At 72.4% G+C, this 54,738-nt stretch carries 57 protein-coding genes and 1 pseudogene (1 of these 58 running past the window's edge); 22 read left to right on the forward strand and 36 right to left on the reverse strand.

All coding sequences use genetic code 11. From position 1 onward, the window contains the following. Positions 1-188: 188 nt before the first annotated feature. On the reverse strand, positions 189-830 hold the full coding sequence (locus tag BSL84_RS07755) for a DNA-3-methyladenine glycosylase (RefSeq protein WP_075970062.1): 642 nt from the start codon (positions 828-830) through the stop codon (positions 189-191). 108 nt (positions 831-938) lie between these two features. Between BSL84_RS07755 and BSL84_RS07760 the strand changes: the two genes are divergently transcribed. From BSL84_RS07760 to BSL84_RS07770, 3 genes are all read left to right on the forward strand, one after another. Beyond that, positions 939-1,721: a sporulation protein gene (locus BSL84_RS07760; protein ID WP_030028995.1), complete on the forward strand. Its 783-nt coding sequence runs from the start codon at positions 939-941 to the stop codon at positions 1,719-1,721. Positions 1,722-1,840: 119 nt separating this feature from the next. Further along, positions 1,841-2,377: a YbhB/YbcL family Raf kinase inhibitor-like protein gene (locus BSL84_RS07765; RefSeq protein ID WP_030028994.1), complete on the forward strand. Its 537-nt coding sequence runs from the start codon at positions 1,841-1,843 to the stop codon at positions 2,375-2,377. A 150-nt stretch (positions 2,378-2,527) separates the two neighbouring features. After that, entirely contained in the window at positions 2,528-3,031 is a 504-nt protein-coding gene (locus BSL84_RS07770; protein ID WP_030028992.1) for an HNH endonuclease, read from the forward strand. Positions 3,032-3,068: 37 nt separating this feature from the next. Here the strand turns inward: BSL84_RS07770 and BSL84_RS07775 are convergent, their stop codons facing one another. From BSL84_RS07775 to BSL84_RS07790, 4 genes are all read right to left on the reverse strand, one after another. After that, positions 3,069-3,839 carry a sulfite exporter TauE/SafE family protein gene (locus tag BSL84_RS07775; RefSeq protein WP_030028991.1) on the reverse strand — a complete coding sequence of 257 codons (771 nt, stop codon included), beginning with the start codon at positions 3,837-3,839 and terminating at the stop codon, positions 3,069-3,071. Between the two features lie 89 nt (positions 3,840-3,928). Further along, on the reverse strand, positions 3,929-4,915 hold the full coding sequence (locus BSL84_RS07780) for an SPFH domain-containing protein (RefSeq protein ID WP_030028990.1): 987 nt from the start codon (positions 4,913-4,915) through the stop codon (positions 3,929-3,931). Between the two features lie 82 nt (positions 4,916-4,997). Further along, positions 4,998-5,426, reverse strand: a complete 429-nt coding sequence (locus tag BSL84_RS07785) for an NfeD family protein (RefSeq protein WP_030028989.1) — start codon at positions 5,424-5,426, stop codon at positions 4,998-5,000. A gap of 132 nt (positions 5,427-5,558) precedes the next feature. Continuing rightward, the gene (locus BSL84_RS07790; protein WP_030028988.1) at positions 5,559-6,353 is read right to left on the reverse strand and encodes an ABC transporter ATP-binding protein; all 795 of its coding nucleotides are present in this window, start codon (positions 6,351-6,353) and stop codon (positions 5,559-5,561) included. A gap of 133 nt (positions 6,354-6,486) precedes the next feature. Between BSL84_RS07790 and BSL84_RS07795 the strand changes: the two genes are divergently transcribed. Beyond that, the gene (locus tag BSL84_RS07795) at positions 6,487-7,260 is read left to right on the forward strand and encodes a hypothetical protein (RefSeq protein ID WP_045324356.1); all 774 of its coding nucleotides are present in this window, start codon (positions 6,487-6,489) and stop codon (positions 7,258-7,260) included. Between the two features lie 430 nt (positions 7,261-7,690). Here BSL84_RS07795 and BSL84_RS07800 read toward each other — a convergent pair whose 3' ends face one another. The 4 genes from BSL84_RS07800 to BSL84_RS07815 all read right to left on the reverse strand — a co-directional run bounded on the left by BSL84_RS07800 (position 7,691) and on the right by BSL84_RS07815 (position 11,045). Continuing rightward, the gene (locus BSL84_RS07800; protein ID WP_107484754.1) at positions 7,691-8,677 is read right to left on the reverse strand and encodes a beta-propeller fold lactonase family protein; all 987 of its coding nucleotides are present in this window, start codon (positions 8,675-8,677) and stop codon (positions 7,691-7,693) included. 169 nt (positions 8,678-8,846) lie between these two features. Continuing rightward, positions 8,847-9,092: a chaplin gene (locus tag BSL84_RS07805; protein WP_045322296.1), complete on the reverse strand. Its 246-nt coding sequence runs from the start codon at positions 9,090-9,092 to the stop codon at positions 8,847-8,849. Between the two features lie 149 nt (positions 9,093-9,241). Further along, positions 9,242-9,904, reverse strand: coding sequence for a response regulator (locus BSL84_RS07810; protein WP_030031036.1), 663 nt, complete (start codon positions 9,902-9,904; stop codon positions 9,242-9,244). Further along, positions 9,897-11,045 carry a GAF domain-containing sensor histidine kinase gene (locus tag BSL84_RS07815; protein WP_107484893.1) on the reverse strand — a complete coding sequence of 383 codons (1,149 nt, stop codon included), beginning with the start codon at positions 11,043-11,045 and terminating at the stop codon, positions 9,897-9,899. Before BSL84_RS07815 ends, BSL84_RS07810 begins: the two co-directional genes overlap by 8 nt. A gap of 194 nt (positions 11,046-11,239) precedes the next feature. Here BSL84_RS07815 and BSL84_RS07820 point away from each other — a divergent pair, with 194 nt between their 5' ends. From BSL84_RS07820 to BSL84_RS07830, 3 genes are all read left to right on the forward strand, one after another. Then, positions 11,240-11,995, forward strand: coding sequence for an SDR family NAD(P)-dependent oxidoreductase (locus BSL84_RS07820; protein ID WP_075970063.1), 756 nt, complete (start codon positions 11,240-11,242; stop codon positions 11,993-11,995). Continuing rightward, positions 11,992-13,233: an S-adenosylmethionine:tRNA ribosyltransferase-isomerase gene (locus BSL84_RS07825; RefSeq protein ID WP_079273146.1), complete on the forward strand. Its 1,242-nt coding sequence runs from the start codon at positions 11,992-11,994 to the stop codon at positions 13,231-13,233. The genes BSL84_RS07820 and BSL84_RS07825 overlap by 4 nt, the downstream gene beginning before the upstream one ends. 296 nt (positions 13,234-13,529) lie before the next feature. Next, on the forward strand, positions 13,530-14,222 hold the full coding sequence (locus BSL84_RS07830; protein WP_045322299.1) for a transglycosylase SLT domain-containing protein: 693 nt from the start codon (positions 13,530-13,532) through the stop codon (positions 14,220-14,222). A gap of 19 nt (positions 14,223-14,241) precedes the next feature. Here the strand turns inward: BSL84_RS07830 and BSL84_RS34660 are convergent. Together BSL84_RS34660 and BSL84_RS07845 are read right to left on the reverse strand one after the other, a co-directional pair. Beyond that, a protein-coding gene (locus tag BSL84_RS34660; RefSeq protein ID WP_420711141.1) for an IS5 family transposase occupies positions 14,242-15,227 on the reverse strand; the annotation gives its coding sequence in 2 pieces (ribosomal slippage) (positions 14,242-14,823 and positions 14,826-15,227; 984 coding nt in all). Between the two features lie 213 nt (positions 15,228-15,440). After that, positions 15,441-17,987: an FHA domain-containing protein gene (locus tag BSL84_RS07845; protein ID WP_075970064.1), complete on the reverse strand. Its 2,547-nt coding sequence runs from the start codon at positions 17,985-17,987 to the stop codon at positions 15,441-15,443. A gap of 232 nt (positions 17,988-18,219) precedes the next feature. Between BSL84_RS07845 and BSL84_RS07850 the strand changes: the two genes are divergently transcribed. Together BSL84_RS07850 and serB are read left to right on the forward strand one after the other, a co-directional pair. Continuing rightward, positions 18,220-19,767: a streptophobe family protein gene (locus tag BSL84_RS07850; RefSeq protein ID WP_075970065.1), complete on the forward strand. Its 1,548-nt coding sequence runs from the start codon at positions 18,220-18,222 to the stop codon at positions 19,765-19,767. 102 nt (positions 19,768-19,869) lie between these two features. Then, on the forward strand, positions 19,870-21,069 hold the full coding sequence (gene serB, locus BSL84_RS07855) for a phosphoserine phosphatase SerB (RefSeq protein ID WP_030031185.1): 1,200 nt from the start codon (positions 19,870-19,872) through the stop codon (positions 21,067-21,069). 82 nt (positions 21,070-21,151) lie between these two features. Here serB and BSL84_RS07860 read toward each other — a convergent pair whose 3' ends face one another. From BSL84_RS07860 to BSL84_RS07870, 4 genes are all read right to left on the reverse strand, one after another. Next, entirely contained in the window at positions 21,152-21,673 is a 522-nt protein-coding gene (locus BSL84_RS07860) for a SixA phosphatase family protein (protein WP_075970066.1), read from the reverse strand. A gap of 82 nt (positions 21,674-21,755) precedes the next feature. Next, entirely contained in the window at positions 21,756-21,977 is a 222-nt protein-coding gene (locus tag BSL84_RS07865) for a hypothetical protein (protein WP_030031182.1), read from the reverse strand. A 305-nt stretch (positions 21,978-22,282) separates the two neighbouring features. Beyond that, positions 22,283-22,402 carry an SGM_5486 family transporter-associated protein gene (locus tag BSL84_RS37450; RefSeq protein ID WP_253910784.1) on the reverse strand — a complete coding sequence of 40 codons (120 nt, stop codon included), beginning with the start codon at positions 22,400-22,402 and terminating at the stop codon, positions 22,283-22,285. Between the two features lie 5 nt (positions 22,403-22,407). Next, positions 22,408-23,709, reverse strand: coding sequence for a CynX/NimT family MFS transporter (locus BSL84_RS07870; protein ID WP_075970067.1), 1,302 nt, complete (start codon positions 23,707-23,709; stop codon positions 22,408-22,410). A 79-nt stretch (positions 23,710-23,788) separates the two neighbouring features. Here BSL84_RS07870 and BSL84_RS07875 point away from each other — a divergent pair, with 79 nt between their 5' ends. Then, positions 23,789-24,529, forward strand: coding sequence for a FadR/GntR family transcriptional regulator (locus tag BSL84_RS07875; RefSeq protein WP_075970068.1), 741 nt, complete (start codon positions 23,789-23,791; stop codon positions 24,527-24,529). On the opposite strand, the gene BSL84_RS07880 is transcribed toward BSL84_RS07875, so the two are convergent. The 3 genes from BSL84_RS07880 to fabG all read right to left on the reverse strand — a co-directional run bounded on the left by BSL84_RS07880 (position 24,510) and on the right by fabG (position 26,649). Continuing rightward, positions 24,510-24,896 (reverse strand): hypothetical protein, encoded by a 387-nt coding sequence (locus tag BSL84_RS07880; protein ID WP_420711181.1) that lies wholly within the window; start codon positions 24,894-24,896, stop codon positions 24,510-24,512. The two genes, BSL84_RS07875 and BSL84_RS07880, sit on opposite strands and share 20 nt — an antisense overlap. Before the next feature lie 257 nt (positions 24,897-25,153). After that, entirely contained in the window at positions 25,154-25,924 is a 771-nt protein-coding gene (gene fabI / locus BSL84_RS07885) for an enoyl-ACP reductase FabI (RefSeq protein ID WP_030030088.1), read from the reverse strand. Between the two features lie 5 nt (positions 25,925-25,929). Next, positions 25,930-26,649, reverse strand: a complete 720-nt coding sequence (gene fabG / locus BSL84_RS07890; RefSeq protein ID WP_030030089.1) for a 3-oxoacyl-[acyl-carrier-protein] reductase — start codon at positions 26,647-26,649, stop codon at positions 25,930-25,932. A gap of 145 nt (positions 26,650-26,794) precedes the next feature. On the opposite strand from fabG, the gene BSL84_RS07895 reads away from it, so the two are divergent. The 3 genes from BSL84_RS07895 (at position 26,795) to tyrS (ending at position 31,250) form a co-directional block, all read left to right on the forward strand. Then, positions 26,795-28,357 (forward strand): TldD/PmbA family protein, encoded by a 1,563-nt coding sequence (locus tag BSL84_RS07895; protein WP_420711182.1) that lies wholly within the window; start codon positions 26,795-26,797, stop codon positions 28,355-28,357. A 180-nt stretch (positions 28,358-28,537) separates the two neighbouring features. Continuing rightward, positions 28,538-29,929 carry a metallopeptidase TldD-related protein gene (locus BSL84_RS07900; RefSeq protein ID WP_045322306.1) on the forward strand — a complete coding sequence of 464 codons (1,392 nt, stop codon included), beginning with the start codon at positions 28,538-28,540 and terminating at the stop codon, positions 29,927-29,929. Positions 29,930-29,981: 52 nt separating this feature from the next. Further along, the gene (gene tyrS, locus BSL84_RS07905; RefSeq protein WP_030027946.1) at positions 29,982-31,250 is read left to right on the forward strand and encodes a tyrosine--tRNA ligase; all 1,269 of its coding nucleotides are present in this window, start codon (positions 29,982-29,984) and stop codon (positions 31,248-31,250) included. A gap of 99 nt (positions 31,251-31,349) precedes the next feature. Here tyrS and BSL84_RS07910 read toward each other — a convergent pair whose 3' ends face one another. After that, positions 31,350-31,628, reverse strand: a complete 279-nt coding sequence (locus BSL84_RS07910) for a GlsB/YeaQ/YmgE family stress response membrane protein (protein ID WP_045322307.1) — start codon at positions 31,626-31,628, stop codon at positions 31,350-31,352. Between the two features lie 239 nt (positions 31,629-31,867). Between BSL84_RS07910 and BSL84_RS07915 the strand changes: the two genes are divergently transcribed. Both BSL84_RS07915 and BSL84_RS07920 read left to right on the forward strand, forming a co-directional pair. Then, on the forward strand, positions 31,868-32,146 hold the full coding sequence (locus tag BSL84_RS07915) for a DUF3099 domain-containing protein (protein WP_045322322.1): 279 nt from the start codon (positions 31,868-31,870) through the stop codon (positions 32,144-32,146). Between the two features lie 178 nt (positions 32,147-32,324). Continuing rightward, the gene (locus BSL84_RS07920; protein WP_030027942.1) at positions 32,325-32,576 is read left to right on the forward strand and encodes a hypothetical protein; all 252 of its coding nucleotides are present in this window, start codon (positions 32,325-32,327) and stop codon (positions 32,574-32,576) included. 81 nt (positions 32,577-32,657) lie between these two features. Here the strand turns inward: BSL84_RS07920 and moaA are convergent, their stop codons facing one another. From moaA to BSL84_RS07935, 3 genes are all read right to left on the reverse strand, one after another. After that, the gene (moaA, locus tag BSL84_RS07925; protein ID WP_030027940.1) at positions 32,658-33,647 is read right to left on the reverse strand and encodes a GTP 3',8-cyclase MoaA; all 990 of its coding nucleotides are present in this window, start codon (positions 33,645-33,647) and stop codon (positions 32,658-32,660) included. A gap of 177 nt (positions 33,648-33,824) precedes the next feature. Then, positions 33,825-35,453, reverse strand: a complete 1,629-nt coding sequence (locus BSL84_RS07930) for a cation acetate symporter (protein ID WP_075970070.1) — start codon at positions 35,451-35,453, stop codon at positions 33,825-33,827. Continuing rightward, positions 35,450-35,815: a DUF485 domain-containing protein gene (locus tag BSL84_RS07935; RefSeq protein WP_030027937.1), complete on the reverse strand. Its 366-nt coding sequence runs from the start codon at positions 35,813-35,815 to the stop codon at positions 35,450-35,452. The genes BSL84_RS07930 and BSL84_RS07935 overlap by 4 nt, the downstream gene beginning before the upstream one ends. Positions 35,816-36,072: 257 nt before the next feature. Between BSL84_RS07935 and BSL84_RS07940 the strand changes: the two genes are divergently transcribed. Continuing rightward, the gene (locus BSL84_RS07940) at positions 36,073-37,614 is read left to right on the forward strand and encodes a S8 family serine peptidase (RefSeq protein ID WP_030027936.1); all 1,542 of its coding nucleotides are present in this window, start codon (positions 36,073-36,075) and stop codon (positions 37,612-37,614) included. A gap of 92 nt (positions 37,615-37,706) precedes the next feature. On the opposite strand, the gene BSL84_RS07945 is transcribed toward BSL84_RS07940, so the two are convergent. From BSL84_RS07945 to BSL84_RS07975, 7 genes and pseudogenes are all read right to left on the reverse strand, one after another. Continuing rightward, positions 37,707-38,750 (reverse strand): zinc-dependent alcohol dehydrogenase family protein, encoded by a 1,044-nt coding sequence (locus BSL84_RS07945; protein ID WP_045322309.1) that lies wholly within the window; start codon positions 38,748-38,750, stop codon positions 37,707-37,709. Between the two features lie 56 nt (positions 38,751-38,806). Next, on the reverse strand, positions 38,807-39,490 hold the full coding sequence (locus BSL84_RS07950; RefSeq protein ID WP_075970071.1) for a lysoplasmalogenase: 684 nt from the start codon (positions 39,488-39,490) through the stop codon (positions 38,807-38,809). Beyond that, positions 39,487-40,398: a sterol desaturase family protein gene (locus tag BSL84_RS07955; RefSeq protein WP_045322311.1), complete on the reverse strand. Its 912-nt coding sequence runs from the start codon at positions 40,396-40,398 to the stop codon at positions 39,487-39,489. Before BSL84_RS07955 ends, BSL84_RS07950 begins: the two co-directional genes overlap by 4 nt. Positions 40,399-40,541: 143 nt before the next feature. After that, positions 40,542-41,765, reverse strand: a complete 1,224-nt coding sequence (locus tag BSL84_RS07960; RefSeq protein WP_030029135.1) for an amidohydrolase family protein — start codon at positions 41,763-41,765, stop codon at positions 40,542-40,544. Next, a pseudogene (locus BSL84_RS07965) lies at positions 41,762-43,101 on the reverse strand (amidohydrolase family protein). Before BSL84_RS07965 ends, BSL84_RS07960 begins: the two are co-directional and overlap by 4 nt. A gap of 12 nt (positions 43,102-43,113) precedes the next feature. Continuing rightward, on the reverse strand, positions 43,114-43,998 hold the full coding sequence (locus BSL84_RS07970) for an SDR family NAD(P)-dependent oxidoreductase (protein ID WP_075970072.1): 885 nt from the start codon (positions 43,996-43,998) through the stop codon (positions 43,114-43,116). Position 43,999: 1 nt separating this feature from the next. Beyond that, the gene (locus BSL84_RS07975) at positions 44,000-44,797 is read right to left on the reverse strand and encodes an acetoacetate decarboxylase family protein (protein WP_030029131.1); all 798 of its coding nucleotides are present in this window, start codon (positions 44,795-44,797) and stop codon (positions 44,000-44,002) included. 114 nt (positions 44,798-44,911) lie between these two features. Between BSL84_RS07975 and BSL84_RS07980 the strand changes: the two genes are divergently transcribed. The 6 genes from BSL84_RS07980 to BSL84_RS08005 all read left to right on the forward strand — a co-directional run bounded on the left by BSL84_RS07980 (position 44,912) and on the right by BSL84_RS08005 (position 51,310). Then, positions 44,912-45,556, forward strand: a complete 645-nt coding sequence (locus BSL84_RS07980; protein WP_075970073.1) for a TetR/AcrR family transcriptional regulator — start codon at positions 44,912-44,914, stop codon at positions 45,554-45,556. Between the two features lie 151 nt (positions 45,557-45,707). Then, a complete protein-coding gene (locus BSL84_RS07985) occupies positions 45,708-48,305 on the forward strand; it encodes an MXAN_6230/SCO0854 family RING domain-containing protein (RefSeq protein WP_075970074.1) in 2,598 nt (865 codons plus the stop codon). A 48-nt stretch (positions 48,306-48,353) separates the two neighbouring features. Then, on the forward strand, positions 48,354-49,337 hold the full coding sequence (locus BSL84_RS07990) for a DEDDh family exonuclease (RefSeq protein WP_030030201.1): 984 nt from the start codon (positions 48,354-48,356) through the stop codon (positions 49,335-49,337). Positions 49,338-49,437: 100 nt separating this feature from the next. Then, a complete protein-coding gene (locus BSL84_RS07995) occupies positions 49,438-49,671 on the forward strand; it encodes a hypothetical protein (protein ID WP_075972011.1) in 234 nt (77 codons plus the stop codon). Positions 49,672-49,752: 81 nt separating this feature from the next. Beyond that, positions 49,753-50,544 carry an SURF1 family protein gene (locus tag BSL84_RS08000; RefSeq protein WP_030030196.1) on the forward strand — a complete coding sequence of 264 codons (792 nt, stop codon included), beginning with the start codon at positions 49,753-49,755 and terminating at the stop codon, positions 50,542-50,544. 10 nt (positions 50,545-50,554) lie between these two features. Continuing rightward, positions 50,555-51,310 (forward strand): SDR family oxidoreductase, encoded by a 756-nt coding sequence (locus tag BSL84_RS08005; RefSeq protein ID WP_030030194.1) that lies wholly within the window; start codon positions 50,555-50,557, stop codon positions 51,308-51,310. A 3-nt stretch (positions 51,311-51,313) separates the two neighbouring features. On the opposite strand, the gene amaP is transcribed toward BSL84_RS08005, so the two are convergent. The 7 genes from amaP to BSL84_RS08040 all read right to left on the reverse strand — a co-directional run. Further along, complete coding sequence (gene amaP / locus BSL84_RS08010) at positions 51,314-51,871, reverse strand: alkaline shock response membrane anchor protein AmaP (RefSeq protein ID WP_045322315.1); 558 nt, start codon at positions 51,869-51,871, stop codon at positions 51,314-51,316. Then, positions 51,868-52,440 carry a DUF6286 domain-containing protein gene (locus BSL84_RS08015; protein WP_107069630.1) on the reverse strand — a complete coding sequence of 191 codons (573 nt, stop codon included), beginning with the start codon at positions 52,438-52,440 and terminating at the stop codon, positions 51,868-51,870. The genes amaP and BSL84_RS08015 overlap by 4 nt, the downstream gene beginning before the upstream one ends. Next, the gene (locus tag BSL84_RS08020) at positions 52,437-52,844 is read right to left on the reverse strand and encodes a hypothetical protein (protein WP_376504609.1); all 408 of its coding nucleotides are present in this window, start codon (positions 52,842-52,844) and stop codon (positions 52,437-52,439) included. The genes BSL84_RS08015 and BSL84_RS08020 overlap by 4 nt, the downstream gene beginning before the upstream one ends. Positions 52,845-52,850: 6 nt before the next feature. Beyond that, entirely contained in the window at positions 52,851-53,036 is a 186-nt protein-coding gene (locus BSL84_RS08025; protein WP_030029788.1) for a hypothetical protein, read from the reverse strand. Between the two features lie 15 nt (positions 53,037-53,051). Then, entirely contained in the window at positions 53,052-53,477 is a 426-nt protein-coding gene (locus BSL84_RS08030; RefSeq protein WP_030029787.1) for an Asp23/Gls24 family envelope stress response protein, read from the reverse strand. 131 nt (positions 53,478-53,608) lie between these two features. Continuing rightward, entirely contained in the window at positions 53,609-54,388 is a 780-nt protein-coding gene (locus BSL84_RS08035; protein WP_030029786.1) for an enoyl-CoA hydratase/isomerase family protein, read from the reverse strand. 157 nt (positions 54,389-54,545) lie between these two features. After that, positions 54,546-54,738 carry the 3' portion of a helix-turn-helix domain-containing protein gene (locus BSL84_RS08040; RefSeq protein ID WP_030010789.1) on the reverse strand. 29 nt of this gene lie beyond the right edge of the window, so the window shows 193 of its 222 coding nt (coding positions 30-222); the start codon falls outside the window, past its right edge — the gene reads right to left on this strand; its stop codon occupies positions 54,546-54,548.

The raw sequence follows: 54,738 nt of genomic DNA on the forward strand, positions 1-54,738 counted from the left end.
TTCGGCTCCACCACGTTAGCGCTTTCCCTCTGCGACTCATAATCGAGTCACCGGCCGGGAATTCGGGAACGCCGAATGGACCCCCGCCGGGGGCGCGTCGTAGGTAGTGGGTTGGCCGCTCCGGGGTCTGCCGATGGCAGTGCCCGTAAAAGCGGCTCGAACTACGTTAGACGTCCGGCAAGGGTGCGTCAAGTTGAGCGGCGGCGCGGCGCGTGGGCCCGGTAGGGGCTCACCGTCGGGTCGTGGGTGATCCAGAAGCGGTACGGGTGGTCCGCGCCGGCTCCGCCGACTCCCGTGCGTGGCCCGCTGCTGACCAGGTCAGGCCAGGTGGGGGTGCCCGTGAGGACGGACAAGGGGGAATCGGGGCCCCCACACAGGTCGGTCCCGTCGAGTGAGCGGTCCACGTCCAGGGCGGTGGCCAGGCGAGCCGGGCCTTTGGCGAGTTCACTCGGCCTTCTGGCTGAAACTCGACGTTTGGCGGCCAGGTCGGCGCCGGTCGTGATCTCCCCCGCCCGCAGCAGGACCCCGCTCGCATGGCCCGGCGGGCCGCACACCAGGTTGAGGCTGAACCACATGCCGTAGATGAAGTAGACGTACGCGTGTCCGGGTGGACCGAACATCGACGCGTTCCGCGCCGTGCGTCCGCGGTAGGCGTGGGAACCCGGATCGGACTCCCCTTCGTACGCCTCTACCTCCGTGATGCGCAGCTCCAGGGGGCCCTCCTCGGTATTGCGGACCAGGGTGCGGCCGAGGAGGTCCGGGGCCACGGTGAGGACCGGGCGGTCGAAGAAGGACCGGGACAGGGGCGTACGGTCGAGTCGTGCGCTCATCCGGTCGAGCGTAGTGGAAGGCGCTCACCTGCAACCGGGGCCTAAGGTTCCGCGTTTGTAAGGGGTAGTCGCGGCGTAGTCGCCAGATCGTTCAAGGGGAGTTTGAGCATGGGCTTCAAGAAGCTGTTCGCGAGCCTGGGTGCCGGTGGTGCCTCGGTGGACACGATCATCACCGAGCCGAACGTCGTACCGGGCGGGATCGTCCAGGGCGAGGTCCGGCTCCAGGGCGGATCCGTGGAGCAGCAGATCGAGGGGCTGTCCGTCGGGCTGCAGGCCCGGGTCGAGGTCGAGGGCGGTGACCAGGAGTACAAGCAGGACGTCGTCTTCACCAAGCAGCGCCTCGGCGGTGCCTTCCAGGTGCAGGCCGGCGCGCTGCACGTGGTGCCCTTCGCCCTGGAGATCCCCTGGGAGACGCCGATCACCCACTTCGCGGGTCAGCACCTGCACGGCATGAACATCGGGGTCAGCACCGAGCTGGAGATCGCGCGTGCGGTCGACGCGGGCGACCTCGACGCGATCAACGTGCACCCGGTGCCGGCCCAGCAGGCGATCCTGGACGCCTTCCGCCAGCTCGGCTTCACCTTCCGCAGCGCGGACATGGAGCGCGGTCACATCCGCGGGACGCGGCAGACGCTCCCCTTCTACCAGGAGATCGAGTTCCTGCCGCCGTCGCAGTACCGGGGTCTGCACCAGGTCGAGCTGACGTTCGTCTCGGACGGCCGTGAGATGGACGTCGTCCTGGAGATGGACAAGAAGCCGGGCCTGTTCAGCGAGGGCAGCGACACCTACCGCTGCTTCCAGGTGGGTCTGCAGTCGTACCAGGACACGGACTGGGCGGCGTACCTGAACCAGTGGATCGCCTCGGTGGGCTCGCAGCGCAACTGGTTCTAGGGGGCGTCGGCGGTGTCCCGCCGATCCGGCCCGTTCGGTGGGTCACCCCCTAGGCTCGGGACCGCGTCCGTACACGGCGGGCGCGGTCCGATGTCGCTCCCCCTTCCGGAGGTTCAGCAGTGTCAGAGCAGAGCAGGGCGCCCCTTCCGCACGACTTCCACCCCGAGGTCGCGTCCTTCACGGTGACCAGTGAGGACGTCTCCCACGGGGAGGACCTCCACGCCGCGCAGGTCCTGACGGGGAAGAACGTCTCGCCGCATCTGCGCTGGGAGGGTTTTCCCGAGGGGACGAAGAGCTTCGCGGTGACCTGCTTCGACCCGGACGCCCCCACGGGCAGCGGGTTCTGGCACTGGGTGCTCTTCGACCTGCCCGCCTCGGTGACGGAGCTGCCGGCGGGCGCGGGTACGGGGGACTTCACCGGCCTGCCCGAGGGGGCCGTGCACGCGCGGAACGACTACGGGACGCGGGACTTCGGCGGCGCGGCCCCGCCGCGCGGGGAGCGGCACCGCTACGTCTTCACCGTGTATGCGGTGGACCGGGAGCAGCTCGGCCCGGACGAGGACTCCTCGCCGGCGGTCGTCGGATTCCATCTGCGGTTCCACGCGCTGGGGCGCGCGCAGCTCGTGGCGGAGTACGAGGCGCCCGCCGCACGCTGATCGTCCACCCGGTGTTTGCCCGGTCCCAGGTCTGAAGTCGGCCGGGACCGGGCATTTTTATTGCGTTGTCCCGCGTGGCGCGCGCGGCCAGAGTGGTCGCGGGCCCTGCCGCCATGGTGGTCGCGGGCCTGCACACGGGAGGTGGGCGAGATGCGGGACACGCTGGTGCTGAATGCGAGCTTCGAGCCGCTGTCGACGGTGACGCTGAACCGGGCTGTGGTCCTGGTGCTCCAGGACAAGGCCGTCGTCGAACAGTCGCACCCCGATCTCCGTGTCCGCGCCGCCACCATGGAGCTTCCGATGCCTCGGGTGATCCGGCTGTGCAGGTATGTCAGGGTGCCCTTCCGAAGACACGCTCCCTGGTCGCGGAGGGGGGTGCTGGTCCGGGACCAGCACCGGTGCGCGTACTGCGGCAAGCGCGCGACCACGGTGGACCACGTACTGCCCCGGGCCCAGGGCGGTGGGGACACCTGGCTGAACACGGTGGCGTCCTGCGCCGAGGACAACCACCGCAAGGCGGCCCGGACTCCGGAGGAGGCGGGGATGCCGCTCCTCCGGAAGCCGTTCGTGCCGTCTCCGGCGGACGCGATGCTCCTCGCGCTGGGGGTGGCCGGGCAGGACGCGCTGCCGGAGTGGCTGGAGCGTTCCGCCTAGGGCGCCTGCGCTGAGCGGCGTAGTTCTGCTACGTCGCTCAGCGGAGCAGCAGCTGGACGATCGCGAGGGTTCCGACCGTCACGATGACCCCGCGCAGGACGGTCGGCGGGAGTCGGCGGCCGACCTTCGCGCCGATCTGGCCGCCGATCGTCGAGCCGACGGCGATGAGGAGGACGGCCGTCCAGTCGAACTCGGCGACGAAGAGGAAGAAGACGGCCGCGATGCCGTTCACCAGGGCGGCGATGACGTTCTTGACGGCGTTGATCCGTTGCAGGTCGTCTCGGAGGAGCAGGCCCATCAGGCCGAGGTAGAGCACGCCCTGGGCCGCGCCGAAGTAGCCGCCGTAGGCGCTGGAGAACAGCATGCCGCCGAGCAGGACCGGGCCGCCGTCGGGGTGGCCGGTGTCGCCTCCGGCGGCTTCCTGGCGTCGGCGCAGGGCGGCCGCGAGCCGGGGCTGCAGGATGACGAGGACGAGGGCGAGCCCGATCAGGACGGGCACGATCGTGTCGAAGGAGTCGGACGGCAGGGCCAGGAGCAGGGCCGCGCCCGCGAGCCCCCCGACGGCGGAGACCGCTCCGAGCCGCAGGACACGGGCGCGCTGCCCCTGGAGCTCCTTGCGGTAGCCGATGGCGCCGCTGATGGAACCGGGAACCAGGCCGAGGGTGTTGGAGACGTTGGCGGTGACCGGTGGCAGGCCGGTGGCCAGCAGCACCGGGAAGGTGATGAGGGTGCCGGAGCCGACGATGGTGTTGATCGTGCCTGCGCCGATGCCGGCGGCGAAGACCGCGAGTGCTTCCCAGATGGACATGGACGGTGCCATCCCCTTTGCATGAGTGAGTCGCCTCCCCGCCATGAAGGTCGAGGGGCCTCACTGATCATGCAGCAAGGAGTGGGGGGTCAGTCGATGGGGGGCTGCTCGCGGCGGTCCGCGCTGTCCTTGTCCCGGGCGGCCGGGATGCCGCCGCCGTCCTTGCCGGAGTTCTGCGGGTTGAAGCCCGAACCGCCGCCGAGGGGGCCGAAGTTGCCCATGGCGCCGGAGAGGCCCTTGAGGGCGTCGCCGATTTCGCTGGGGACGATCCAGAGCTTGTTGGCGTCGCCCTCGGCGATCTTCGGGAGCATCTGCAGGTACTGGTAGGCGAGGAGCTTCTGGTCGGCGTCGCCGGCGTGGATGGACTCGAACACCGTACGGATGGCCTGTGCTTCACCCTCGGCCTTGAGTGCGGCGGCCTTGGCCTCGCCCTCGGCGCGCAGGATGGAGGACTGCTTCTCACCCTCGGCGCGCAGGATCTCGGACTGCCGGACGCCCTCGGCCTGGAGGATCGCGGCGCGCTTGTCGCGGTCGGCGCGCATCTGCTTCTCCATCGAGTCCTGGATGGAGGTCGGCGGCTCGATGGCCTTGAGCTCGACGCGGTTGACGCGGATGCCCCACTTGCCGGTGGCCTCGTCGAGGACTCCGCGCAGGGCGGCGTTGATCTCCTCGCGGGAGGTGAGGGTGCGCTCCAGGTCCATGCCGCCGATGATGTTGCGCAGCGTGGTGACGGTGAGCTGTTCGATGGCCTGGATGTAGCTGGCCACTTCGTAGGTGGCCGCGCGTGCGTCGGTCACCTGGTAGTAGATGACGGTGTCGATGTTGACGACCAGGTTGTCCTGGGTGATGACGGGCTGCGGCGGGAAGGGGACGACCTGTTCGCGCAGGTCGATCCGGTTGCGGATGGAGTCGATGAACGGGACGACGATGTTGAGGCCCGCGTTCAGGGTGCGGGTGTAGCGGCCGAACCGCTCGACGATGGCGGCGCTGGCCTGCGGGATCACCTGGATCGTCTTGACCAGTGCGATGAAGACCAGAACCACCAGAATGATCAGGACGATGATGATCGGTTGCATGCGGTTCCCCGTGCCCTTCCGGCTGTCTGTGCTGCCCCGTTGATCGGAGTCTCGCAGACCTGGGGGCCGCGAGCAGGCGCTTTCACATCACGATGGCGGTGGCTCCGTCGATCTCCACCACGTCGACGGACCGGCCGGGTTCGAAGCTGGTGTCGGCGTCGAGGGCGCGGGCGGACCAGACCTCGCCGGCGAGTTTGATCCTGCCGCCCGTCCCGTCGACGCGTTCGAGGACGACGGCGCTTCTGCCCTTCAACGCGTCGATTCCGCTGCGGTGTTGGGGGCGCTGGTCGCGGTGGCGGTTGGCGATGGGCCGGACCACGGCGATCAGCGCGACCGACACCACCGTGAACACGAGGACTTGGGCCACCACTCCCCCGCCGAGGGCCGCCGTGACGGCTGCCGCCACCGCCCCGACGGCGAACATGCCGAACTCCGGCATGGCGGTCAGGACGAGGGGGATGCCCAGTCCGACCGCGCCGATGAGCCACCACACCCACGCGTCGATGTCCACGTGGTCATGGTAGGTCGACAGGGCGCGGTCGGGACAGGGTGCGGGGGACCGTACCCGGAGCGTGACCGTGCGGGATGCTGCGGCGCGGGGCGCGGGCGCGGGGCTCACGCCCGGCCCGGCCTGGGCTGCGGGTCAGCCGAGGGGCAGGCCCTGGGCGGTCCAGCGGTCGGTTCCGTTGCGCTCGACGACCAGGGGGAGGCCGAAGCAGAGGGAGAGGTTGCGGGAGGTCAGTTCGAGGTCGATGGGGCCTGCGGTGACGACCTTGCCCTGGCGGATCATCAGGACGTGGGTGAAGCCGGGGGCGATCTCCTCGACGTGGTGCGTGACCATGACCATGGAGGGGGCGAGCGGGTCGCGGGCGAGGCGGCCGAGGCGGCGTACGAGGTCCTCGCGGCCGCCGAGGTCGAGGCCCGCGGCGGGCTCGTCGAGGAGCAGCAGCTCGGGGTCGGTCATGAGTGCGCGGGCGATCAGGGTGCGCTTGCGCTCGCCCTCGGAGAGGGTGCCGAACTTCCGGTCGAGGTACTCGGTCATGCCGAGGCGGTCGAGGAAGGCGCGGGCTCGCTGCTCGTCGACCGCCTCGTACTCCTCCTGCCAGGTCGCCGTCATGCCGTAGGCGGCGGTGAGGACGGTCTGCAGGACGGTCTGCCGCTTCGGGAGCTTGTCGGCCATCGCGATGCCGGCCATGCCGATGCGGGGGCGCAGCTCGAACACGTCGACCTTGCCGAGGGTGCTGCCGAGGATGGTGGCGGAGCCCTTGGTGGGGAAGAGGTAGCTGGAGGCGAGGTTCAGCAGAGTGGTCTTGCCGGCGCCGTTGGGGCCGAGGATCACCCAGCGCTCGCCCTCCTTCACCGACCAGGAGACCTGGTCCACCAGAGCCCGGCCCTCGCGGACCACGGATACGTCCACCAGCTCCAGAACATCGCTCATGAGCGTGTTGTCACCCCTTGCAGTCACGGTTCACTGTGCGCCGGTAGACGCAGCCCCAGGGGAAAACCTACGCCACTCGCGACGGGGTCCGGGGCCGGGGCCCGGTGCGGGTGGCGATCCGTAAAGTGGGGGGATGCTTTTCGAACCACGTTCAGGGCGGCTGGCCGCCTGGGGGAACGCGCTGCTGGCCGGTCTGGTCTCGCCCGACGAGGCCGCGATGTCGATCGTGGGCGAGGACGCCGTGCACCGGGTGGCGGGGCTGCCGGGCGAGGCCGGGCCGGTGGGGCTCACGCTGGCGCTCGGCCGGCTGCGCGCGCTGGGGGTGAGCGGTCTGCGGGTCGCGCTGCCGGCGCCGGGGCATCCACTGGGGCTGAGCGGGCCGCCGGAGTTCAACGCGCGGGCGCTGGAGGCCGAGGAGGCGGTCGTCGCGGTGGGCGCGGCGCTGGGGCTGGTGCCGGAGGTGGCCGAGGCCGGTCCGGCCGGGGACGTGCACGTGTCGGTGACCTGGCACGTGCTGCCGGTACGGGAGGCCCCGCCGGCCGATGTGCCGTCGCTGGGCGAGGCGGAGCGGGAGCTGGCGGAGGCGCTGCGCGAGGCGACCGGCGTGCTGACCCGGCTGGACGTGGCGGGGTCCGGGCCGGTGGCGGAGGCGGCGCTGTCGGCGTACCGGGCGCGGGCCGAGGCGGGGCGGGACACGCTGGCGCCGGGGTATCCGGCGCGGGCGGTACGGGTGCTGGCGCTGGCGCAGCGGGTGGACCTGATGGTGTCGCTGGCGTACGAGAGCGGGCACGGGGGTGCGGTGGCCGCGTCGGAGATGGCGGCGCGGGCGGAGGCGCTGCGGCCGGTAGAGCGGGTCGCGCGGCGGGCGCTGGTCGCCGCGTACAACTCGGCGGTGGAGCAGCACTAGGGTCTGTATCGAGTTGCCCCGTGGAGCAAGGAGCGGCGTTCGGTGCGTGCCCTCGGCGTGCGGGACGAATGTCCTCGTAGCGGAGCTACCAGGGCATTCGGCTCGTGCGCCGAGGGTGCGTGCCGGGCGTCGCGACGCCGCGGGGCAACTCGATACAGGCCCCAAGGGGGTGTCGTCCGCCCGCAGGGCGGTCATCGCGCGGGCGATCCCGACAACGCCGCGAGGTGCCGTGCCAGGCGCCGCGAGCCGGACGGGACTTTCGCAACACGCCCCAGCCGCCTCCCGCGGGGTGTCGGGCCCCGGAGTGCGCCCGGGCTTCGCGGGGCTCCGCCCCGCAACCCGCGCCTCGAACGCCGGCGGGGCCGGCTCGTGCGCCCGGACCCGGCGGGCCCGGGTGGGCGGGGGTGCCTCGAACGCCGGCGGGGCCGGTTCAGCGCGGGGCCGGCTGCGTGGCGACGCCTGTGGGGCCGTCTCCCACCGGGACGGTGGCCGTGGGGGTGGCCGTTTCGGTGTCGATCACCGTCAGGGTGTCGGAGTCGAAGTTGCTGACGTACACACGGGAGCCGTCCGGGTCGACGGCGAGGCCGTTGGGGCCGTCGCCCACGGGGATGGTGTCCGTGACGGTGTGCCTGCGGGTGTCGATGACCGACACGGTGTCCGAGCCGATGTCGGCGACGTAGACCCGGCGGCCGTCCGGCCGTACTCCGATGCCGGCGGGCTGGTCGCCGACCGGGACGCGGGCCGTCTCGGCGCCTTCCCTGATGTCGACCACCGACACGTCGTCCGAGGTCAGGTTGGAGACGTAGAGGTGGCGGCAGTCGGGGGCGAGGGCGAGCGCGGTGGGTCCGGCGCCGACGGGGACGGCGCCGGTGACGGTGCCGCTGTCGGTGCGGACCACGGAGACGCTGTCGGACCCGGCGTTGGCGACGTAGAGGGTGCGTCCGTCCGGGGTGACCGCCAGGCCCAGGGGCGCGTCGCCCACGGCGATGGTGTCCGTGACGGTGCCGGTGCGGGTGCTGATCACCGACACGGTGTCGGCGCCGACGTTGGCCACGTAGACGCGCTCGTTGTCCGGCGAGACGGTCGCTCTGCTCGGTTCCCGCCCGACTGTGATGGTGTCGACGACCGTCCTGGTGCGGGTGTCGATCACGGACACGGTGTCCGCCCCGGAGTCGGTGACGTAGAGGCGGGCGCCGTCGGGGCTGACGGCGACGCTGTCGGGGCCGTCGCCCACGGGGATGTCGTCCACGACGGCGCCGGTGCGGATGTCGACGACCGAGACGGTGTCGGAGTGCAGGTTCGCGACGTGGACGACGGGGCCGGGCCGCTCGGGCGGTGCGGCGGACAGTCCCGTCAGGGCCGCGGTCGCGCAGAGCACGGCGGCGGTCCGGCGTGCGATGTCACTGTTCCTCGTCATGCGGGCAAAGCTAAGGGCTGTCCCGTGCTCCCTGGTGGATCGGCGCGGCCGGTGGCGGTGCGGGGTGAGGCTCGTGCCGGGGGTGCGTGGCGGCACCCGCCGTCCGGACACACCGATGCGGCTCCGCTTCCGGGGAGAGTGGGAAGCGGAGCCGCCGGATGGGGTGGGGTCAGGCGTTCACGCCGGTGTTGCCCCAGGCGCCGTTGAGCAGGCCGATCACGCTGACCGTGTTGCCCACGACGTTCACGGGGACGTGCACCGGTGCCTGGAGCAGGTTCCCCGAGGCCACGCCGGGCGAGTTCAGGGCCTCGCCCTCCGCGGACGCACCGCCGTGCGCCGAGGAGACACCCGCGCCGGCGGCGAGGAGGCCGCCCGCGATCATGGTGACGGCTGCGGCCTTCTTGAAGTTCTTCACGTTCTCGTTCCTCCGTTGCGTCGGCCGCGACCAGCCGTCGCGGCACGCATGGAGAACGGCCGCCCCGCCCGCCGGGATACGCCATGTGGGCTACATACACCCGTTTGTATGAATCTCATCCCGGACGGAGGCGGTCCGATTCGGGCTCGTCAGACGGCGATTCCGTGCCTGACCGCCCACAACGCGGCCTGGGTCCGGTCGGAAAGGTCCAGCTTCATCAGGATGTTCGAGACGTGGGTCTTGACCGTCTTCTCGGACAGCACCAGGGCGCGGGCGATCTCCCGGTTGGAGCGGCCGTCCGCGATGAGGCAGAGGACCTCCCGCTCGCGGTCCGTCAGCGAGCCGGGCCGGCCCGCCGGGGAGTTCTGGTCGTCCTGGGAGAGCAGGGCGTGGGCCACCTCCGGCTGGAGCAGGACGTGGCCCGCGCGGACGGAGCGGATGGCCGCGGCCAGGGCGTCGGGGTCGATGTCCTTGTAGACGTATCCCGCCGCGCCGGCGCGCAGGGCCGGGACCACGGTCCGCTGCTCCGTGAAGCTGGTGACGATCAGGACCCGCGCCGGGTTCGCCGACTCGCCGAGCCGGCGCAGGGCCTCGATGCCGTCGGTGCCCGGCATCTTCACGTCCATCAGGATCACGTCGGGCCGCAGCTCCTCGGCGCGGGCGATGCCCTCCTCGCCGTCGGAGGCCTCCCCGACGACCTCGATGTCCTCCTGGACCTCCAGGAAGGTGCGCAGGCCCCGCCGGACCACCTGGTGGTCGTCCACCAGCAGGACACGGATACGGCCGCCGCTTCGGCCGGTGCTGTCAGCCACCGGGGACCTCCATCTCGATCGTGGTGCCCCGACCGGGCTCCGAGTGCACGGCGAGGCGGCCTCCGGCGCCGCTCGCGCGGTCCCGCATGGAGACCAGGCCCAGGTGGCGGCCCGCCCGGCGGACGGCCCGGGGGTCGAAGCCCTTGCCGGAGTCGGCGACCGTGAGGACCGCGCCGCCGGCGGGCGTCCGGGCGAGGGTGACGTCGACGCGGTCGCCGTCCGAGTGGCGCAGGGCGTTGTGCAGGGCCTCCTGGGCGACGCGGAGCACCGCTTCCTCCTGTGCCGCGGGGAGGGCCCGTACGCCGTCGCAGGTGAAGGTGACGTGCGCGGTGTGCGCACGGTCGAGTACGTGGACGTGCGTGCGCAGCGTGGCCACCAGGCCGTCCTCGTCCAGGGCGGCCGGGCGCAGCTCGGTGACGGCGGCGCGCAGTTCGTCGGCGGCCTCCGCCGCGAGGGCGGCGACCTGATGGAGCTCGTCCTTGGCCCGGGCCGGGTCGCGGTCGACGAGGGTCGCGGCAGCCTGGGCGGTGAGGCGCAGGGAGAACAGCTTCTGGCTGACGGCGTCGTGCAGTTCGTGGGCGAGGCGGGAGCGCTCCTCGGCGATGGTGAGCTCGCGGCTGCGTTCGTAGAGCCGGGCGTTGGTGAGGGCGATCGCGGCGTGCTGGGCGAGGAGGGAGAGGAGGTCCTGGTCCTCGTCGGTGAAGACGCGGTCGGCGCCGTCGGGGGCGCTGCGCTTGTTCGCGAGGAAGATCGCCCCGAGGGTCTCCTCGCCGTCGCGGACGGGCATGCCCAGGAAGTCGGACATCTCGGGGTGGGCGGCGGGCCAGCCCTCGAAGCGGGGGTCCTTGCGTACGTCGGCCAGTCGCTCGGGGCCGTTCTCGTGGAGCATCGCGGCGAGGATGCCGTGCTGCCGGGGCAGCGGGCCGATCCGCCGCCACTGCTCCGCGCTGATGCCGTCGACGACGAACTGGGCGAAGCCGCCGTGGTCGTCCGGGACGCCGAGGGCCGCGTACTCGGCGTCCAGCAGCTCGCGGGCGGACACCACGATCGTGCGCAGCACGTCGCGGACCTCCAGTCGGCGGCTCATCGCGAGCAGCGCGGTGCTCACGGCGGCCAGGCCGCTGCGGGGTCCGCCCGGCAGGGGGCTTGCGGTCATGGCTTCACCGTACCGGCGGCGGTGACCTGCCGGATCGGGCGGTGGGAGGACCCGGGGCGGGCCGTGGGGCGTAGGTCGAAGGGACCTGTGGGGGTGGGGCCGGCGGCCGACGCGGGGGCGGCCGGGCCGTTCCTAGGTTGAGGGCATCTGCTGATCGGAACGAAGGCGAGGGTGCTGTCATGTCGGTGGCGATCGTGACGGGGGCGTCCAGGGGGCTCGGCCGGGCGCTGGCCGGGGAGCTGGCGGCGCGGGGCTGGGACCTGGTGCTGAGCGCGCGGGGTGCGGCCGCACTGGAGGAGGCGGCGGCCGCCGTGCTGGAGCGGGCCGAGGGGGTGCGGGCCGAGGGGGTGCGGGCCGAGGGGGTGCGGGTCGCGGCGGTGGCCGGGGACGTGTCCTCGGCGGGGCACCGGGCGGAGCTGGTGGCGGCCGCGCGGGGGCTGGGCGGGCTGGACCTGCTGGTGAACAACGCGGGGGTGCTCGGTGCGGAGCCGCTGGTGCCGCTGGCGGTCCAGCCGGCGGCCGGGCTGCGCGAGGCGTTCGAGGTCAATGTGCTGGGGCCGCTGGGTCTGGTACAGGAGGGGCTGCCGCTGCTGCGGGCCTCGGCGGCGGGGGCGGTGCTGAACGTCAGCTCGGACGCCGGGGTCGTTCCGTACGCCACGTGGGGTGCGTACGGGGCGACCAAGGCGGCGGTGGACCTGATGTCGGCGGTGCTGGCGGTGGAGGAGCCGGAGCTGCGGGTGTGGTGGGCGGATCCGGGGTCGATGCGGACGCGGATGATGGCGGCGGCGGAGCCGGGTGAGGACCTGGCGGGGCTGCCGGCGCCGGAGGAGGTGGCTCCGCTGCTGTTGCGGCTCGTGGCGCTGGGTCTGCCGAGCGGGCGCTACACGGCGGAGGGGCTGGCCGGGTCCCCGGCCGGCAGCGGGGCCGAGCGATGAGCGGGATCGGGATCGGGAGGCGGACGCCGGGCGGGGCTGCTGTGACCGGCGGCGGGCCGGGCGGCGCGGCGGGCGGCGCGGCGGGCGGGCGTTCGGCGCCGGTGGCGGGGGGAAGCGAGGGGGCGGCTGCGGGGTCGGCTCCGGGACCACACACAGCAGGACTGTATATAAGGGACATACCTCGCGAACTGCTGGCCCGGGTTCCGGCTGAGCAGCGGGGTCCGGGGCTGGGGCGGGACTCGGTGCGGCTGCTGGTGTCCCGCGGCACCGCGCAGCCGTCGCTGCACGCGTTCCGCGAGCTTCCGCACCTGCTGCGGGCCGGAGACGTGCTGGTGGTGAACACCTCGGCCACTCTCGCGGCCGCCGTGGACGCCCGGCTGGGCGGCGAGGCCGTGGTGGTCCACTTCTCGACCCGGGGGGACGACGGCCGCTGGGCGGTGGAGCTGCGCGCGCCGGCAAACCGGGGGACGACCCGGCCTCGCCCGGGCGGGCCGGCGGGGGCGGTGGTGGAGCTGCCGGGCGGACGCGGCCTGGTGCTGGAGGAGCCACTGACGGCGGGCGCGGACCGGCTGTGGTGGGCGCGGCCCTCCCCCGCGCCGTACGGGGTCCCGGAGCTGCTGCGGGAGCACGGGCGGCCGATCCGGTACGCCTACACGGAGCGGGACCAGCCGCTGTCGGCGTACCAAACGGTGTTCGCGCTGCCGTCGGCCGACGGGGCGGGGTCGGCGGAGATGCCGAGCGCGGGCCGGCCCTTCACGGCGGAGCTGGTGGCACGGCTGGTGAGCCGCGGGGTGCAGTTCGCGCCGCTGGTCCTGCACACGGGGGTGGCCTCGCAGGAGGCGCACGAGCCGCCCTACCCGGAACGGTACGCGGTGCCGGCCGCGACGGCGGCACTGGTGAACGCGGCGCGGGCGGGGGGCGGGCGGGTGATCGCGGTGGGGACCACGGCGGTGCGGGCGCTGGAGTCGGCGGCGGACGCGCGCGGGGTGGTGCGCGCGGCGGGCGGGTGGACCGATCTGGTGGTGACGCCCGGGCGCGGGGTGCGGGTGGTGGACGGCCTGCTGACCGGGCTGCACGAGCCCGAGGCGTCCCATCTGCTGATGCTGGAGGCGGTGGCCGGGCGCGCCGCCGTACGCCTCGGGTATGCGCAGACCCTGTCCCGGCACTGCCTCTGGCATGAGTTCGGGGACGTCCACCTGCTCCTCAGGGATGACAGCCGTCACGGATCGCATTGCTGAAGCAACTCATGGTGAGAACGACGTAAGGGCGGTGTGAGCCCCGGCATAGGACCCACATCACTTACGAAGCTCTTTAGTGGAAGGGTGCAGGTCCTGTCGGTGCGGGCAGGCGTAGCGCCGGGGCCGCACGGCGGGCTCCGGCGCGCGCCCCTGATCCACTAAGCGGGATCGTACGTCACACCTTTGCCACAGGATTTTGCCGCCGCTAAGAATTGCTCCCGTCGCCAGGCGCCGCGGATCCCGGATCCGCTCGGCGCCTTCCTGCGGCCCCCGCTATTCGAAGAGGTTGCCCCGCCATGTCTGCTTCCCGCACTCCCGGTCACAGTCGTCTGACGAAGGCACACAAGCTGTCCATCGCCGGCGTAGCCACCCTGAGCGCCGCCGCCGTCGCCTTCTCCCTCGTCCCCGCCGACGCCGCCGAGGCCGAGACCACCATCTCCGCCGCCCCCGTCGCCTGGACCCAGGCCGTGAACGGCACGCAGACGAAGGCGCTGTACGGCCACCTCTCCACCCAGCACGTCATCGCCGCTGCCAACGCCAAGGCCGCCGCCGTCGCCGCCAAGGCGAAGGCCGACGCCGACGCCAAGGCCAAGGCCGAGGCCGCCGCGAAGAAGGCCCGCGAGCAGAAGGCCGCGGCCAGCCGCTCCGCCGCCCGCAAGCCGGTGTTCGCGAACAACCTTGACGGCTGGATCAAGGAAGCCCTCTTCATCATGAAGAAGGAGGGCATTCCGGGCACCTACGCCGGTATTCACCGCAACATCATGCGTGAGTCCAGCGGCAACCCGATGGCGATCAACAACTGGGACATCAACGCCCAGAACGGCATCCCCAGCAAGGGTCTGCTCCAGGTCATCCTCCCGACCTTCAAGGCATACCACGTCAAGGGCACCAAGTTCGACCAGTACGACCCGGTCGCCAACATCGTCGCCGCCTGCAACTACGCGGCCGACCGGTACGGCTCGATGGACAACGTCAACAGCGCCTACTAGGTCCTGTCTGGAGTCCGGATCATGAGTGTGGTGCGATGCTGCGGAGCCAGAGCATCGCACCGCACAGGTGCAGTCCGGCCTCGTAGCTCTTCGGGGTCTTGTCGTACCGGGTAGCGATACCGCGCCAGTTCCGCAGTCGGTTGATGCACCGTTCCACGGTGTTGCGCTCCTTGTAGAGCGCCGTGTCGTGCGAGACCGGCCGACCGCCGACGCTGCCACGCTTCTTGCGGTTCGCGGCCTGGTCGACCTTCTCCGGGATCACCGCTCGGATACCGCGTCGTCGCAGGTAGCGGCGGTTGCGCCGGGACGAGTACGCCTTGTCCGCGGCCACCGCGTCCGGCCGGGTCCGCGGACGCCCGATCGGGCCGCGTACCTTGACCCGCTCCAGGACCGGGGCGAACTGCGGGCTGTCGCCGGCCTGCCCGGGCGTGAGGACGAACGCAAGCGGGCGGCAGCGCCGGTCGGCTGCCACATGGATCTTGCTGGTCAGCCCGCCTCGGGAACGCCCCAGCTCGGCGGCTTTCAAGCGGGCCCTGTGTCGCCGACGGGCCCGTCGCCGCTCGATGCGCGCCTCATCCTCGACCTGTCCGTCCTGCGGCCTTTGCCCAGTCGCCTCGCCCCCTTTTCGACCTCGACGACCATCTCCAAGGCCGCCAACTGCTCGGGGTCCAAGGCCATTCCGGCGGCGTGATGGTGGGCCCGGGCGGTCGCCGAGTCCACGCTGACCAGGCCCAAGTCGGCCTGGCCGCGGGTGGCGGCCTCGGCGATCACTGCCTGCATGAGGTGCTGGAAGACGCCCTGCGTCGCCCAGATCTGGAAGCGGTCGTACGCGCTCTGCCAGGGCCCGAACTCGCCCGGAAGGTCACGCCAGGGGCTACCGGTCCGGAACCGCCACATCACCGCGTTGAAGTGCTTCCGCAGGTCAGGGATGGGCCCAACCGCGGCAATCGGCAGATGGGGCTCGATCAGGGCCCACTGCTCGTCGGTGAGATCGCCTCGCGCCATGACTGACGGTCTATCAAGACCGAGCCTCCGCGCGCAGGCGATCTACTGAACTCCTGATCCGAACTCCAGACAGGACCTAGGCCTTCGGCGGTCCTCGCCCCCTCACGCACCCGACGCCGAAGGGCGGCACCCGGATCCGGGTGCCGCCCTTCGGCGTTGGTGTCCTGCGCGGCCCGCGTGGCCTGCGGCCTACGCGCTCTCGCGCGGCGGCCGTTACTTGCCCGCGCGCATGACCTCGGGCTCGTGGCGGCGCAGCAGGCGCTGTACGAGGAAGCCGCACGCGACGCCGATGGCCAGCAGGATGATGATGTTCAGGCTCCACTGGCCGACCGTGGCGTCCCAGAGCGGGTCGGTGTTGGTCGGGTTCTGGGCGTCCCACGGCGGCATGAGCTTGCCGAGGTCCAGGGTGGTGCCGGCGGCGGCGACGGCCCAGCGGGACGGCATCAGCCAGGCGAACTGCTCCAGGCCCGGGGAGTCGTAGACCTGGAAGAGGATGCCGGTGAAGACGACCTGGACGATCGCGAACATGACGAGCAGCGGCATGGTCTTCTCGGCGGTCTTCACCAGCGAGGAGATCACCAGGCCGAACATCATCGAGGTGAAGCCGAGCGCGATGACCGACACGCACAGCTCGACGGCCGGCGGCATCAGCAGGCCGTCGGCGGGCAGCTCGCGCGGGGTGAAGCCGATCGCGCAGATGATCACGCCCTGGATGGCCGTGATGACACCGAGGACGATCACCTTCGACATGAGGTACGCGGTCCGGGACAGGCCGGTCGCGCGCTCACGCTCGTAGATGACGCGTTCCTTGATCAGCTCTCGGACCGAGTTGGCGGCGCCGGAGAAGCACATGCCGACCGCGAGGATCAGCATGATCGTGCCCGCGTCGCCGTTGAAGCGCGACGGCGGGGTCGGCGGCGCGAGGCCGAAGGTCGCCGGGATGACCGTGGAGACCACGCCCAGGACCGCCGGCAGGATCAGCATCAGGCCCATGAAGCCCTTGTCCGACGCGATCACCGAGACGTAGCGGCGGATCAGCGTCCACAGCTGCGAGCCCCAGCCCTGCGGCTTGGTCGGGCGCATCTGCTGCGCCGGCGGCATGACCACCGGCTGCGGGGCGACCGCGTCGAGCTCGGCGGCGTAGAGCTGGTAGTGCTGGGAGCCCTTCCAGCGGCCCGCCCAGTCGTAGTCGCGGTAGTTCTCGAAGGCCGAGAAGACGTCCGCCCACGTGCTGTAGCCGAAGAAGTTCAGCGCCTCGTCCGGCGGACCGAAGTAGGCGACCGACCCGCCCGGGGCCATGACCAGCAGCTTGTCACAGAGCGACAGCTCGGCGACGGAGTGGGTGACGACGAGGACCGTGCGGCCGTCGTCGGCGAGGCCGCGCAGCAGCTGCATGACGTCGCGGTCCATGCCCGGGTCGAGGCCGGAGGTCGGCTCGTCCAGGAAGATCAGCGAGGGCTTGGTGAGCAGCTCCAGGGCCACGGACACGCGCTTGCGCTGACCGCCGGAGAGCGCGGTGATCTTCTTGTCCTTGTGGATGTCGAGCTTGAGCTCGCGCAGCACCTCGTCGATGCGGGCGGCGCGCTCGGACTCGGCGGTGTCGCCGGGGAAGCGGAGCTTGGCCGCGTACTTGAGCGCGGTGCTGACCTTCAGCTCCTTGTGCAGGATGTCGTCCTGCGGGACCAGGCCGATGCGCTGGCGGAGCTCCGCGAACTGCTTGTACAGGTTGCGGTTGTCGTACAGGACGTCGCCCTGGTCGGCGGGCCGGTAGCCGGTCAGCGCCTTGAGCAGCGTCGACTTGCCGGAGCCGGACGGGCCGATGACGCCGATCAGCGACTTCTCCGGGACGCCGAAGGTGACGTCCTTGAGGATCTGCTTGCCGCCGTCGACCGTGACGGTGAGGTGGCGGGCCGAGAAGGAGACCTCGCCGGTGTCGACGAACTCCTCAAGGCGGTCCCCGACGATGCGGAACGTCGAGTGGCCGACGCCGACGATGTCGTTCGGGCCGAGGAGCTGGGTGCCGGACTTCGCCAGCGGCTGGCCGTTGACGTAGGTGCCGTTGTGGCTGCCGAGGTCGCGGATCTCGAAGCGGCCGCCGGGCATCGAGCGGAACTCGGCGTGGTGGCGGGAGACCTGGAGGTCGGAGACCACCAGTTCGTTCTCCAGCGCACGGCCGATTCGCATGACGTGGCCCAGCGAGAGCTGGTGGAACGTCGTCGGGCTGCGGTCGCCGCCGTAGCCCGGCGCCGCGGCCTGCGGCTGGCGGGGCACGGCGCCGCCGCCCTGCTGCTGCGGGACGTGGGCCTGCGGCTGGTGCTGCTGGTGCGGCTGCTGGTTCCAGGCCTGCTGGGGCTGCTGGTGCTGTTGGGGCGCCTGGTAGGCCGCGGCCTGGGGCTGGGCGTACGCCTGGGCCGGGGTCTGCTGTGCCTGCTGCTGCGCCGCGGCGGGCTGCGCCGGCTGTGGCGCGGCGGCGGCGCTCAGGTTCAGCCGCGGCCCGTCGGTGGCGTTGCCCAGGTGGACGGGCGTGCCGGGAACCAGCGCGGTCTGCTGGACCCGCGCTCCCTGCACGTAGGTGCCGTTGGTGCTGCCGTGGTCCTCAAGCCCCCAACCCTGGCCGTTCCAGGCGATGGTGGCGTGCCGCCACGACACCCGCGCATCGTCGATCACCACGTCTCCCTGGGGGTCGCGCCCCAGCGAGTACGACCTGGACGGATCGAGCGTCCAGGTCCTTCCATTCAATTCCAGTACGAGTTCCGGCACTCCAGCCCCACTTAAGTCCCCCGAGAATCCCCCATGACGTCAGGGAGTCTAGGGATGGCGAACATCCGGGGGAACTATTTCAGGCCTGGGGCCGTATGTGGAATCCGGGCCTTGCCCCGGCGTCTACGTCTGCCCGTTGACGGGGGCGAAAGCCACCCGGAGAGTGAGATACGGGACTTCTCGCCCGGGGGTTCCGTCGCGTACCGCTCGGCAGGTATCGGGGGTCCACCGCGTGCGCCGCATCCGCTGGGGAGACGTGTTCCTGTCCGCCGTGGCGGCCGTGGGCTGGTCCCTGATCGTGATGGCGGGGGTGGCCGGCCTGGGGCTCCACCTGCTGGGCGCGGACGCCGCCGGTGGCTCGCTCGGGGCGATGACGGCCGCGGTGGTGGTCCTCGCGATCGGTGGAACCGTGGAACCTTCGGGTGACGTCTCGGTCTTCGGAGTTGCCGGGGCAGGGGCCGAAACCTCCGTGGACGCCATGCCCTTGGGGGTGTCGCTGGCCGGGGCCCTGGTGCTGGCGGGGGTGTTCCTGCGGTCGCTGCGGGTCGGGTCGGGCGGGGGCGAGACGGCTGCCAGGGTCGTGGTGTCCACGGCGCTGCTCGTCGCGGCGGCGTGGGGGCTGGCGTGGGTCGGGCACGACGTGGTCACCCTCGACGGCGCGGCGCTGCCGAGGGCTCCGGCTCCGGTGAAGGTCGAGGTGCCGGGGATCGGGGACGTCGGCGGGCTGCTCCCGGACCGTGTCGGGGACCTGGTCGAGGCGCGGACCCGGGTGGGCTTCTCCGTGGAGGCGGGGCCGACGCGGGTCGGCGCGGGCGTGTGGGCGCTCGTGGTGCTGGCGTCGGCGCTACTGGTCTCGCGGCGCGGGCCGGCCGTGCTCGCCCGGGTGCGGCCCGCGGCCTTCGCGGTGGTGACGGCGGGACTGGTCGCGGTGGCGGCGGGCTGGGCGGCGGCGGTGTGGGCGGCGCTGGGCGACGACCATCCCCGGCGGGTGCTGGGCGCCGCGCTGCTGGGGGCTCCGAACGGGAGCTGGCTGGGGGTGCTGCTGGGGCTGTTCGTGCCGGTGCGCGGCGGGGCCTCGGGTGAGGCGGCGGGGCTGCTTCCCGATCCGCTGGACGACCTGCTGTCCGCGTCGACGCGGGAGCCGGTGACGGTGGCCCGGCTCGCGGAGTACGACGGGCGGGTCTGGCTGCTGGTGGCGGGGGCGTTCCTGCTGCTGCTCGCCGCGGGTGTGCTGGCGGCCGTACGGACTCCCGGGCGCGGTGTGGCGGGGTGCGCGCTGCGGCTGGGGGCGGTGACCGGGGTGGCGCTGGCGGTGCTGGTGCGGCTCACGCGGCTGTCGGCGGACGCCTCTCTGGCGGTACCGGGGGTGGACACGGTCGGTGCCGGGATGGAGCTGCGCGGGGACGTCCCGTACGCCCTGCTGCTGGGCTCGGTGTGGGGTGCGCTGGCCGGCGGGGCGGGTGCGCTGCTGGCGGGCCGGGGCCGGGGGGCGGCAGTCGCGGCGGTTCCGGGAGGCCGGGCCGGCCGCGACAGCGGGGGCGGGCAACCTCCGCCGCCCGAGTGGGCGGTGCCGTACCTGGATCCGGACGTCTCCTGGGATGTGACGGTCACCGGCATCCGGCCGCACCCTCCGCGGCACACCCGGCCCCCGGGGCGGCCGCCTTTCACCCCGCCGCCCCCGCCGGGCGCTCCACCGCCGCCGAGACCGCCGAGACCGCCCCAGCCCCCGCACCCAGCCGAGCCCCCCGAGGCGCCGGAGCCGCCGGTTCCGCCGCGGTGACGGCCGGGCCGGACGCGGCGCCTTCGCGGGCAGGACGCGGCACGTTCAGGAAGTGGGACGGGGGTCCTGTCCCGTGGGCGGGGAAGATACGGTGAGGGCACCATGAGCGCATCGCAGACCTCCGACGTCCCCACCCTCCTCGTCAAGATCTTCGGCAAGGACCGTCCCGGGATCACCGCCGGGCTGTTCGACACCCTCGCCGCCTACTCCGTCGACGTCGTCGACATCGAGCAGGTCGTCACCCGTGGCCGCATCGTCCTGTGCGCCCTCGTCACCAAGCCCGTCGGCGGCACCGAGGGCGACCTGCGGGCCACCGTCCACAGCTGGGCCGAATCGCTCAAGCTGCAGGCCGAGATCCTCTCCGGTACCGGCGACAACCGGCCGCGCGGCAGCGGCCGGTCCCACGTCACCGTGCTCGGCCACCCGCTGACCGCCGAGTCCACGGCCGCCATCGCCGCGGAGATCACCGGGGCCGGCGGCAACATCGACCGTATCTTCCGGCTCGCCAAGTACCCGGTGACCGCGGTGGAGTTCGCCGTCTCCGGCGTGGAGACCGAGCCGCTGCGCACCGCGCTGGCGACGGCCGCCGCGAACATCGGCGTGGACATCGCCGTGGTGTCGGCCGGGCTGCACCGCCGGGCGCAGCGCCTGGTCGTCATGGACGTGGACTCGACCCTCATCCAGGACGAGGTCATCGAGCTCTTCGCGGCCCACGCCGGGTGCGAGGCCGAGGTCGCCGAGGTCACCGAGCGGGCCATGCGCGGTGAGCTCGACTTCGAGCAGTCGCTGCACGCCCGGGTGGCGCTGCTGGCGGGCCTGGACGCGTCCGTCGTGGACAAGGTCCGCACCGAGGTGCAGCTGACCCCGGGCGCGCGGACCCTGATCCGTACGCTGAAGCGGCTCGGCTACCAGGTGGGTGTGGTCTCGGGCGGCTTCACGCAGGTGACGGACGACCTGCGGGAGCGGCTGGGCCTGGACTTCGCCTCCGCCAACACCCTGGAGATCGTCGACGGCAAGCTGACGGGCAAGGTCACGGGCGAGATCGTGGACCGGGCGGGCAAGGCCCGGCTGCTGCGCCGCTTCGCCGCCGAGGCCGGGGTGCCGCTGGCCCAGACGGTGGCCATCGGCGACGGCGCCAACGACCTGGACATGCTGAACGCGGCCGGGCTGGGTGTGGCCTTCAATGCCAAGCCGGTGGTCCGCGAGGCGGCGCACACGGCGGTGAACGTGCCCTTCCTGGACGCGGTGCTGTACCTGCTGGGCATCACCCGCGAGGAGGTCGAGGCCGCCGACCTGGCCTAGGAGCTGTCCGACCGTCCGACCCTGGTCGGCCGGAGACGAGAGAGGGCCCCGGCGGCCGGGGCCCTCTCTCGTGCGGCGCCGGTCAGTGGCCCTTGGGGGTCCAGTAGTCCAGCAGGGTGCCCACCCCGTGCTCCAGGGACTTCCACGAGCCGGTGAAGGAGAGGACCGCGAGCGCGGCGGTGGGGAATCCCGTACGGGTCATCCGTGCCAGGGCGTCGCCCTCCGCGCGTCCGGACAGGGCGTCGGCGAGGGCGTGCATGCCGGGGTTGTGGCCGATGACGAGGAGGTCCGAGACCTCGTCGGAGACCTCGTTCAGCAGGGCGATGAGCTCACCCGGCGAGGCGTCGTAGATCCGCTCCTCGTAGTGGGTCTTCGGCCGCTGCGGCATCTCCTGGACGGCGAGCTTCCAGGTCTCGCGGGTACGGGCGGCGGTGGAGCAGAGGGCCAGGTCGAAGGCGATGCCGGTGTCGGCGAGCTTCAGACCGGCGGCCGGCGCGTCCTGGCGGCCGCGTTCCGCCAGCGGACGGTCGTGGTCGGACACCTCGGGCCAGTCGGCCTTGGCGTGCCGGAGGAGGGCGATCCTGCGGGTTGTCTCTGCGCTCATGGCTCCCAGCTTCGCACGAAACGGACCATGGGGCGCAGGGGGTTGAGCGGGCTCGTACCGGGTGGTGGGGGCGCTCGGAAGGTCAGCCGACGGCGCGCAGGAGCTGCTGTGCGACCTGCACGAGACCGGAGACCTCGCCGGTGGCGGCGTGGGCCTCGCCGGATCCGGCGAGAAGCAGCAGGAGCAGGCTGAAGGCGAGTGCGGGCAGGGCCGGCGCCCACCAGTGCAGCCGGGTGCTCGCGGCAGTGGCGGCGCCCGCCCGGCGGGCGGGCGGGAGGGACCGTGTGCGCGTGGGGGCCGACATGGCCGCCTCCGTGGGTGTGTGGACCGGACTGGACTCGCTGCCTTCGAATCTACGGATCCGGGACGGCGGTTCCCATCGGGGGCACACCCCACTTCACCCTGAGGCTGGCCCCCTAGGGGGCGTCTCGCCGATCAGGCCGGATCAGGAAGCGCCGGCTGGTGTCGTGCATCGCAAGGCGGACGAGGGAGGCGACGCGGAGCGTCGGCGACCGAGGACAACGCGGCGAGGTGCGGCACCAGCCGACGCGAGCCCGGCGTGATCGGCGAGACACCCCCTCCGGGGTGGCGGGGAAAGCCCTACCACGCCTACGGGGAGGCGATCGTCGCGATGACGGAGATGATCACGGTGATGCCGAGGAAGGCACCGAGGACGAGGCCGAGCTTCTTGCGGCCGTCCTGCGGGTTCGGTTCGAGTACGGGCGACATGGGAGTCAGTTTCGCACGCCGCATTCGTCCTCGATCGTGCGGTCCCGCCCTGCCAGGACGCCGAGGGCGATCTGCGGCACGAGCAGGCCCGCCATCAGTGCGAGCGGCAGGTCCCAGCCGCCGCTGTGCTGGTAGAGGGTGCCGATGACGAGCGGGCCGGGGATGGAGATGAGGTAGCCGGTGCTCTGGGCGAAGGCGGACAGCTTGACCACGCCGGCCGGGGACTTGGCACGCAGCCCGATCATGGTGATGACGAGCGGGAACGCGCAGTTGGAGACGCCGAGCAGGAGCGCCCAGGCCCAGGCTCCGGCGGCGGGGGCGAAGTAGAGGCCGAGGTAGCCGGTGAGGCCGAAGACGCCGAGGGTGACGGCGATGGCTCCCTGGTTCCGCATCCGGCCGGCCAGGCCCGGTATGACGAAGGCGAGCGGGACGCCCATGACCATGGTGACGGCGAGGAGCACGCCGGCGGTGGACGCGGAGACGCCGGCGTCGCGGAAGATCTGCGGGAGCCAGCCCATGGTGATGTACGCGCCCGTGGCCTGGAGGCCGAAGTAGCAGGCCAGGGCCCAGGCCGTCCGGCTACGGGTGATCCGCGGGCCGGCGTCGGCCCGTACGGCGGCCCTCACGCCCGGGCCGGCGGCGGTGTCCGCGGCCCGGTCCGCCGCCCGGGCGGCGCGGGCGATGGGCAGCCACAGCAGCACGGCGGCGATGGCGAGGGAGGCCCACATCAGCAGGCCGGTGCGCCAGCTGCCCCCGAGGGCGCCGGTCAGCGGTACCGTCGCGGCCGCGGCGAGCGAGGTGCCGGCGGCCAGGGCCATGGAGTAGAGGCCGGTCATGGTGCCGACCCGGTCCGGGAAGTAGCGCTTGACGATCACCGGGAGCAGGACGTTGGTGAGGGCGATGCCGGCCAGGGACAGGGCGCTGGCCGCGAGGAAGCCGGCTGCGCCGTCGGCGAAGGGGCGGATCAGCAGTCCGGCGGCGACGGCGGCCATGCCGGCGCAGACGACGGCGACCGGGCCGAAGCGGCGGGAGAGCCGCGGTGCGGTGACGCCGAAGACGGCGAAGCACAGGGCCGGGACGGAGGTGATCAGTCCGGCGACGGTGCCGCTCATGCCCAGGCCGGTGCGGGTCTCCTCGAAGAGGGCGCCGAGGCTGGTGATGGCGGGGCGCAGGTTGAGTGCGGCCAGCACGATTCCGACGATGAGGACCGGGCCGAGCCAGGTCGGCTGCGCCGTGGTGTGCGGGGTGGCGACCGTGGCACGGTCTGCGGCGGGCCGGGCGAGCGTCGTGGTTTCTTCGTCGGACATTGAACCATCATAGAATCATGGGATGATTGGTTGTCCAGTCGCTCGCAGCCCGCTCCGCCCCCATCCGCGTGAGGAACCCATGCCGCTGACCTCGCCCCGGCGCTCCGCGCTCGTCGATCAGGTGATCGCCCAGTTGCGCAACCAGATCACCTCCGGCGAGTGGCCGGTCGGCTCGCGCATCCCTACCGAGCCGGAGCTGGTGGAGCTGATGGGCGTCGCGCGCAACACCGTGCGGGAGGCGGTGCGGGCACTGGCCCACAACGGCCTTCTCGACATCCGGCAGGGCTCGGGCACGTACGTCGTCGCCACCAGCGAGCTGGCCGGCGTCATGCACCGGCGCTTCGCCGGGGCCGAGCCGAGGCACATCGCCGAGGTGCGCTCGACGCTGGAGTCCTCGGCGGCCCGACTGGCTGCCGAGCGGCGTACGGAGCGGGACCTGCTCCAGCTGGACGCGCTGCTGGCGCGCCGCGAGGAGGCCTGGGCGGGCGGGGACGCGGAGGTCTTCGTCGCGGCGGACGTGAGCCTGCACATGGCGGTGGTGACGGCCTCGCACAACGACGTGCTGATCGAGCTGTACGCGGACCTCGGGGAGCTGGTGGCCGACTGGCTGAGGGCCGACGTGGGCACCGTGCTGGAGCCGGCCGCCCACCTCGACCACGGTCAACTGATCGAGGCGATCCGGCGCGGGGACGGGGACGCGGCGGCCTCGGAAGCCGCGGGCTACCCCTTCGTCTGCCTCGGCAAGGACGGCACGGGCGGCAGCAGCGGTGACAGCGGCAAGGGCGTTCAGCGAGCCCCGGTCACGCCCGTCGGTGGCTGACCCAGGCGGCGCGGACTTCCTTCCAGCAGCGCCCGGTGAGCTCGGCCCGGCCGGCCGGGCCCACGGCCACGGCCGCGCCGTCGCCGTCGAGGTCCCACCAGCGGTCGCACTCCACGTGCAGGCTCACCAGGTCGGTCTCGGGGTAGGCGTTGTGGCAGTGCGCGGTCACCAGGGAGCCCTCGATCGAGGTGGCGCAGTCGGCGCCGAAGAGCTCACGGGCCGCGGCCGGCGGGGGCTGCACGGGCGGCTCGGCGGGGATGTCGGAGTAGTCCACGACGGCCGGGCCCGTCACCTCGGGGCCGGAGGCGGCCCCCTCCCCGGAAGGCTGCGCGGCGACGGCCGGGATCAGGAGTCCGGTGGCGATCACCGATGTGACCAGTATGGATACCGCTCGGCTCGGCCTGGTGCGCACTCCTGCCTCCTCCCCGCCGGAGCCGGGAAGATCCCGACCTGGCCAGTTTGCAGGCATCTGTCCCGGTTTTCGACTCGGGAAGATCCGGTCAGCCGGTGAACATGTGACCGAAGCCCGCACCGACGGCGCAGGCAGCGAAACGGCGGCGGCCGCGCCTCCCCGAGGGGGGAAGCGCGGCCGCCGCCGTACGGGAACGGGGTCCTGACCGGGGGTCAGGCGCCCATCGCGTGCAGGCCGCCGTCCACGTGGACGATCTCGCCGGTGGTCTTGGGGAACCAGTCCGACAGCAGCGCGACGACGCCGCGGCCCGCCGGCTCCGGGTCGCTCATGTCCCACTCCAGCATGGAGCGGTGGTTCCAGGTGTCCGCCAGCTCGCCGAAGCCCGGGATGGACTTCGCGGCCATCGAGCCGATCGGGCCGGCCGAGACCAGGTTGCAGCGGATGTTCTCCTTGCCCAGGTCGCGGGCGAGGTAACGGCTGGTGGCCTCCAGGGCGGCCTTGGCCGGGCCCATCCAGTCGTACTGCGGCCAAGCGAACTGGGCGTCGAAGGTGAGGCCGACGACGGCCGCGCCCTCCGCCGGGAACAGCGGCTTGCAGGCCATGGTCAGCGACTTCAGCGAGAAGGCCGAGACGTGCATGGCGGTGGCGACCGACTCGAACGGCGTGTTCAGGAAGTTGCCGCCGAGGGCGTCCTGCGGGGCGAAGCCGATCGAGTGGACGACGCCGTCGAGGCCGCCGAGCTCGTCGCGGACGACCTGCTCCAGGCGGGCCAGGTGCTCGTCGTTGGTGACGTCGAGCTCGATGACCTTGGCCGGCTTGGGCAGCTTCTTCGCGATGCGCTCGGTCAGCGTCGGACGCGGGAACGCGGTCAGGATGACCTCGGCGCCCTGCTCCTGGGCCAGCTTGGCGACGTGGAAGGCGATGGAGGACTCCATCAGCACACCGGTGACGAGGATGCGCTTGCCTTCGAGGATTCCGCTCATGGTGATCAGTGACCCATGCCCAATCCGCCGTCAACGGGAATGACGGCTCCGGTGATGTACGCGGCGTCGTCGGACGCCAGGAAGCGGACGGCTGCCGCGATCTCCTCGGGCTGCGCGTAGCGGGCCAGCGGCACCTGCGCCACGATGCCCGCGCGCTGCTCGTCGGTGAGGACCTTCGTCATGTCGGTGTCCACGAAGCCGGGCGCGACGACGTTGAAGGTGATGTTGCGGGAGCCCAGCTCGCGTGCGAGCGAGCGGGCGAAGCCGACCAGCGCGGCCTTGGAGGCGGCGTAGTTGGCCTGCCCCGCCGACCCCATGAGCCCGACGACCGAGGAGATCAGGACGACGCGGCCCTTCTTGGCCCGGAGCATGCCCCGGTTCGCGCGCTTGACCACCCGGAAGGTGCCGGTGAGGTTGGTGTCGAGGACCGAGGAGAAGTCCTCCTCGGACATGCGCATCAGCAGGGTGTCCTTGGTGATGCCGGCGTTGGCCACGAGCACCTCGACCGCGCCGTGCGCCTCCTCGACCTGCTTGTAGGCCTGCTCCACCTGCTCGGAGTCGGTGATGTCGCACCGCACCGCCAGGACACCGAGCTCGGTGAGGGCCTGCGGCGGCTCACCCGACCGGTACGTGATCGCGACCTTGTCGCCGGCCTCCGCGAAGGCTCGGGCGATGGCGAGGCCGATGCCCCGGTTTCCTCCGGTGACGAGAACCGAGCGGCTCAACGGATCACCCTTTCGCTAGCGGTCTGAATACCGAAAACCTATAGGTCGCGCCGCTCGTACGGAGAATCGAGCCCCGACAGGGCCTCGCGGCGGGCTCTGTCGAGTCCCTACAGAAAGATGTAGGCACAAGGGCCCCGAGCGCGACATGATCGGGGCGACCGTCCCCGACCCCGGGAGGACTTCCGTGCCCCATTCCATCGACGCGGCCTTCACCGCGCTGCCCCTGCGGGCGCTCGCCGACGCGGCGCTCGCCCGGGCCCGCGCGCTGGGCGCCGACCATGCCGACTTCCGGCTGGAGCGGATCCGCAGCGCCTCGTGGCGGCTGCGCGACGCCAAGCCCTCCGGCGGGTCCGACACCACCGACCTCGGCTACGCGGTCCGGGTCGTACACGGGGGCAGCTGGGGCTTCGCCTCCGGCGTCGACCTGACCATGGACGGCGCCGCAAGGGTGGCCTCGCAGGCCGTGGCCATGGCGAAGCTGTCGGCCCAGGTGATCAAGGCCGCCGGTTCGGACGAGCGCGTGGAGCTCGCCGACGAGCCGGTGCACGCGGACAGGACGTGGATCTCCGCCTACGAGGTGAACCCCTTCGAGGTGCCGGACGCCGAGAAGGCGGCGCTGCTCGCCGACTGGAGCTCCCGGCTGCTGGCGGCCGACGGCGTCGCGCATGTGGACGCCTCGCTGCTCGCCGTGCACGAGAACAAGTTCTACGCCGACACCGCGGGCACCACGACAACCCAGCAGCGGGTCCGGATCCATCCCCAGCTCACGGCGGTCGCGGTCAACGGCACCACCGGCGAGTTCGACTCGATGCGCACCATCGCACCGCCCGCCGGGCGCGGCTGGGAGTACCTGACCGGCACCGGCTGGGACTGGAACGCCGAGCTGGAGGAGATCCCGGGCCTGCTCGCCGAGAAGATGCGGGCGCCGAGCGTGCAGGCCGGGCGCTACGACCTGGTGGTGGACCCGTCCAACCTGTGGCTCACCATCCACGAGTCCATCGGCCACGCCACCGAGCTCGACCGGGCGCTGGGCTACGAGGCGGCGTACGCGGGGACCTCCTTCGCCACCTTCGACCAGCTCGGCAAGCTCCGGTACGGCTCTCCGATCATGAACGTGACGGGTGACCGGACCGCCGAGCACGGGCTGGCCACCGTCGGCTTCGACGACGAGGGCGTCGAGGCGCAGAGCTGGGACCTGGTCAAGGACGGCACGCTGGTCGGCTACCAGCTGGACCGGCGGATCGCGAAGCTGACCGGCCTGGGGCGCTCCAACGGCTGCGCCTTCGCCGACTCCCCCGGGCACGTGCCCGTGCAGCGGATGGCGAACGTGTCGCTCCAGCCCGATCCCGGAGGCCTGTCGACCGAGGACCTGATCGGCGGGGTGGAGCGCGGGATCTTCGTGGTCGGCGACCGCTCCTGGTCGATCGACATGCAGCGCTACAACTTCCAGTTCACCGGGCAGCGGTTCTTCCGGATCGAGAACGGCCGGCTGGCCGGTCAGCTGCGTGACGTCGCCTACCAGGCCACCACCACCGAGTTCTGGGGCTCGATGGAGAAGGTCGGCGGCCCGCAGACCTATGTCCTGGGCGGTGCCTTCAACTGCGGCAAGGCCCAGCCGGGCCAGGTCGCGGCGGTCTCGCACGGCTGCCCGTCCGCGCTGTTCCGCGACGTGAACATCCTGAACACCACGCAGGAGGCCGGCCGATGACCACGTGCGTCAGCCACGAGATCTGCCGGGGGTCCGGGGGTCGCCACCCGGGACAGCACAGTCTGAACACCACGCAGGAGGCCGGCCGATGACCACGCGCGTCAGCCACGAGATCTGCCGGGGGCCCGGGGGTCGCCACCCGGGACAGCACAGTCTGAACACCACGCAGGAGGCCGGCCGATGAGCCGATCGACCAAGCCGCACGAGATCGTCGAGCGGGCCCTGGAGCTGTCCACCGCCGACGGCTGCGTCGTCATCGCCGACGAGGAGTCGAGCGCCAATCTGCGCTGGGCGGGCAACGCCCTGACGACGAACGGCGTCACCCGCGGCCGGACCCTGACCGTCATCGCCACGGTCGACGGCAAGGAGGGCACGGCCTCGGGGGTCGTGTCGCGCTCCGCCGTCACCGCCGAGGACCTGGAGCCGCTGGTACGGGCCGCCGAGGCGGCCGCGCGGGGCGCCGGGCCCGCCGAGGACGCCCAGCCGCTGGTCACCGGGACGCCGGTGTCGCCGGACTTCACCGACGCCCCGGCCGAGACCACCTCCGCCGTGTTCGCGGACTTCGCGCCGGCCCTCGGCGAGGCCTTCGCCCGGGCCCGGGCGGGCGGCCGGGAGCTGTACGGCTTCGCCAACCACGAGCTGGTCTCCACGTACGTCGGCACCTCGACGGGCCTGCGGCTGCGCCACGACCAGCCGAACGGCACCCTGGAGCTCAACGCGAAGTCCCCGGACCGGCAGCGCTCGGCCTGGGCCGGCCGGGCCACCCGGGACTTCAAGGACGTGGACCCGACCGTGCTGGACGCCGAGCTGGCCGTGCGGCTCGGCTGGGCCGAGCGGAAGATCGACCTGCCCGCCGGGCGGTACGAGACGCTGCTGCCGCCGACGGCAGTGGCGGACCTGCTGATCTACCAGATGTGGTCGGCGTCGGCCCGGGACGCGGTGGAGGGCCGTACGGTCTTCTCCAAGCCCGGCGGCGGCACCCGGCTCGGCGAGAGGCTGACCGACCTGCCGCTGACGCTGCGCAGCGACCCGAACGCGCCGGGCCTGGAGTTCGCGCCGTTCGTCATCGCGCACAGCTCCGGCGACGACGTCTCGGCCTTCGACAACGGCCTGCCGGTCCCGGCGACCGAGTGGATCCGCGACGGCGAGCTGGCCCGGCTGTCGACGACCCGGCACACGGCCGGCCTGACCGGCCTGCCCGTCTCCCCCGGCTTCGGGAACCTGATCCTGGACGGCGGCGGGGAGAAGTCCCTCGACGAGATGGTCGCGGACACCGAGCGGGGCCTGCTGCTGACCTGTCTGTGGTACATCCGCGAGGTGGACCCGGCGACACTGCTGCTGACGGGCCTGACCCGGGACGGGGTCTACCTGGTGGAGAACGGGCAGGTCGTGGGCGAGGTGAACAACTTCCGCTTCAACGAGTCCCCCGTTGACCTGCTGTCGCGGGCCTCCGAGGCGGGCCGCACGGAGAAGACCCTGCCGCGCGAGTGGAGCGACTGGTTCACGCGGGCCGCGATGCCGGCTGTCCGCATCCCGGACTTCAACATGAGTTCGGTGAGCAAGGGCGTCTGACCCACCTAGACTGAGCACGGCATTTCCACAAAACGTAAGGAGTCGAGAGACCGTGACGGACATCGTCGACGAACTGAAGTGGCGCGGGCTCTTCGCCCAGTCCACCGACGAAGAAGCGCTGCGCAAGGCCTTCGCGGACGGTCCGGTCACGTTCTATTGCGGCTATGACCCGACCGCCGCCTCGCTGCACGTCGGCCACCTGGTGCAGGTGCTCACGATGCGGCGGCTGCAGCTGGCGGGCAACCGGCCGCTCGCGCTGGTCGGCGGGGCCACCGGTCAGATCGGTGACCCCCGTCCGACGGCCGAGCGCACCCTGAACGACCCCGAGGTCATCGCGGAGTGGGTGAACCGGCTGCGCTCGCAGATCGAGCCGTTCCTGTCCTTCGAGGGCGAGAACGCCGCGGTCATGGTCAACAACCTGGACTGGACGGCGGGCATGTCCGCCATCGAGTTCCTGCGGGACATCGGCAAGCACTTCCGCGTCAACAAGATGCTGACGAAGGACTCGGTCGCCAAGCGGCTGGAGTCGGACCAGGGCATCAGCTACACGGAGTTCAGCTACCAGCTGCTCCAGGGCATGGACTTCCTGGAGCTGTACCGGCGCCACGGCTGCACCCTCCAGCAGGGCGGGTCGGACCAGTGGGGCAACCTGACGGCCGGCCTCGACCTGATCCACCGGGTCGAGCCGGACGCGCACGTCCACGCGATGGCGACCCCGCTGATGGTCAAGGCGGACGGCACCAAGTTCGGCAAGACCGAGGGCGGAGCCGTCTGGCTGGACCCGGAGATGACCACGCCGTACGCGTTCTACCAGTTCTGGCTGAACGTGGACGACCGGGACATCTCCACCTACATGCGGATCCTGTCCTTCAGGTCGCGTGAGGAGCTGGAGGAGCTGGAGGCGCAGACCGCCGAGCGGCCGCAGGCGCGGGCCGCCCAGCGGGCGCTGGCGGAGGAACTGACCACGCTGGTGCACGGCGCCGACCAGTGCGCCGCCGTGATCGCGGCGTCGCGGGCGCTGTTCGGCCAGGGCGACCTGGCGGAGCTGGACGAGGCCACGCTGGCCGCGGCCCTGTCCGAGCTGCCGCACGCCAAGGTGTCGGATCTGGCCCCGGTGGTGGACCTCTTCGCGGAGACGGGCCTGGTCGCGAGCAAGTCGGCGGCTCGCCGGACCGTGAAGGAGGGCGGCGCCTACGTGAACAACACGAAGGTCACCGCCGAGGACGCGGTGCCCGCGAAGGAGGACCTGCTGCACGGCCGCTGGCTGGTCCTGCGCCGGGGCAAGAAGAACCTGGCGGCGGTCGAGGTCGCCGGCGCCTGACGCGCCCCCGGCGCGTGGGCCCCGTACGGCACACGGCGGAGGGGTCGGTTCGGACCGCACGGTCCGGCCGGCCCCTCCCGCATGTGCCGCGGGTGCCGCTCAGGTCGTCCGGCGGCTGCCTCCGCGCATCGCCTTGTAGGCCATCTCGCCGAGGAAGACGAAGAGGACCGCGCCCGCGAGCTGGAGCAGGTGGCGGGTCCAGTCGATGCCGCGGGTGTCGGCGACCCCGATCCAGGCGGCGACCGCGTTGCCGAGGACGCTGCCGATGATGCCCATCAGCGTGGTCAGCCACAGGGGCTGGTGCTGTTTGCCCGGCAGGATGGCCTTGGCCAGCAGGCCCAGCACGAAACCGACGATGATCGCCCACAACCAGCTCATGTCCAGCCTCCTCCCGGCGCGGTGTGCGCACGTTCGCCCCAGTTTCGGCCCGGCCGGCGTGACCCGCATTTCGGGCGGCGCCGTGGGGGTCCCCCCTTTCCGCACGGCGGCGGGGGCGGCGTACCGTGGAAGGGTCCGGGCCGGGGAACGCCCGGCCGGCGATCAGGTGGTAGGACGTGGAACGGGTGAACCGACAGAAGCGGAACGGGGCCGAGGTCTTCCGGATCACCGGCGCCCGGATGGGTCTCGCCGAGGACGTGCGGGGCCGCCAGCGACGCTACGTGATCTCGATGACGGTCAGGACCCTGTCGGTCATCGCGACCGTGCTCTTGTGGAACGTCTCCCGCCCCGTGGCGGTCGTGACGCTCGTCGCGGGTGCCCTGCTGCCCTATGTGGCCGTGGTCATCGCCAACGCGGGCCGCGAGTCGACACCGTCGCTGCCCTCGCACTTCCTTCCGGCTCCGGTCCGTCCGGAGCTGGACGCGGGAAACCTCAAGAAAACCTCAGATCAATCATGAAGTTCCGGTGCACTCCACCCGGTCCTGCGTGACATACTGCTCACGCGCTCCGCATCCCCCGTCGGAGCGACGGACCGACGCCGGGCAGCTCCCCCCGTGGCTGCTCGGCGTCGCCATTCCGGCACGAACCAACACCGCGCCCGGCAAACCGTTCCGGCCACAGCACTAGGGTGAGGTCGTGACTTCCTCCGACTCCCCCACTCCTGACGAGATCCCCACCTGCTCGGCCAAGGGCTGCCGTGACGCGGCCGTCTGGGTCCTCGCGTGGAACAACCCGACGCTGCACACGCCGGAGCGGCGCAAGACGTGGCTGGCGTGCGAGGAGCACCGCGAACACCTCTCGCAGTTCCTGGGGGTGCGCGGTTTCCTCAAGGACGTCGTGAAGCTGGAGGAGTGGGTGCAGCCCGAGGGCTCGGAGCGCCCGCGCTGATCCGCTGCGGCGGGCCGGTCCGCCGGTACGGACCGGCGCGGACCCGCCCGGACCGGTGTGCGCCGGTCCGTGCCTCGCGGGTCAGCCGCCGATCGCGGACATGGGTCGGTCGGGCTGGAGGAACGAGGGGTCGTCGAGGCCGGAGCCGGCCTTCTTGCCCCACATCGCCACCTTCCACAGGCGGGCGATCTCCTCGTCCGGGGCGCCCGAGCGCAGGGCGGAGCGCAGGTCCGACTCCTCGGTGGCGAACAGGCACGTACGGATCTGGCCGTCGGCCGTGAGCCGGGTGCGGTCGCAGGCGCCGCAGAACGGGCGGGTGACGGAGGCGATGACGCCGACGGTGGCGGGGCCGCCGTCGACGACCCAGCGCTCGGCGGGCGCGGAGCCGCGCTCGTCGGCGCCCTCCTCGGTGAGCGTGAAGCGCGTGCGCAGCGATTCCAGGATGTCGCCGGCGGTGATCATGCCGTCGCGCTTCCAGCCGTGCTGGGCGTCGAGGGGCATCTGCTCGATGAAGCGGAGTTCGTACTCGTTCTCGACGGCCCAGGCCAGCAGGTCGGGGGCCTCGTCGTCGTTGAGGCCGGGCATGAGCACGGCGTTGACCTTGACCGGGGTCAGGCCGGCCTCGCGGGCGGCGGCCATGCCCTCGATGACGTCCTTGTGGCGGTCGCGGCGGGTGAGGGTCTTGAAGACCTCGGGGCGCAGGGTGTCCAGGGAGACGTTCACCCGGTCCAGGCCGGCGCTCTTGAGGGCCTGCGCGGTGCGCTTGAGGCCGATGCCGTTGGTGGTGAGCGACATCCTGGGGCGGGGCTCCAGCGCCGCGCACTGCTCGACGATTCCGACCAGTCCGGGACGCAGCAGCGGTTCGCCGCCGGTGAAGCGGACCTCGGTGATGCCGAGCAGGGTGACGGCGATGCGGATCAGCCGGACGATCTCCTCGTCGGTCAGCAGATCGGACTTGCCGAGCCATTGCAGGCCCTCTTCGGGCATGCAGTACGTGCAGCGCAGGTTGCACCGGTCGGTGAGCGAGACGCGCAGGTCAGTGGCCACGCGGCCATAGGTGTCGAGAAGCACTGTGGGCCCCCTCCCCTGTCCGGAAGTAGACATACGCGCGACGTGGGATCCACTCCACGCGTTCTCTTTCGAGCCTACGTGACGCATGTGTCGTTCCGTGGTGCCCGAATGAACGAGAGGTAACGCGGCCGTGTCGTAGGGACCTACGACACGGCCACTGCCGGTGTTCGGGCGGTGTCAGTGCGCCCCGGTGCCGGTGAGGGAGCGCACCTCCAGCTCGGCGAACTTCTCGGGGTCGGCCTTCTCCTTGGTGAGGACGGTGCCCAGCCATCCCAGGAGGAAGCCGAGGGGGATGGAGATGATGCCCGGGTTCTCCAGCGGGAACCAGAAGAAGTCGGCGTCCTTGAACATCGAGGTGGGCTTGCCGGACACGACCGGGGAGAAGAGCACCAGGCCTACGGCCGAGACGAGTCCGCCGTAGATGGACCAGAGCGCCCCCTGGGTGTTGAAGCGCTTCCAGAAGAGGCTGTAGAGGAGCGTCGGAAGGTTGGCGGAGGCGGCGACCGCGAAGGCGAGGGCGACGAGGCCGGCCACGTTCAGGTCGCGGGCCAGGGCGCCCAGGCCGATGGCGACGGCTCCGATGACGACCGTGGACCAGCGGGCGGCGCGCACCTCCTCCTGCTCGGTGGCCTTGCCCTTGCGGATCACGTTCACGTACAGGTCGTGGGCGAAGGACGAGGAGGAGGCGAGGGTGAGGCCCGCGACGACGGCGAGGATGGTGGCGAAGGCGACCGCGGAGATCACGGCGAGCAGGACGGCGCCGCCGGTGGAGTCCGCGCCGCCGCCGACCGCCTGGGCGAGCAGGGGTGCGGCGGTGTTGCCGGCCTTGTTCGAGGCCAGGATGTCCGCGCGCTCCAGCAGGGCGGCGGCACCGAAGCCGAGGGCGATGGTCATGAGGTAGAAGGCGCCGATGATGCCGATGGCCCAGTTCACGGACTTACGGGCGGCCTTCGCGGTGGGCACGGTGTAGAAGCGGATCAGGATGTGCGGGAGGCCCGCGGTGCCGAGGACGAGGGCGAGGCCGAGGGAGAGGAAGTCGAGCTTGGAGGTGGAGTCCTGGCCGTACTTCAGGCCCGGTTCGAGGAACTTGGCTCCCTGTCCGCTGTTCTCGGCGGCCTTGCCCAGGAGCTCGGAGACGTTGAAGTCGAATTTCACCAGCACCAGGAGGGTGATCAGCAGGGCGCCCGCGATCAGCAGGACCGCTTTGACCATCTGGACCCAGGTGGTGCCCTTCATGCCGCCGATGGTCACGTAGAGGATCATCAGGACGCCGACGAGGGCGACGACCGCCACCTTGCCGCCGTCGCTGGTGATGCCGAGCAGCAGCGAGACGAGGACGCCGGCTCCGGCCATCTGGGCGAGCAGGTAGAAGATCGAGACCACGATGGTGGACGTTCCGGCGGCGGTGCGGACGGGCCGCTGGCGCATCCGGTACGCCAGGACGTCGCCCATCGTGTAGCGGCCGGAGTTGCGCAGCGGCTCGGCGACGAGCAGCAGGGCGACGAGCCAGGCGACGAGGAAGCCGATGGAGTAGAGGAAGCCGTCGTAGCCGAAGAGGGCGATGGCGCCGGCGATGCCGAGGAAGGACGCGGCGGACATGTAGTCGCCGGAGATGGCCAGGCCGTTCTGGAAGCCGGTGAACTGGCGGCCGCCCGCGTAGAAGTCCGCGGCGTCCTTGGTCTGGCGGCCGGCCCAGACCGTGATGATCAGGGTGGCGACGACGAACAGCCCGAAGAGCGTGATGATGAGCGGGCGGTGCTCGGAGGCGCCCGCGGCGAGCGATGTCAGGTGGTGCATGCCGCTCATTCGGAGGTCTCCATCCGCTTCTTGATGGCCGCCGCCCTGGGGTCGAGCCTGGCGGCGGCGTGGCGCGCGTACAGCCAGGCGATGAGGAAGGTCGTGGCGAACTGGGCGAGGCCGAGCACGAGGGCGACGTTGACGTTGCCGAAGACCTTGGTCCCCATGAAGCCGCCCGCGTAGTTGGACAGCAGGACGAAGAGCAGGTACCAGGCGATGAAGGCCACGGTGAGCGGAAAGGCGAAGGAGCGGTAGGAGCGGCGCAGTTCGGCGAACTCGGGGCTCTGCTGGACGCTCACGAACTCTTCGGCCGTGGGGCCCGCCAGGGGCGTTCCCGCGCTGCCCGGGGGCGGCGCTGCTTCGGTGGTCACGGGGGAATCTCCTTGTGACGCAGGTGCGGTGGGGACGACGGACAAAACAACCTCCGTGGGCGGGGTCGAAGGCGCTGACCCCCCTTGGTCAACGGCACGGCCGGCGTGTCGGGACGGTTCAACACCTGTGGATTCTTCGTGAACTGATTTCTCGAACTGATGGCGGAGAGGGGAACGGCGGCAGTAGGTTCCCCTGTCATGGACCCGTCCGACGCGACCGCGTGCGGACGGCTTTTTCACGATGATCTGGAGAACCCATGGCTCATCTGGGATCCGTCCGCCGGCGCACCCTGGCCGTGCCGGTCGGCCTGGCGCTCACCGCCTCGCTCGCCCTGCTGCCCGCGGTGTCGGCCTCCGCCGCCCCGCTGGCCGCCAACGCGGACACGGCGGCGGCGAAGGCCACGACCACCGGACCCAAGCTGTCGTACGTGGCGAACCTGAACACGTACGCCACCATGAAGGCGGCGAAGAAGGCCGTCGAGCGGGCCGGCGGAACGGTGGTGACGGCCTATGAGCAGATAGGCGTCGTCGTCGCACACTCCCAGAACCCGGACTTCGCCAAGCAGCTGCGCGCCCAGCGCGGGCTGTTCGTGTCGGTCGGCGCCACCCGGACGGCCCCGATGCAGGCGGTGCAGACCACCGACGAGGGCACGACCCAGCTGCTGGGCGAGGCGGACGCCGCCAAGGCGGCGGCGCGGGCCCAGGAGGGTCAGGAGCCGCTCGAACCCAACCAGTGGGACCTGCGGACGATCAAGGCCGACGAGGCTCACAAGATCAACGATGGCAGCCAGGACGTCACTGTCGGCATCATCGACACGGGTGTGGACGACACCCACCCCGATCTCGCCCCGAACTTCTCCAAGGGCCAGTCGGCCAACTGCGTCGGCGGGGTCGCCGACACCACCGACGGCGCCTGGCGCCCGTACGCCGACGGCAGCGACCACGGCACGCACGTCGCCGGCACCATCGGCGCCCCGCGCAACGGCGTCGGCATCAGCGGTGTGGCGCCCGGTGTGAAGATCGCCGCGATCAAGGTGAGCGAGCCCGGGACCAGCCTCTTCTACACCGAGGCGGTCGTCTGCGGCTTCATGTTCGCCGCCGAGAAGGGGATCGAGGTGACCAACAACAGCTACTACGTCGACCCGTGGCTCTTCAACTGCAAGACCGACGACGACCAGAAGGCGCTGGTGGAGGCCATCGGCCGGGCCACCAAGTACGCGGAGCGCAAGGGCACCCTGCACGTGGCGTCCGCCGGCAACTCCAACCAGGACCTGGCGGCCGACTCCCTGGAGGACACCACCAGCCCGAACGACACCACCCCGGTCACCCGCACCATCGACCCGAAGGTCTGCCTGGACCTGCCCACGCAGCTGCCGGGCGTGGTCACCGTCTCCGCGACCGGCGACCAGGGCCTGCGCTCCTACTACTCCAGCTACGGCCTCGGGGTCGTGGACGTCGCCGCCCCCGGCGGCGACAGGTTCCAGGTACCGGCCACGCCGGACGCCAACGGGCGCGTGCTGTCGACCGTCCCGGGCGGCGGCTACGGGTACAAGCAGGGCACCTCGATGGCCGCCCCGCACGTCGCGGGTGTCGCGGCGCTGCTCAAGAGCGCCCACCCGGCGGCCTCGCCCTCCCAGATCCAGGCGATGCTGAAGGCGCAGTCCACGAAGGCCGCGTGCCCGGCCCAGATCTACGACGCCACGGGCGCGCTGATCAACGCCACCACCTGCCAGGCCAAGTGGGGCCAGACCGGCTACTACGGCCACGGCGTCGTGGACGCCCTCAAGGCCGTGAAGTAGTACGCCGCACGGTCACCGTGCGGACGGGCCGGCGGGGAGCTTCCCCGCCGGCCCGTCCGGCACTCCGGCGCACCGGCACCCGGCACTCCCGGTCAGGGCTTGATCAGCACCTTGAGCGCGCTGCGGTCGTCCATGGCGCGGTAGCCGTCCGGGACCTCGTCCAGGGAGACGGCGCGGTCGAAGACGGGCGCCGGGTCGATCACGCCGCCCAGTACGTCCTCCAGCAGCTCCGGGATGTAGGCGCGGACAGGGGCCACACCACCGCGCAGGGTGATGTTGCGGTCGAACATGACCCCGAGGTCGAGGCCGGTGCCGCTGCCGTGCGGGACGCCGACGTAGCCGATCGCCCCGCCGTCGCGGGTGATGCCGACCGCCGTGCGCATCGACTGCTCGGTGCCGACCGCCTCGATGACGCAAGTAGCGCCGCGGCCGCCGGTCAGCTCGCGCACGGCCGCCTCGGCGGCCTCGCCGCGCTCGGCGACGACGTCGGTGGCGCCGAAGAGCCTGGCGATGTCCGTGCGGACGGTGTGGCGGCCCAGTGCGATGATCCGCTCGGCGCCGAGGCGCTTGGCGGCCAGGACACCGCACAGGCCGACCGCGCCGTCGCCGACCACGGCCACCGTGGAGCCCGCGCGCACGCCCGCGCCCAGCGCGGCGTGGTGCCCGGTGCCCATGACGTCGGAGAGGGCGAGCAGGCCGGTCAGCAGATGGTCGTCACCGGCGGCGTCGGCGGGCAGCTTCACCAGAGTGCCGTCGGCGTGCGGGACGCGTACGGCCTCGCCCTGGCCGCCGTCGTGGCCGACCGAACCCCAGAAACCGCCGTGGTCGCAGGAGGTGTAGAGGCCTTCCTTGCAGTACTCGCACGTGCCGTCCGACCACATGAAGGGCGCGACGACCAGGTCTCCGGCGCGCACGCCGGAGACGGCCGGGCCGGTCTCCTCTACGACGCCCAGGAACTCGTGGCCGATGCGCTGCCCGGGCCGGCGCGCGGCCTCGCCGCGGTAGGCCCACAGGTCGCTGCCGCAGATGCAGGCGCGCAGGACGCGGACGACGGCGTCCTCGGGGCGCTGGATCGCAGCGTCGGGCACCTCCTCCACGCGTATGTCGTGCGGGGCGTGGATGACGGTGGCGCGCATGGTGGTGCAGTCCTCCGGCTAGGAATCGTCCAGTCTTGTACGACTGTGGAACCGTCCTACCGTACGCCTGCTTCCCGGGGGGTCGCGCCGGTGGCCAGCAGGTACTGGGCCGCCACGTACGTGGCCATGATCCAGAAGTCGGGGCGGGGCAGCTGCGGCCATGCGGCGACGCCGGTGGCGATGAGGGTGTCCGACAGCAGGAAGAGCGCGCCGCCGAGGCCGGCCCGCAGGCCGAGGGCGCTGGAGCGGAAGGCCATGGCGGTGAGCAGCAGGCTGTAGCCGGCCACGGGGATGCGCAGGTCCGCGGGGAGGTCGCCCCAGAGGAGGAAGACGGTCCCGAGGAGGGCCAGGGTGTAGGCGCCCCCGAGGAGCGGGTTAGCTGGCCGCTTGCCGAAGAGGACGAGGTAGCAGACGTGGCCGACGGCGAAGGAGCCCATGCCGATCAGGAAGGCGGCCTCGGCGTCGAAGAGCAGGGCCAGGTCCCCGCCCCAGCCGAACAGCAGGGCGGCGACCAGCAGGCGGGGCGCTCCGCGCGTGATCGCGTAGGCGACGAGCAGCGGCATCAGCACCGGCTTGGCGATGACGTGCCCGGGGTGCCAGTCGGCCAGCAGTGATCCGAGGTCGGCGGCCGTGGCGGCGGCGAACCCGCAGAGCGCGAGGCGGCCGAGGCGCGCCCGGCCGGCCGCCGCCCGCGGGACGGCCCAGGAGGGTGCGGGGCGGCCGGGGGACTCGGTGCTCACGCGGTGGTCTCCTGTACGGCCGGGTCGGCGGCGGGTGCGGTGGCGGCCGGGGCGGGCGCGGTGGGCGCCTCGGGCCTGGGGGCGGGCTGCCAGCCGGGGCCGCGGAAGACCCGGCCGGCCCGCTCGCTCCAGCTCCGGGCGGCGCGGACGTCCCGGGCGATGGCGGCGTACTCGTGGGTGGCCACGCGCAGCGGGTTGTAGGTGTTGATGTTCTTGGTGAGCCCGTAGACGGGCTTGTCGGTCTCGCCCACCCAGGAGCCGAACATCCGGTCCCAGACGATCAGGATGCCGCCGTAGTTGCGGTCCAGGTAGCCGCCCTGGGAGGCGTGGTGCACGCGGTGGTGGGACGGGGTGTTGAAGACGTACTCGTAGGCCCGGGGCAGCTTCCCGATGCGCTCGGTGTGGACCCAGAACTGGTAGAGCAGGTTGATGCCGTAGCAGAACGGGATCACGGCCGGGTGCACCCCGACGGCCACCATCGGCAGGTAGAACCAGTAGGTCGTGGCGCTGGTCCAGGGCTGGCGCAGGGCGGTGGTCAGGTTGAACTTCCGGCTGCTGTGGTGGACGACGTGGCAGGCCCACAGGATGCGGATGACGTGGTGGCCGCGGTGCTGCCAGTAGTAGAGGAAGTCCTGGGCGAGCAGCATCAGCGGGATGGTCCACCACAGCAACGGCACGCGCAGCGGGGTCAGTTCGTAGACGGCGGTGAAGACCGCGACGACCGGGATCTTCCAGAGGAGGTCGAAGCCGATGCTGCCGAGCCCCATGCCGATGCTGGTGACGGCGTCCTTGGTGTCGTAGCCGGCCGCGTCCTCGTCGGGATGGAGGCGGTAGCTCACCAGCTCGATGACGGTGAGCAGCACGAAGGCGGGTATGGACCACAGCACGACATCGGGCAGGTTCGGCATGTCCGCACCATAGAGGCGCCTTCGGGGGTGCCGCTAGAGGTTGTTACCGATCGGTATCCGTCGACGTTACCGACGGTTCACCGCAGGCCTCTCCCGCCGGGGCGGCTCGGGTCCTCCTGAGCCGCCCCGGCCTGAGCGCGGGGCTACCAGACGCGGACCGAGCCGCCCTTGGCGAAGGCCGGGCTCGTGGCGTCCGGGGGGATCTCCTTCAGGGGTTCGGCGATCTCCGCGACCAGGGGACCGTGTTCGGCCGCCAGTGCGTCGAGCCGCGCCAGGTCGAAGCCGTACACGCGGGCGGCGTTGCCGCCGACCATCGCGGCGACCTCCTCCCGCGGGAGGCCCGCGTAGGCGATGCGGAGGCCTTCGCGGGAGTACGGGGCGGTGCCCTCGTCGTGGGGGTAGTCGCTGCCCCACATGATCTTGTCGAGGCCGATCCGGTCCCGCAGCGGGACCTCGTGGGGGCGCATGAAGCTCGCCCCCACGAAGCAGTTGTCCCGCCAGACCCCGCTCGGGCCCCTGCCCATCGCCTCGGCGAGGCCCGCCCCGAACTTGGACTCCGCGGTGGAGGAGGCCGCGACCAGCCGGCCGTGGTAGTAGTCCAGCATCTCCAGCACGCCCGGGATCCAGCCGGAGCCCTGCTCCGTCAGGACCAGTTTGAGACCCGGGTGGCGCCGGAAGGCCCCGCCGAAGACGAGGTGCCACAGGGCGCGGTGCGAGAACCAGGTGGTCTCCACCATGAAGACGGCCCGGGCCGCCGGTTCGTCGCCGAGCGGCGGCGACGCCGAGCCCCCGTGGTGGTTGACCGGGACGTCGAGGTCGTCGCACACCGCCCAGAGGGGGTCGTAGGCGGCCGAGTACAGCTCGGGGACCGCCGAGCCGGGCGGCACGCCGGGGAGCAGGATGCCGCCGGTCAGGCCGGCCTCCCGGACGCGGCGGATCTCCGCCACGGCCGCGTCCACGTCGTTGAGGAGGATCTGCGCGACGCCCGCCCGCCGGCCCGGGGCGTCCGCGCAGAAGTCCGCCAGCCAGCGGTTGTGGGCCTGGAGGCCGGCCCAGCGCATCGGGTACTCGGCGGCCGTCGGCGGCTGCGCCATCAGGGAGGCCTTGGGGAAGAACGGCGGGATGGTGTTGGGGAAGACGACCTCGGCGACGATGCCGTCCGCCTCCAGTTCCGCCAGGCGCCGGGCGGAGTTCCAGTTGCGGTCCGCGGTGTCCGCGAGCAGGTCCTCGTACGGGTTCACGTAGGTGGCGGCCCAGGCGTCGAAGTCGTCGTGGTACCGCTTCTCCAGGTACGGCTTGTAGTCCAGGAGGTCGGCGCCCGCGTGGCAGTCCGCCGAGATCACCGTGTAGCGGTCCCCGCCGGTCATCCCGAGACCCCCAGGACCGGGAAGTCGTGGTCCGTCAGCCAGTGCCGGCCCACTTCGCGCGAGCGCGCCCAGGAGGCCGCCACCGCCGCCTGGTCCGGCGACTGGCCCAGCTCGGCCGGGGTGGGGCCGATCCGGCGGGCGAGCGGGGCCAGCTTCTGCGTGTCGAAGCCGAAGACCTCCGCCGCGGCGAGCCCGAGCATCCGCCGGGTCTCGTCGACCGGGATGTCGTGGAAGGTCCGGCGCAGCCAGTTCCGGGTGTCGGGCCAGGTGCCCTCGGGGTGCGGGAAGTCCGAGCCCCACAGGATGTTGTCCACGCCGATCTCGTAGCGCTGGGCCAGTTCGCGCCGCTTCGTGTTCGTCGCGCAGACGAAGACCTGGCGGTCCAGGTACTCGCTCGGGGGTCGTTTCAGCTCCTCGAAGGGCGAGAGCTTCTTGCCGCCGTGCGCGCCGAGGTAGAGCCGGTCCATGAACCACAGCTGGTTCGGCAGCCACCAGCAGCCCGACTCGGCGACGCCGAAGCGCAGGCCCGGGTGGCGTTCGAACACCCCCGACCAGAGCAGGAACCACAGCGGGCGGGCCGGCCACCAGGTGACCTCGGAGACGAAGATGCCCAGGTGGTCGCCGTACTCGTGGCGCGGTGAGGATCCGGAGTGGGTGACGACCGGCATCCGCGTCTCGGCCGCCGCCGCCCAGACGGGGTCGTAGCGGCGGTCGTGGTAGGGCGCCTTGTCCACCCACATGGCGGGGATCATCAGCGCGCCCAGCCCGGACTCTTGGCCCGGTGGATCTCGGCGACGGCCTTGTCCGGCTCGCCGGTGATCGGCAGCAGTGCGACGCCGCAGTGGCGTTCGGGGTTCTGCGCGACGAACTCGGCCAGCCAGCGGTTGTGCGCCTGCGCGCCCGCCATGCCGAGTTCGGGGTCCTGGTCGCCGGAGAGCCCGAGGCCCACGCCGAAGGGGGCCGCGGTCCGGCTGTCGACGGCGTCCGCGTCGGGGAAGACGACCTCGGCGGCCACCCCGTCGCCGTCGAGTTCCTTCAGCCGCTGCCCGGTGTCCCAGCCTCCCCGCAGGCCTTCCTCGTGATCGTGGAACCACTTCTCGGCGAAGGCCTCGTTGCGGACGCCCAGCCGGGTGGCCTCCGCGCGGCGGGCGTCCCGCTCGCCGAGGAAGTCGTCGAACGGTCGGTGGAAGCGGGAGTCGAGGTAGGGGCGGTACAGCTCGGTGGGCAGGCCCGCGTGGCAGTCGGAGGAGATGATCAGGTACGGGTCCCCGTACGAGCTGCCGCTCGTGGTGCCGCTCGCCGTGTCACGCGTGCTGTCGCTCGTGGTGTCGCTCATGGCGGACGCTCCTCAGTCGAGGATGAAGCTCTCCAGGTAGGCGGGGTTGGCGCGGTCGAGCATCGACTGCGACCGGGCGCGGATCTGCCGGTCGCTGTGCTCGCTCGGCGGCAGCATCCAGAAGCGGTCGGCGCGGATGCCGTCGACGACGTGCTCGGCGACCTCCTCGACCGGGGTGAAGGCCACCTCGCGGCCGGCCCGCCTCATCGCGGCCTCGTACTGGTCGAGGGTGCGGTACGGGGTCCTGCGCGGGCGCTCCTTCGCGTACCGCTCGGGCCTGTTGCGGTGGGACTCCCACAGTCCGGTGCGCAGCATGTGCGGGCCGGGGAAGAGCACCGAGGCTCCGACGGCCGCGCCCTCCGCCCTGAGGTGGGCGTAGAGCGACTCGGTCATGGTGACCACGGCGGCCTTGGTGACGGCGTACACGGAGGCGGTGGGCAGGGGGGCGATGCCGCCGTCGCCGGAGGAGGTGTTGACGACGTGGCCGGGGGCGCCGCCGGCGATCATGCGGGGGACGAAGGCCTGGATGCCGTGGAAGACGCCCCACACGTTGACGGAGAAGGCCCACTTCCAGTCGTTGGGCTCGTGCTCCCACATCCGGCCCTCGGCGCCGGAGCCGACGCCCGCGTTGTTGCAGAGCACGTGGACGGCGCCGAAGGCGTCGTACGCGGCGTCGGCGAGGGCGAGCACCGAGTCGCGGTCGCCGACGTCGACGGTCCGGGCGAGCACCTGCGCCCCGGCCTCGACGAGGCCTTCGGCCGCCTTGTGCAGGGCGGCCTCCTCGACGTCGGCGAGGACGACCTTCAGTCCTTCGGCGGCGAAGCGGCCGGCCATGGCGAGGCCGATGCCGCCCGCGGCGCCGGTGACGACGGCCACCTGGCCGGCTTCGAGCCGCATCTCACAGGCTCCCTTCGGGTGGGGCGTCGAGGATCTGCAGGGGGTCGTCGTAGCGCTGGTGGATGTACGGGAGCAGGGCCCGGGCGCTGACCCGCTCGGCGACCCGGCCCTGCTGGTCGGTGGTCTTCTCGCCGATGGTGATCTCCACGAGGCGGCGGACCGGGAGGTCCGCCACCGGGTCGAACATCGACTCACGCAGGACGACGTCACCGGTGACGTGCTCCAGCCTGCGGACCTTCTCGTCTCGGACGCAGTGCACGAGGACCGGGTCCGCGTCGAAGCCCGAACCGTCCACCGCCGGCAGGAACTTGAAGTAGAAGTCGGTCCTGCGGGTGGGTCCGGGCAGCGGGAGGTCGCGGTCGACGGCGCCGCGCACCTCGACGAAGGCGATCCCATGCCGGGCGAGCGCGGCGCGCACGACGAGTCCGTCGCGCTCGACGGTCACCTCGCCCAGCTTCTTCGGTTCGCCGAAGACCTCGCGGCCGCCGGTCAGCGCGCGCTCGTGGGTCATCGGCATGACGAGCGGGTACCAGCCCTCCACCGCGTCGTGCCGGGCGGCGACGGACACCGAGCCGGCGCCGAGCGGATGGCCGGGCAGGTCGACCCTGCTGATGTTGGCCCGTACCAGGGGCCGCGCGGCCGGTTTGAGCGGCGGCGGGAGGACCGCGGCGACCACGTCCGGATCGGTCTCCCAGAGGGCCACCACGCCGGTGGACCAGATGCCGGGGAGCTTGGAACTCTTCTCGCGCGCCGCGGCGATCTGGGCCTCGGTGCGCGCTCCGTACCGTACGCGTGCCATGTCTCGCACCACCTCTCGGTCGGGTCTGTAACACAGTTACACTGCCCGCGATGAAGGGTAAAGACCCTCGCACACAACAGAATTGACGTATCGACAGATCGGCGGTGCGCAGACATGGCCCGGTCCTCGCTGACCCGTGACGAGGTGCTGGACGCCGCCGCGTCCCTGGTCGAGCGGCGCGGTCCGGCCGCCCTCACCATGCGGGGGCTCGCCGCCGAGCTGGGCACCGCGGTGACGTCGATCTACTGGCACGTCGGCAACCGCGAGTCGCTGCTCGACGCCCTCGTGGAGCGGACCGTGCGGGAGATGGGCGCGATCCGCCCCGACGGCCGCACCCCGTCCGAGCGGATCCTCTCGGTGGCCCGGACCCTGCGCCGCGAGCTGCGCGGACACCCGCACCTGATCGCGATGGTCCACGAACGGGGGCTGACGGAGCGGATGTTCCTGCCCGCGCAGCGGGCGCTCGTCCACGAGGTGCACGCCGCGGGGCTGCGCGGCGCCCGCGCGGCGGACGCGGTGCGCGCCGTGCAGTTCCAGGTCGTCGGGTTCCTCCTGGTCGAGCGCAACCGCGAGCGCTCCCCCGCCCAGCACCCCGGCGAGAGCGAGCTGTGGGACGCGGCCGCGGCGTCCGACGACCCGGCGCTGGCCCGGGCGCTGGCCCGGCCCGCGGATCCGGAGCGGCTGTTCCTGCTGTCCGTACGGGCCCTGGTGACGGCCCTGCTGGCGCCGCCGCCGCAGGATCCGGCAGCCGGCCGGTAAATCGGTTTGCGCCGCGGTGCGGCCGTGGTTGTATCTGCTGCGCGGGGGCGGCTCCGCGACGTGCTTCCTTCTCACTTCTCCTATGCCGACGCAGCGCGTCCCCTCTCCGCCCCCGCCCTTCCCTCTCCCCGGTTCCGGAGGACTCCCCCCTTTGCCCGAGCTGTCGACCGTCCTGCTGCGCCGTCTCCACACCGTGTACGTCGACCAGGCCGGGCCGCGCCCCGGCGATCCGTCCACGGCCGAGGGGCTGACGGCCCTGGAGGCCGAACTCCTCGACCGGGGCTTCGCCCTGACGGCGCCGCTGCGCTCCGCGCTCGCCTGGCTCGGCCCTTCGGGGCTCGCCGACGCCGGCACCTCGCTCGTCCGCGACATCGACGTCCTGCTGGGCGCCGACCGCACCCACATGCCGCTGTTCCGCACCTTCCCGGCCTCCGTACCCGACGACACGTACGGCCTGTGGCTCGACCGGGTCTTCGCGCTGCTCCTGCAGTGGCCCGCCCAGCCGTGCGTGCTGTGCGCGGCCGTCGGCAGCGTCCACCCCGTCTCCCCTTGCGCCCATCTGGTCTGCCGCAGCTGCTGGGACGGCTCCGTCTACACGGGCTGCCCGATCTGCCACCGCCGGATCGACCCCGCCGACCCCTTCCTGGACCCGGCCGCCGAGCGGCCCGGGCGGCCCGCGCCGGGGGAGCCGGCGGGGCCGCTGCGGCTGCTGAACCTGGGCACCGACCGCGCGGCCGACGCGGTCACCGCCCTCGGGCGGCTGCTGGCCCGCCGGACGCCGCTGTCGGCCCAGGACACCGAGGAGGCCGAGGTGCTGCTCGCCGCCGCGCCGGTCGGCCTCGACTGGCTGCCGGACGCCATCCCGGTGCGGGAGACCAAGGCCATGGTGCTCGGCACCCTGCTGCGCGAGCGCCGCACCCGGCAGGCCGTACGGGCCCTGCTCCCCCGGTGGCTGACGACCGCCACCGACGTGCTGCGGCTGCTCGCCGTCTGGTCGGGCGGCGGGGCCGACCTGCTGGCACCGCCCCGGATGCGTTCCCTGCCGCGGCCGCTGCGCCGCGAGCTGCTGGCCGTGCTGGACGGGCTGGACCCGGCGCTGCTCGTCGAGGACGTGCTGCGCCACGCCGACCGGTGGAAGCGGGCCGCCGAGATCCTGCACCCCTTCGAGCAGTACGGGCGCCACCCCCGGGCCGCGCTGGCGTTCGCCGTACTGCGCGGGACCTCGGTCCACGGCACCGCGCTGGGCGAGGCGCTGCTGGCCACCGCCGCCGAACACCCCGGCGCCGTCAGGGTCGTGGGCTCCCGCGTCCGGGCCGCCACCTGGACCGGCCGGGCAGAAGAGGCCCTGCGCGGGCCGGACCCGGACCTCGCCCTCGCCGTCCTCGCGGAACGGCCGGGGGAACTCGTACGGCGCCTGGACCACCTGCTGCGCCGGTACGCGGCCGACGCCCTGCCCGAGCAGGTCGCGGCGGTGCTGGAGCGGCGGCTGCCGTCGGCGGGGCCGGGGCCGGTGCTGTCCGCGCTGGGGCGGCTGCGGATCCGCCATCTGCCCGGCACGCGGAGGGTGTTCTTCCCGAGGGGCCAGGTCGCGCACTCCTACACGGTGGACGACACCCGGGCCCCGCTCGCCGAGCCGGTGACCCGCGCGGTGACCGGCCTGTTCGAGCGGGAGCTGCTGCGCCGGCTCGCGGCGGCCGAGCCGTACGAGGTGGCGGTCCTCGACTCGCGCCTGGCCCACCTGCACGTCCCGTCGGCCGAGCGGGCCGCGGCCAAGGCCCTGGTCACCGTCCCCAAGGGCAGCTTCCAGGCCCTGCCCGACGGCGAGGTGCTGCGGATGTTCCTGCACTGGACGCAGCCGCCGAAGAAGACGGTGGACCTCGACCTGTCGGTGGTGCTGTTCGACGGGGACTGGAACTACGCGGGCCTGTGCGACTTCACCAGCCTGGTCTTCGGCGGGCGGGCCGTCGTCCACTCCGGGGACCTCACCTCCGCCCCCGCCCCGGCCGGGGCGAGCGAGTACGTCGACATCGACCTCGACGCCCTGGCCGACACCGGTGTGCGCTTCGCGATGCCCGTCGTCTTCAGCTACAACAACATCCCCTTCGAGCTGCTGCCCGACGCCTTCGCCGGCTTCATGGCCCTGCCGAGCCGGTCCGGCCGCACCGCCCGCTACGACCCGCGGACCGTGCGGCAGCGCTACGACCTGGTCGGCAACTCCCGCATCCACGTGCCGCTGCTCGTCGACCTGGAGCGGCGCGGCTTCCTGTGGACGGACGTGCACCTGCCGGACGACGAGGGCTACCACAGCGTGTGCGCGCACCGGGAGGACCTGGCCCGGATCGGCCGGGACCTCTTCCAGTACTTCTCCACCGGCCGCACCACCCTGTGGGAGCTGGCGGGATGGCACGCGGCGGCGCGCTGCGAGGAGGTCGTCGTACTGCGCCGCACGCCCCGGCCGAGCGATCCTGACGAGCTGTGGACCTACCGGCGCCGGGCGGACGAGGACCGCGCGGCCTTCGCCGCCCGGCTGCTCGGGCTGCGCGATCCGGACACCGCGCTGCCCTCACCGGAGGTGGACGCCCTCGCGGGCGCGGCGGCGTCGGGCAGGTCGGCCCTGCTCGCGCTGGTCGACGGCGACGTGGCGCCGGCCGGTGCGCGGGGAGCCGTGTACCGGTTGCTGCCGGGGCCCGTCGACGGCTGCGGGCTCGAACAACTGGCCGCCGCGGACCTGGTCTCGGCCCTGGGCTGACCCCGGGTGGGGCGGCGGTGTCGGTCCGTGCCGATATCCTCTGTGACCATGCTCGACGACCGTACGACCGCAGAGACGACGTGGCCGGCCGCGTATCCCCAGGGGTACGCGGTCGTCGACGTGGAGACCACCGGGCTCGCTCGCGACGACCGGATAGTCTCCGCCGCCGTCTACCGGCTCGACGCCCAGGGCAACATGGAGGACCACTGGTACACGCTGGTGAACCCGCAGCGGGACCCGGGGCCGGTGTGGATCCACGGTCTGACGAGTGAGGTGCTCGCCGGTGCCCCGCTGTTCAAGGACATCGCCGAGGAGTTCGCCGGGCGGCTCGCGGACCGCGTGCTGGTCGCGCACAACGCCATCTTCGACTGGCAGATGATCGCCCGGGAGTACGCGCGCGCCGAGACGACCGCGCCGGTCCGTCAGCGGCTGTGCACCATCGCCCTGTCGAAGGAGCTGGCCCTCCCGCTGCCCAACCACAAGCTGGAATCCCTCGCCGCGCACTTCGGCGTGGTCCAGCAGCGCGCCCACCACGCGCTCGACGACGCCCGGGTGCTCGCGGAGGCCTTCCGTCCGTCGCTGCACGCGGCGGCACAGGGCGGCGTACGGCTGCCGCTGCTGGAGTGCCGGCCGCTGACGGAGTGGTCGGACTCCGCCGCCACCCCGCGCGTGGGGCACCAGGCGTCGTACGGGGGCGGCGGCAGCTGGCGGCCCTCGCGCAGGCGGCCGCCGTGCCCGCACCCCAACCCGGGGCGGTTCGAGGACGGCAAGCCCCTGAAGCAGGGCATGCGGGTCGCGTTCTCCGGTGACACCTCGGTGGAGCGGGAGCTGTTGGAGGACCGGGCGGTCGAGGCGGGCCTGCACGTGGCGACGAGTGTGTCGCGGCTCACGAGCCTGCTGGTGACGAACGACCCCGACTCGGCGACCTCCAAGACGGTCAAGGCGAAGTCCTTCGGCACCCCCGTCGTCGACGAGGCGGCCTTCACGCAGTTGCTGCGGGACGTGGCGCCGGCCGGGGACTGCGGGGACTGAAGCGCCCCGGGCGCCGCCCGTTGGGCCGGGCGGGTGTCCGCGCGGCGACTCACCAGGGTGGATCTTGTTCCGCCGCCTCCCCGTGCGCAGCATGCGGCGCATGGCACGTTGCGAGGTCTGCGGAAACGACTACGGCATGTCCTTCGAGGTGCACGCGCAGGGCGCGGTGCACGTCTTCGACTGCTTCTCCTGCGCCATCCACCGCATGGCGCCCATCTGCGAGCACTGCCGGGTCCAGATCATCGGACAGGGCGTCGAGGTCGAGGGCCAGTGGTTCTGCGGCGGGCACTGCGCCCGCGCGGAAGGGAAGGTGGGCATCGTCGACCACGTGTGACCGCCGCTCCTTCTCCTTCCCGCGACCCCGGAGGGCCACCCGGCCGCCGGGGTCCCGCTCGGCCGGGGTACCGTCGTGGGCGTGTACCGCTTTGTGCTGACCCGGCAGTGGGTGTCCCTCACCCTCGTCGCCCTCGTCCTCATCCCCGTGATGATCAAGCTGGGGTTCTGGCAGTACCACCGCCATGTGCACCGGGTCGCGCAGAACCAGCTGATCGAGGCGAACCTGAGGGCGGAGCCCGTCCCCGTGACGGAGGTCACCTCCCCCGGCCACAAGGTCCCCCGCTCCGACTTCTGGCGCGCCGTCACCGCGACCGGCACGTACGACTCCGCGCACGAGGTGGTCGTACGGATGCGCACCTCGAACGACGACAAGGTCGGCTTCCACGTCCTGACCCCGCTCGTCCTGGCCGACGGCCGGGTCGTGCTGGTCGACCGCGGCTGGGTGCCGGGCGGCGGCGACCCGCGTGCCTATCCGCCGGTGCCCGCCGCGCCCGCGGGCGAGGTGACGGTCACCGGGCGGCTGAAGGCCGACGAGACGAGCGGCGGCAGCGGCATCAAGGACCGCAAGGGCCTGCCCGACCGCCAGGTGATGCTGATCAACAGCGGGCAGCAGTCGGAGTACCTGGGCCGGCCGGTGCTCGGCGGCTATCTGGAGCTGACCGATCCGGCTCCGGGTGACGGCGGTCCGGAGACGGTCGCCGACCCCGACCACGACTCCATCGGCGCGCACATGGCCTACGCGGTCCAGTGGTGGCTGTTCGCCTCCGCGGTCCCGGTGGGCTGGCTGGTCCTCGTACGGCGGGAGAAGCGCGACCGCGAGGAGGCCGCGGCCCGGGCCGAAGCGGCCGAACAGGAGCCCGCGGCGGCGTAGCGTGTCGGGCATGGATCTTGGACTGAAAGACCGTGTCTACATCGTCACCGGGGCCTCGCGCGGCCTCGGTTTCGCCTCCGCCCGGGAGCTGGTCGCCGACGGAGCGAAGGTCCTCGTGACGGGGCGGGACGAGAAGCGGGTGGCCGGGGCCGCCGCCGAACTCGGCCCGAACGCCGTCGCGGCGGCCGCGGACAACGCGGACCCGGCGGCCGCCGCCCGGCTCGTCGCCGCCGCACACGAGCGCTTCGGCCGCTTCGACGGCATCCTCATCAGCGTCGGCGGACCCGTCCCGGGCTTCGCCGTCGACAGCACCGACGAGCAGTGGGCGGCCGCCTTCGAGTCGGTCTTCCTCGGTGCGGTGCGGCTCGCCCGGGCGGCGGCCTCGGCGCTGGGCGAGGGCGGGGTCATCGGCTTCGTCCTGTCAGGGTCGGTCCACGAGCCGATCCCCGGCCTGACCATCTCCAACGGCCTGCGCCCGGGGCTGGCCGGCTTCGCGAAGTCCCTGTCGGTGGAGCTCGGTCCGCGTGGGATCCGCGTCGTCGGCCTGCTTCCGGCACGTATCGACACCGACCGGGTGCGGGAGCTGGACGCGCTGTCCGGCGACGCCGACGCGGCCCGTGCGCACAACGAGTCCGGCATCCCGCTGCGCCGGTACGGCTCCCCGGAGGAGTTCGGCCGTACGGCGGCGTTCCTGCTCTCGCCGGCCGCCTCGTACCTGACGGGCGTGATGCTCCCGGTCGACGGCGGCTCCCGGCACGGCTTCTGACCGTCAGGTGACGCGGCGGGCGCGGTGGGAGGTGACCTTGAAGCGGGCGTCCGCCGCCAGGTCGGGCAGGCCCGCGGAGGTCCGGGCGTGGCTCAGGACGGGGCCCGCCAGGCCGGCCAGGGTGTCGGCCGGGACGGCGTGGGGCTCCAGCTCGAACGCCACCCGCAGCGCGGGAGAGCCGCGCCGTCCGCGCAGGGCGACGCGGCAGCCGGCGACCCCGTCGAGGGCGCCGGCCTCGGCGGCGACGGCGTCCGACAGGGCCCGGCCGCGCAGCACGGCGAAGCCTCCGTCCCCGGTGTCCACGGCGACCGTCCGCAGCCGCGCGCGCTTCAGCTGGGCCAGCAGCCACCACAGGGCCAGCAGCAGGCACACGACGAGCGCGGCGATCAGCACCCACCACGTCCAGCCGTCGGCATGCAGGTACCGGCGCCGGTCGGCGGCGCTCAGCAGGGGCGCGGCGCGGCCGCCCAGCGGCCGAACCGCCGTCAGCAGGACGACACCGGCCGCCAGCAGCACCGCGCCGGCCACCGCCAGCAGGATCCGGTTCACGGTTCCGGTCAATCCGCTCGCCTCCTGACCCGTAGGCGCGGCCGCGGCGGGTGCACGAGGCCCAGTTCGTCGATGCCGACGGCGATCACCGCGTCCAGGTCGGCCCGTACGGCGTCCAGTTCGCGGAAGTGGGACGTGGCCCGCACCCGGACGCGTGAGCGGCCCATCCGGACCCGGGCGGACCGCACGCCGGGCACTTCCATGGCCCGGTCGCGCAGGACCTGGGCGGCGTCCCTGCGGCCGATCCCGGCCCGCAGCCGGGGGTCGCCCTGCTGGTCGGGCTCGCCGTCGTGCTCGCCGGGGGTCCGCATCATCAGGATCCTGCGGATCCCGGGTGTGAGGGCCAGCAGCAGGAGGACGGCTCCGGCCAGGACCAGGATCCCGCCGGCCACCTGCACTTCCCAGTCGGCGGGGGTGTGGGCCTCCAGCCGGTGGGCGAGTTCGCGGCGCCAGGCCATGGCGGGACGGCCCGCCCGTACGGCGGCCAGGTCGTAGAGGAACAGGCCCGCCACCGCCAGCACGAGCAGGGCGACGAGGGCCGCGGGGATGCGGCGGGCGGAGCGGAAGCGGCGTGCCGTCACCGCAGCCGCCGGTCCCGCCCGGCGCCGCTCCGGGTGTGGGAGGAGTGCAGGTGCTCGATGTCGACGGCCACCTCGGGGACCGACATGTTCGCGCACTCCTCGACGCGGCGTACGACGCTGCTGCGTACGGCCGCGCACTGGGCGGCGAGGTCGGAGGGGTAGTCGAGTTCCACGCTCACCCGAACCCGTGCGATGTCGTGGTGCACGGTGACGGTGGCGTGCGGGGGCGCGCCGGAGCTTCCGGCGAGCGCCTCCCGGGCGGCCTGCGCCGCGATCTTGGCGACGACCCGGTCGGCGATCCGGGTGGCCCCGCGGTCACCGGCGGCCACCTCGGCCGGGGTGGGCCGTACGCCGGTGCGCGGCGCTGCGGGGCCCGGCGGGCCGGCCTGCGGCGGAGTGCTCACCGCGGCTCACCTCCGCCGGTCGTCGCGGCGGCGGAACAGGTCCTGGGCGTCCAGGTCCCCGTCGAGGAAGCGACCGGCTACGAAGCCGACGGCTCCGAGGGCCGCGACCAGCAGAAAGGCACCGAAACCGCCGAAATAGCCGGCGAACCCCAGGGCCATGCCGGCCAACATGCCGGCGACCGCCATGCTCATGTGCGCTCCTCTCGGCTACTGGAGTCGGGACTCCGGCTCCTCGTCGGGCTCGTCCGGCAGCTTGACGTCGCTCACGGCGATGTTGACCTCGACGACCTCCAGGCCGGTCATGCGCTCGACCGCGGAGACGACGTTCTCACGGACCGCCCGTGCCACGTCACGGATCGACACGCCGTAGTCGACGACGATCTCCAGGTCGAGGGCGGTCTGGACCTCGCCGACCTCGGCCTTGACCCCGCGGCTGACCGCGGCTTTCTGGCCGCCGGGAACCCGGTCGCGGACGGCGCCGAACGTACGGGAGAGGCCGCTGCCCAGGGCGTGTACGCCGACCACTTCACGGGCGGCGAGGCCGGCGATCTTCTCGACCACCCCGTCCGCGATGGTCGTGCGCCCCCGGTCGCCGGGTGCCTTGTGGGAGCCCCCTGATGCGGTGTCGCTCATCGCGTGTCCCTTCACGTATACGGACTCACTCCGCTCCACGTTAGGCGCGTCGGGGCAAGAAGGCGCCCCGGGACTACGCCGGTCGGCGTGGTCCCGGGGCGCCTCAAGGCCTCGGAGATGCGCGCGGGGGGTCAGTCCGACAGGCCCGCCAGGTCCCGCAGGCGGCGTGCCTGGGCGGCGCGCTCGGCGGCGCGCTGGTCGTCGTAGGAGCGGGTCTGCGCGGAGCGCAGCAGGGTCTTCGTCTCGATCACGGCGTCGCGCGGCGGGGCCAGCAGGGCGGTGGTCAGGTCCTGGACGGCGGCGTCGAGCTCGTCCGCCGGGACGACCAGGTTGGCGAGACCGACGCGCTCCGCCTCCTCGGCGTGCACGAAGCGGCCCGTCGCACAGATCTCCAGCGCGCGGGCGTAGCCGACCAGGGAGGCCAGCGGCTGGGTGCCGGCCAGGTCGGGGACCAGTCCCAGGCTCGTCTCCCGCATGGCGAACTGCACGTCGTCGGCGACAACGCGCAGGTCGCAGGCGAGTGCGAGCTGGAAGCCGGCGCCGATCGCGTGCCCCTGCACGGCGGCGACGGAGACGATGTCGTTACGCCTCCACCAGGTGAACGCCTCCTGGTACTCGGAGATGGTGGCGTCGAGCCGTTCGTCCGAACCGCGCGCCAGATCGAGGAAGGACGGCTCGCCCTCGAAGCCTTCGGGGGTGAACGCCTGACGGTCGAGACCGGCGGAGAAGGACTTGCCCTCGCCGCGCAGCACGACGACCCGGACGGTGCCCGGCAACGACCTTCCCGCCTCGGCCAAAGCCCTCCAGAGCGCGGGGGACTGGGCATTTCGCTTGGCCGGATTGGTCAGCGTCACCGTGGCGACCGTGTCGTCGACGGTGAGTCGTACGCCGTCCTTGTCGAGCAGAGCCATCTGTGTGCCTCCGGTGTGCAGTCGGCCGCAAGCTCGGCCTAAGTGACTGCACAGTAACCACCCGGTCGGCCGGGAGGCCGCCCGGGGGTCACCGGAGGGAACGTCGGATCATGTGAGCCTTGGAGCCGTTGGAGCGTTGGAACCTCTGGGTCCGGGGTCAGGCCGTAGCCGCCTTCTTGCCGCGCGTCGCGCCACCGCGGCCGCGCAGCGAAACCCCGGACTCACTGAGCATCCGGTGGACGAATCCGTAGGACCGGCCGGTCTCTTCGGCCAGCGCCCGGATACTCGCACCGGAGTCGTACTTCTTCTTCAGGTCTGCCGCGAGCTTGTCGCGCGCGGCGCCGGTCACC

The sequence above is a fragment of the Streptomyces sp. TN58 genome (genome assembly GCF_001941845.1).
GTDB lineage: Bacteria > Actinomycetota > Actinomycetes > Streptomycetales > Streptomycetaceae > Streptomyces.

What these genes read in the sequence shown, in the direction of transcription:
- BSL84_RS07995 (WP_075972011.1), top strand. Translation starts at nt 49,438, where the DNA reads ATGGCACGTTGCGAGGTCTGCGGAAACGACTACGGCATGTCCTTCGAG.
- BSL84_RS08025 (WP_030029788.1), bottom strand. Translation starts at nt 53,036, where the DNA reads ATGAGCATGGCGGTCGCCGGCATGTTGGCCGGCATGGCCCTGGGGTTC.
- BSL84_RS07760 (WP_030028995.1), top strand. Translation starts at nt 939, where the DNA reads ATGGGCTTCAAGAAGCTGTTCGCGAGCCTGGGTGCCGGTGGTGCCTCG.
- BSL84_RS07830 (WP_045322299.1), top strand. Translation starts at nt 13,530, where the DNA reads ATGTCTGCTTCCCGCACTCCCGGTCACAGTCGTCTGACGAAGGCACAC.
- BSL84_RS07930 (WP_075970070.1), bottom strand. Translation starts at nt 35,453, where the DNA reads ATGAGCGGCATGCACCACCTGACATCGCTCGCCGCGGGCGCCTCCGAG.
- BSL84_RS07825 (WP_079273146.1), top strand. Translation starts at nt 11,992, where the DNA reads ATGAGCGGGATCGGGATCGGGAGGCGGACGCCGGGCGGGGCTGCTGTG.
- BSL84_RS07770 (WP_030028992.1), top strand. Translation starts at nt 2,528, where the DNA reads ATGCGGGACACGCTGGTGCTGAATGCGAGCTTCGAGCCGCTGTCGACG.
- BSL84_RS07910 (WP_045322307.1), bottom strand. Translation starts at nt 31,628, where the DNA reads ATGAGCTGGTTGTGGGCGATCATCGTCGGTTTCGTGCTGGGCCTGCTG.
- BSL84_RS08030 (WP_030029787.1), bottom strand. Translation starts at nt 53,477, where the DNA reads ATGAGCGACACCGCATCAGGGGGCTCCCACAAGGCACCCGGCGACCGG.
- BSL84_RS07865 (WP_030031182.1), bottom strand. Translation starts at nt 21,977, where the DNA reads ATGTCGGCCCCCACGCGCACACGGTCCCTCCCGCCCGCCCGCCGGGCG.
- fabI (WP_030030088.1), bottom strand. Translation starts at nt 25,924, where the DNA reads ATGAGCGGAATCCTCGAAGGCAAGCGCATCCTCGTCACCGGTGTGCTG.
- BSL84_RS07940 (WP_030027936.1), top strand. Translation starts at nt 36,073, where the DNA reads ATGGCTCATCTGGGATCCGTCCGCCGGCGCACCCTGGCCGTGCCGGTC.
- BSL84_RS07875 (WP_075970068.1), top strand. Translation starts at nt 23,789, where the DNA reads ATGCCGCTGACCTCGCCCCGGCGCTCCGCGCTCGTCGATCAGGTGATC.
- BSL84_RS07755 (WP_075970062.1), bottom strand. Translation starts at nt 830, where the DNA reads ATGAGCGCACGACTCGACCGTACGCCCCTGTCCCGGTCCTTCTTCGAC.
- BSL84_RS07960 (WP_030029135.1), bottom strand. Translation starts at nt 41,765, where the DNA reads ATGACCGGCGGGGACCGCTACACGGTGATCTCGGCGGACTGCCACGCG.
- BSL84_RS07895 (WP_420711182.1), top strand. Translation starts at nt 26,795, where the DNA reads ATGATCGGGGCGACCGTCCCCGACCCCGGGAGGACTTCCGTGCCCCAT.
- BSL84_RS07900 (WP_045322306.1), top strand. Translation starts at nt 28,538, where the DNA reads ATGAGCCGATCGACCAAGCCGCACGAGATCGTCGAGCGGGCCCTGGAG.
- BSL84_RS07975 (WP_030029131.1), bottom strand. Translation starts at nt 44,797, where the DNA reads ATGGCACGCGTACGGTACGGAGCGCGCACCGAGGCCCAGATCGCCGCG.
- BSL84_RS07790 (WP_030028988.1), bottom strand. Translation starts at nt 6,353, where the DNA reads ATGAGCGATGTTCTGGAGCTGGTGGACGTATCCGTGGTCCGCGAGGGC.
- BSL84_RS07795 (WP_045324356.1), top strand. Translation starts at nt 6,487, where the DNA reads ATGCTTTTCGAACCACGTTCAGGGCGGCTGGCCGCCTGGGGGAACGCG.
- BSL84_RS07780 (WP_030028990.1), bottom strand. Translation starts at nt 4,915, where the DNA reads ATGCAACCGATCATCATCGTCCTGATCATTCTGGTGGTTCTGGTCTTC.
- BSL84_RS37450 (WP_253910784.1), bottom strand. Translation starts at nt 22,402, where the DNA reads ATGTCGCCCGTACTCGAACCGAACCCGCAGGACGGCCGCAAGAAGCTC.
- serB (WP_030031185.1), top strand. Translation starts at nt 19,870, where the DNA reads ATGAGCGCATCGCAGACCTCCGACGTCCCCACCCTCCTCGTCAAGATC.
- BSL84_RS07820 (WP_075970063.1), top strand. Translation starts at nt 11,240, where the DNA reads ATGTCGGTGGCGATCGTGACGGGGGCGTCCAGGGGGCTCGGCCGGGCG.
- BSL84_RS07970 (WP_075970072.1), bottom strand. Translation starts at nt 43,998, where the DNA reads ATGCGGCTCGAAGCCGGCCAGGTGGCCGTCGTCACCGGCGCCGCGGGC.
- BSL84_RS07860 (WP_075970066.1), bottom strand. Translation starts at nt 21,673, where the DNA reads ATGAGCGCAGAGACAACCCGCAGGATCGCCCTCCTCCGGCACGCCAAG.
- BSL84_RS07775 (WP_030028991.1), bottom strand. Translation starts at nt 3,839, where the DNA reads ATGTCCATCTGGGAAGCACTCGCGGTCTTCGCCGCCGGCATCGGCGCA.
- BSL84_RS07990 (WP_030030201.1), top strand. Translation starts at nt 48,354, where the DNA reads ATGCTCGACGACCGTACGACCGCAGAGACGACGTGGCCGGCCGCGTAT.
- BSL84_RS07980 (WP_075970073.1), top strand. Translation starts at nt 44,912, where the DNA reads ATGGCCCGGTCCTCGCTGACCCGTGACGAGGTGCTGGACGCCGCCGCG.
- BSL84_RS07955 (WP_045322311.1), bottom strand. Translation starts at nt 40,398, where the DNA reads ATGCCGAACCTGCCCGATGTCGTGCTGTGGTCCATACCCGCCTTCGTG.
- BSL84_RS07945 (WP_045322309.1), bottom strand. Translation starts at nt 38,750, where the DNA reads ATGCGCGCCACCGTCATCCACGCCCCGCACGACATACGCGTGGAGGAG.
- BSL84_RS07870 (WP_075970067.1), bottom strand. Translation starts at nt 23,709, where the DNA reads ATGTCCGACGAAGAAACCACGACGCTCGCCCGGCCCGCCGCAGACCGT.
- BSL84_RS08035 (WP_030029786.1), bottom strand. Translation starts at nt 54,388, where the DNA reads ATGGCTCTGCTCGACAAGGACGGCGTACGACTCACCGTCGACGACACG.
- BSL84_RS08005 (WP_030030194.1), top strand. Translation starts at nt 50,555, where the DNA reads ATGGATCTTGGACTGAAAGACCGTGTCTACATCGTCACCGGGGCCTCG.
- BSL84_RS07800 (WP_107484754.1), bottom strand. Translation starts at nt 8,677, where the DNA reads ATGACGAGGAACAGTGACATCGCACGCCGGACCGCCGCCGTGCTCTGC.
- BSL84_RS07915 (WP_045322322.1), top strand. Translation starts at nt 31,868, where the DNA reads ATGGGTCTCGCCGAGGACGTGCGGGGCCGCCAGCGACGCTACGTGATC.